This is a genomic window from Seongchinamella sediminis (assembly GCF_003457605.1).
GTDB lineage: Bacteria > Pseudomonadota > Gammaproteobacteria > Pseudomonadales > Halieaceae > Halioglobus > Halioglobus sediminis.
Genome location: NZ_QRAN01000014.1, coordinates 1 through 54,276, shown reverse-complemented (window position 1 = coordinate 54,276; position 54,276 = coordinate 1). Strand labels below are relative to the sequence as shown.

The following is a 54,276-nucleotide window of genomic DNA, read 5'->3' as shown; positions in this document are numbered from 1 at the left end:
TTGGTGCTCAAAATACCACTTCACCTGGTCGCCGATAACATTGCGCCAGGGCAACTGTTTCACGGCGAAAGTATTGCGGATCTTGCTGCATTCCAGCGCCCGGTTGAGACTGGGCGCCTCCGGGTCCATGGGCTCCAGTTCAACCGCCGAGGGGCTGAATTCAGAAAACTGGGAGGCCGCGGCGAGAATGGCCTCGGCGAACTGGTAATGGGTGGCGGTCTCCGAGCTGCAATAGTGGTAGGTACCCCACAGCTCGGCACCGGCACTGATCTGGTCCAGCAAAGCGGATATTACCCTGGCACCGTCGACAGAGGCCACAGGACAGCCGCGCAGGTTGTTGTCCAGCACCAGGTTCTGGCCGCTGATCATTTCCCCCAGCATCCGGGTGACCAGGTTGGCACCTTCATTGGCGAACACAGGCCCCAACCTGAGCACCAGGTGGCGCTCACAATACTGCCGCACTACCGCTTCGGCGGCGGCCAGCAGGACACCGCTCTCCTCCCTGCTGTCGGGGGCATCTTCCTCATGATAGGGGCGATCGAGTTCCCCGCTGAATACCCGGGAACTGGAAATAAACAGGTAGCAGGCATCATCGCGCAGGCAGGACTTGGCGACCCACTGGCAGCGCTTCAGGTCCAGGTCGACGATATCCTGGCCACTGTCGGCCACCGCCTCTACCCGGATATCCACCACCGCATCCGCCTTGGCACGGCGCACCGCCTTTTTGGCCTGGCGCTCACTTTTCCAGCGCGAGGCAGCCCGCGACAGGCACACCAGCTCATGGCGGCCAAGGGCTTCCATGTAGTCAGTAAGGGCCCGCCCCAGGGGGCTGTCTGATCCAAGAATGAGTACGCGCACGCGCCGGGTTCTGTCACTGCCAGAAGAAACAGGAAAGGTATCACAACTGTTCCACCCCGGGGGCGCTGGACAGGCAATTTTTGCCGAGATTGCACGGGAGAATCCTGCACCGGGTGCATCCGCGGCCCAGGCAGCGGCGGGTAGCCGACTCAGCCCCGCCAGGCCCACAACGGAAAAGGCCGCTGATTCAGCGGCCTTTGCTGCGGTTTATCCGGGACTATTCCTCAGAACGGGATATCGTCGTCGAAGTCATTGAAATCCTGGGCCGGCGCCGCCTGGGGGGCTCTCTGCGCCGGCGCCGCGCCACCCTGTGCCGGAGCCTGCTGGCTGTAGCCGCCACCACCGCCGTAGTCGCCGCCACCCTGGCCTGCACCGCGACTGTCGAGCATTTGCATTTCACTGGCAACGATTTCTGTGGTGTAGCGGTCCTGACCGGACTGATCCTGCCACTTGCGGGTTCGCAATGAGCCCTCAACGTAGACCTTTGAGCCCTTCTTCAGGTACTCACCCGCGATCTCGCCAAGGCGGTTGAAAAACACCACCCGGTGCCACTCGGTGCGCTCTTTCGGCTCCCCGGTCTGCTTGTCCTTCCAGGTTTCCGAGGTGGCGATGCTGGCGTTGGTCACGGCACCACCACTGGGCATGAAGCGGGTTTCCGGGTCATTGCCCAGGTTACCGACCAGGATCACCTTGTTGACGCCGCGTGAAGCCATACATTACCTCGATTGAAATCTCAAAAAGCTGTTTTCAGTGAATGCAGGACTATAGCAATCCCACTGTTGAATTGCGACAGCGCCAGCGACCGATTTGCATCCGATGCGGCCATCCGGCTGCTCAGGTCATTCGCCGGTCCAGCCAGCGGCTGGCACCCTGCACCGGGCGCCGCTGCCAGCCGGGCGCCTGGCGCTGGTACAGCCTTTCCTCCAGCCTGCGGATCGTATCGATGGCCCGGTAGCCCAGCCAGCGCAGCGGCTCCGGCTCCCAGCGCCTGAGCTTGCGTTCGATAACGCCGGAGAAGGCCCAGGGCGCCTGCGCCAGTTCGGTATCCCGGCCCAGCACCTGGTCCGCCAGGGTACGGGCCATGAGGTTGGCGGCGCCCACGCCCTCGCCAAAATAGCCCCCGGCGGTGCCCAGGCCCGTTACCGGGTCGTACACCGCGTGGGCGATACCGCTGCGGGGAACACCCAGGGTACCGCCCCAGCAATGACTGACAGGGACCGCCGCCAGCTGCGGGAAGCAGGCCTGCAGCAGTCGCCTCACCTCGCCGAACTCCTGTTCCCGGCCCCCGAATTCACTCTGCGGAGCCCCGCCAAAGCGGTAGCTGCCGCGGGCGCCGAACACCATGCGGTTATCGGCACTGCGCTGGCCATAGGTGATCAGGGGGCTGGCGTCACAGAACACCTCGCGCCCCGCCAGGCCGAGGTCATCCCAGAGGGCGTCATCCAGCGGCTCGGTGGCAACGATCCGGCTCTGTATCGCCAGCACCCGCCCCCGTACGGCGGGCAGGCTGGCGCTGTAGCCCTCCAGCGCCAGCAGTCTGGTCGGCGCCTTCACCGCCCCCCTTGCCGTCACCATACGGCCGGGTGCGAGGCCTATTACCGGCGACTGCTCGTATATCCGGACACCCAGCTGGCGCAGGCATTGAACCAGGCCGAGCACCAGCCTGGCCGGCTGGATACGGGCAATATGCGGGATGTAAATCCCGCCCAGCGGATCGGCAATGCGCAGCCGGGCGCCCAGTTCCGCAGCGCTCAGCCAGTGGACGTCAGAATCGCCAAATCCCGCCGCCCGGTAGTCATCGAGCAATGCACGCTGCAGGGCGAGTTGCTCGGGATAGCGGGCGGCCGCATAGATACCACCGCCGCGATGATAGTCACAATCAATGCCCTGCTGCGCGAGCACGCTTTCGACCTCGGGCAGGATGCTGTGGATCAGGGCCCTGACCCGGCCCCGTCGCTCCCCGTCCAGGGCAGCCAGCAGCCGGGTCTCCCCTTCCAGGGCGGCCATCATCCAGCCACCATTGCGCCCGGAGGCGCCAAAGCCACAGCGCTGTGCCTCCAGCACGCAGACCTCCAGCGCCGGCGCCAGGGTTTTGAGGTAATAGGCCGTCCACAGGCCGGTATAGCCGCCGCCGGCGATGACCACGTCGGCACGGGTGTCGCCGTCGAGTGGGGCGAGCAGCGGTCCCGGGTCAGCCTGCTCCATCCACAGGCTGAGCGCAGCGGCCGGATTCACCGGCTACTCCCCGGTGGTGGCAGCGGCCCCGGTCGCCACCGAACGGGATGGCAGGAACACCAGCAGCCAGACCAGGGCCAGACCGAGGCAGCATATGACCAGGGCGCTGTTGCCGCCAGTTTTAACCAGCCAGCCGCCCAGCGTGCCCCCGGCGAATGCGCCGAAAAACTGGCAGGTGGAAAAAATGCCCAATGCGGTGCCCTTCCCGCCCTGGAAAACAGACTTGCTGACCAGTGACGGCAGGGTCGCTTCGAGATAATTGAAACCGACGAAAAACAGCCACATTCCCAGGTAAACCAACACCGGCAGCGCCGCGACAGACATGATTGCCATGGCCAGCATCAGCAGGGCGATACCGAGCAGGAACATTTCCCGCAGGCGCCCCTTGCGCTCCGCCAGCACCATCATCGGCACCATGCCGGCGATCGACAGCGCCAGTGCCGGCAGGTAGACGATCCAGTGGCTGTCCCGATCCAGGCCGGCGACCTCCAGCAGCAGGCCGGGGACCACCAGGAACAGGGCCATCAGGATAAAGTGCAGGCTGAACACCGCAAAATTAAGCCGCAGCAGGCCCGCATCCCGCAGGCTGCGCAGGAACAGGCCGCTGCGCGCGCCCACGTCATCGTGACGCAGGCCACGCGGGGGGACAGGAACCAGGAACAACACGATCGCAATGCCGGCCACGGCGAGCAGCGCGGTAAACCAGAACACGGCCCCGAGGCCGCCGGCGGCAGCCACCGCCGGACCCAGCACCAGGGCGATGGCGAAGGACAGGCCGATACTCATTCCCACCAGGGCCATGGCCTTGGTGCGCTGTTCCTCGCGGGTGAGGTCCGCGACCAGGGCCATTACCGTGCTGGCGATGGCGCCTGCGCCCTGCAGTGCACGCCCGGCCACCACCCCATAGATCGAGTCAGCCAGGGCGGCAATCACGCTGCCCAGGGCAAACACCAGCAAGCCACCGATAATGACCGGCTTGCGCCCCACCTGGTCCGACAGCCAGCCCAGGGGAATCTGCAGCAGCGCCTGCGACAGCCCATAGACGCCCAGTGCGAGACCGATGGTCAAGGGGTCCGCCCCGGGCAAATCCACTGCGTACAGGGCCAGCAATGGCAGCACCATAAACAGGCCGAGCATGCGGAAGCAGTACAACAGAGCGAGAGAGCTGACGCTGCGCCGCTCCAGCGGGGTCATGGGGTGTTCGGTTATCACGTGGAAAAGGGTTCTCGAAGTTTGCGCCGCATGATACCAGTTTCCGGCCCGGCGAACACGCTGCCCCGTTGGCGGGAAAGCTGCGGGCCAAGGCGGCGTGCTGATCGGCAGGTCTGTTTCCCTTTGCAAGCCGTAACAATGACAGCATATACTTTCCTGTTCTGATTTTTCTGCGGTAATTGACTGGCAATGGACACCATCCAAGTGCGCGGTGCGCGCACCCACAACCTTAAAAACATCGACCTGGACATCCCCCGCGACAAGCTGGTGATCATTACCGGGCTCTCCGGCTCCGGCAAATCCTCGCTGGCGTTCGACACGCTCTATGCCGAGGGCCAGCGGCGCTACGTGGAATCCCTCTCGACCTACGCCCGGCAGTTCCTGTCAATGATGGAAAAACCCGATATGGACCATATCGAGGGCCTGTCTCCGGCGATTTCCATCGAGCAGAAATCCACCTCCCACAACCCCCGTTCCACCGTGGGCACGATTACCGAGATCTATGACTACCTGCGCCTGCTGTTCGCCCGGGTAGGAGACCCCCGCTGCCCGGATCACGGCCTCGACCTGCAGGCGCAGACCATCAGCCAGATGGTCGACACCGTGCTGGCCCTGCCCGAAGGCAGTAAGCTGATGCTGCTGGCGCCGGTCGTGCGGGACCGCAAGGGCGAGCACCTGCATGTGTTCGAGGAGTTGCGCGCCGCCGGTTTCGTCCGCGCCCGCGTCGACGGGCTCGTCACCGACCTGGATGATGTCCCGGAACTGGAGAAGAACCGCAAGCACCGTATTGAAGTGGTGGTCGATCGCTTCAAGGTTCGCGAGGACCTCGGCCTGCGGCTGGCAGAGTCCTTCGAAACCGCGCTGGCTCTCACCGACGGCCTGGCCTCGATTTCCTGGATGGACGGCGATGGTGAGGACATTGCCTTCTCCGCCCGATTCGCCTGCCCGGAGTGCGGCCACAGTATCGACGAGTTGGAACCACGCCTGTTCTCCTTCAACAACCCGGCCGGGGCCTGCGGCAGCTGCGACGGCCTGGGCGTTAAACAGTACTTCGACGCCGGGCGCATCGTCATGCACCCTGAGTCCAGCCTCGCCGCGGGCGCCATCCGCGGCTGGGACCGCCGCAACGTCTACTACTTTCACATGCTCAATTCCCTGGCCGAGCACTACGGTTTCGATATCGACACGCCCTTTGAAAAGCTGAGCAAGAAACACCAGAAGATCATCCTCCACGGCAGCGGCAAGCAGGAGATCGCCTTCTCCTACATCAACGACCGCGGCGATGTGTTCAAGCGCACCCATCCCTTCGAGGGAATCATTCCCAATATGGAACGGCGCTATCGCGACACTGACTCACAGTCGGTACGCGAGGACCTGGCCAGGTTCCTCGCCACCCAGCCCTGCCCGGACTGCGAGGGCACCCGCCTGCGCCGGGACGCCCGCCATGTCTTTGTCGACGGGCGCACCCTGCCCTCGATTACCGATATGTCCGTTGGCGATGCGGAGACTTACTTCAACGAGATAGCGCTCAGCGGCCGCAAGGGCGAGATCGCCGACAAGATCCTCAAGGAACTGCGCGCCCGCTACCGCTTCCTGGTCGACGTTGGCCTCAATTACCTCAGCCTCAACCGCAGCGCCGAGACCCTGTCCGGCGGTGAGGCCCAGCGCATCCGCCTCGCCTCGCAGATCGGCGCCGGCCTGGTGGGGGTGATGTACATTCTCGACGAGCCCTCTATCGGCCTGCACCAGCGCGACAACGAGCGCCTGCTGCGCACCCTGACCCACCTCCGGGACCTGGGCAACACGGTGCTGGTGGTGGAGCACGACGAGGACGCCATCCGCAGCGCCGACCACATCATCGACATCGGTCCGGGGGCCGGGGTGCACGGCGGCCAGGTGGTGGCGCAGGGTGCGATGCAGGACATCATCGCCAATGAACAGTCCCTGACCGGCGACTACCTTGCCGGACGCAGGAAGATCGAGGTGCCAGCAAAGCGCACGCCGGTGGACAAGAAGAAACAGCTGGTGCTGTCTGGCGCCTGCGGCAACAACCTCCAGAGCATCGGCCTGGCAATTCCCGTGGGCCTGCTTACCTGTGTTACCGGCGTCTCGGGCTCGGGCAAGTCGACCCTGATCAACGGCACCCTGTACCCCCTGGCGGCCACCGCGCTCAACGGCGCCACCACCCTGACGGCGGCACCCCACGACAGCATCAGGGGCATGGACCACATCGACAAATGCATCGATATTGACCAGAGCCCCATTGGCCGTACGCCGCGCTCCAACCCGGCCACCTACACCGGGATCTTCACCCCGGTACGGGAGCTGTTTGCCGGCACCCAGGAGGCCCGCTCACGGGGCTACAAACCGGGACGCTTCAGCTTCAACGTCAAGGGTGGTCGCTGCGAGGCCTGCCAGGGTGACGGCGTCACCAAGGTGGAAATGCACTTCCTGCCCGATATCTACGTGCCCTGCGATATCTGCAAGGGCATGCGCTACAACCGGGAAACCCTGGAAATCCGCTATAAGGGCAAAAATATTCACGAGGTGCTGGAAATGACGGTGGAGGATGCCCTGGCCTTCTTTGAGCCCGTGCCCGCCATCGCCCGTAAACTGCAAACCCTGATGGATGTGGGGCTTTCCTATATTCGCCTCGGCCAGGCCGCCACCACGCTGTCCGGCGGCGAGGCCCAGCGGGTCAAGCTGTCGCGGGAGCTGTCCAAGCGGGATACCGGTAATACCCTGTACATTCTCGACGAGCCGACCACCGGCCTGCACTTTGAGGACATCAAGCAGCTGCTGGAAGTGCTGCACCGGCTGCGCGACCACGGCAACACGGTAGTCATCATCGAGCACAACCTCGATGTCATCAAGACGGCCGACTGGATTGTGGACCTGGGGCCGGAGGGCGGCTCCGGCGGTGGCCAGATCATCGCCACCGGCACCCCGGAAGACGTCGCCAGGGCCAAGGGCTCATTCACTGGCAAGTTCCTCGCGCCGCTCCTCAAGCGCAGCCGGAAGAAGGCGGCCTGATCTTTGTCCGGGAATTGACCAGGGCGCTGGACGGCAATCCGCCTGCCGGCTGAATCTGGCCCCGCCTCTCAACGCGTAACGACAATAGCCTTTGCAGTGCCGCCCCACCCGGCGGCACTGGGCTCCCAAACTTACGCACCGAGGATAAGACGATGAAAAAAGTACTGGCACTGGCGGCCGCCATGAGCATGGGTTCCGCGGCCTACGCGGGTAACTGCAAAGCACCTGACGCGGTATCGATCAAGGACATTGCGGCAGGCAATCCGAATTTCAGCACACTCGTCGCGGCGGCCGCGAAAGCAGGCCTGGTCGGCTTTCTGGACGGCAACCGCAACCTGACCGTATTCGCACCCACCAATGGCGCCTTTGATACAGCGGCAAGAGCGGTGCTGGAGGACGACGAGGCTGACGGTCTGGACCTGGTTTCAGCCCTGGACGAGGACACGCTGGGCGTGATTCTCAAGTACCATATCGCCCCCGGTGAGCGCGACGAGGCAGATGTGCTGGACTCCCGCAGGATCCGCATGCTCAACCGCGATTTCACCTTCCCGTCCCTCGACGGCAGCACCGCCTTCATTAACGATGTATCCATCCTGCAGACCGATATATTCGCCTGTAACGGTGTGGTGCATGTGCTCGATGGCGGCGTGCTGCTGCCGGACGATTGATCACCGGCGCTGCAAGATTAAATCAGCCGCGACCGGGCCTTGCGCCCGGTCGCACATCCCTGCAGCGCGGACACAAAAAAGCCGGGACCAGCCCGGCTTTTCAGCGTCACTCACCCCGGGGACTCAATCCTCGTCGTCGAAGGATTCGATCTGGGGACGATCCACCAGCTCGACATAGGCCATGGGGGCCTTGTCGCCGGCGCGGTAGCCACACTTGAGAATGCGGATATAGCCACCGGGGCGATCCTGGTAGCGCGGGCCCAGCTCGTTGAACAGCTTGCCGACCGCTTCCTTGCTGCGGGTGCGGTCGAAAGCCAGGCGACGATTGGCGACGCTGTCTTTCTTGGCCAGGGTAATCAGCGGCTCAGCATAGCTGCGCAGCTCTTTTGCCTTGGGCAGGGTTGTCTTGATCAACTCGTGCTCAACCAGGGAGATGGTCATGTTACGGAACATGGCCTTGCGGTGAGAACTGTTGCGGTTCAGCTGACGTCCACTGTGACGATGACGCATTTTTCCAATCCTATGTTTAAGGGTGCTATCTCAGCACTGCTATCTGGTTGACCGGGCGGCTCAGGCGCTAAGCACCCGGTCGTCGTTTTTCAGGCTGGCAGGCGGCCAGTTGTCCAGGCGCATGCCCAGGGACAGACCGCGTGACGCCAGCACGTCCTTGATCTCGGTGAGAGACTTCTTACCCAGGTTCGGGGTTTTCAGCAGCTCCACCTCGGTACGCTGTACCAGGTCACCGATGTAGTAAATATTTTCGGCCTTGAGGCAGTTGGCGGAGCGAACGGTCAGCTCCAGGTCGTCAACCGGACGCAGCAGAATCGGATCCACCTCGTCCTCTTCCTCTACAGACTCGGACTCGGATTCACTTTCCAGGTCGACGAACACGGCCAGCTGCTGCTGCAGAATGGTCGCGGCCCGACGGATCGCCTCTTCCGGGTCGATGGTGCCGTTGGTCTCCAGGTCCAGAATCAGCTTGTCCAGGTCGGTACGCTGCTCCACACGGGCAGAGTCGACCACGTAGGACACGCGGTGTACCGGGGAGAATGTGGCGTCCAGCTGCAGACGGCCGATAGAGCGGGTTTCCTCTTCCGGGTTCACCCGGGAATCAGCGGGCGAGTAGCCGCGGCCGCGGGCAACGGTCAACTTCATGTTGATTTCGGACGCGCCATTCAGGTGACAGATGACGTGATCCGGGTTACGGATCTCGATATCGTGGTCAACCTGGATATCGGCGGCGGTAACCGCACCGGCACCCTTTTTGCTCAGGGTCAGCTCGGCCTCTTCCTTGCCGTTCATTACCAGGGCAACGCCCTTGAGGTTCAGCAGGATCTCGATCACATCTTCCTGCACGCCTTCGATTGCACTGTATTCATGCAATACGCCGTCAATTTCCACCTCGGTGATGGCACAACCGGGCATGGAAGACAGCAGGATGCGACGCAAGGCATTGCCCAGGGTGTGGCCAAAGCCACGCTCCAGGGGTTCCAGGGTTACCTGGGCGCGTGTGCTGTTCTTCTCATCAACATTGATCACGCGCGGGGTCAAAAATTCGTTCACTGCACTCTGCATTCGGGGCACCTTTTAGGTTGATCCTTCGGTGGATTACTTGGAGTAAAGTTCGACGATCAGGTTTTCGTTGATCTCGGAGGAGAGATCCTGGCGATCGGGGACGGACTTGAAGGTACCTTCGAGTTTGTCCGTGTTTACTTCAATCCACTCGGGCTCGCCGCGCTGGGCTGCCAGGGCCAGGGCAGACTGCACACGCAGCTGCTTCTTGGCCTTTTCACGCAGGGACACGACGTCACCTGCTTGCACCTGATAGGAGGCAATATTCACTACTTCACCGTTCACCAGGATTGCCTTGTGGGCAACCAGCTGCCGCGCTTCCGAGCGGGTTGAGCCGAAGCCCATGCGGTAAACCACGTTATCCAGGCGGGATTCCAGCAACTGCAGGAGGTTCTCGCCAGTGGGCCCCTTCTGGCGGGCCGCTTTTTTGTAGTAGTTGCGGAACTGCTTCTCCAGCACGCCATAAATACGGCGCACCTTTTGCTTCTCACGCAACTGTACCCCGAAGTCGGACAGGCGGCCGCGACGGGCGCCGTGCTGGCCGGGGATTGCTTCTGCTTTACACTTGCTTTCCAGTGCGCGCACACCGCTCTTCAGGAACAGGTCGGTTCCTTCACGACGGGAGAGCTTGCACTTGGGTCCAATATATCGAGCCATGTCTATTTCTTCCTCTAAGCGCTTGTCGTGGTGTTACACGCGACGTTTCTTGGGCGGACGGCAGCCGTTGTGGGGAATCGGCGTGACGTCAGTGATGTTGCTGATCTTGTAACCACAAGCGTTCAGCGCGCGAACAGCAGATTCGCGACCCGGTCCGGGGCCCTTGACCTGCACGTCGAGATTCTTCAGACCATATTCCTTGGCGGCTTCTCCGGCACGCTCTGCAGCAACCTGGGCTGCGAACGGGGTGCTCTTACGAGAACCGCGGAAACCGGAACCACCAGCGGTGGCCCAACTCAGGGTGTTGCCCTGGCGATCGGTAATGGTGATGATGGTGTTGTTGAAAGATGCATGTACGTGGGCGATTCCGTCCACGACAGTCTTTGTGATTTTCTTGCGAGTGCCTTTGGCACCTGGCTTGGCCATATCGTACTTCCTACTTTAATATCAACACTGCACTTAGGTGCAGCTACACTAAAAAGAATTCGCTGAGGGGGGACTTCGGTCTTGCCCTTACTTGCGAATCGGCTTACGCGGTCCCTTGCGGGTGCGCGCATTGGTCTTGGTGCGCTGACCGCGCAGCGGCAGGCCACGGCGGTGACGCAGGCCACGGTTGCAGCCCAGGTCCATCAGGCGCTTGATGTTCATGGAGACTTCACGACGGAGGTCACCTTCAACGCTCATCTCGGCGACTTTGCCACGCAGGGCGTCCATCTGCTCTTCGGAAAGGTCACCAATCCTGGCGCTTTCCTCAACACCGGTAGCGGCGCACAGCTGCTTCGCAGTAGTGCGACCCACACCGTAGATGTATGTCAGTGAGATAACAGCATGCTTGTTATCGGGTATGTTGACGCCGGCAATACGAGCCATCCAACTTTCTCCAAAAATGTCTTTCGCTTAATGGGCGATTTGGCGCAAGCCCCTGATTTCACTCGAAAATACGGAAAAATCAGCGGGTCGGGCGCGAAAGGCGCAGCATTCTAGCGATATCGTTACAAAAAATCAACCGTGCGCAGGACTTAACCCTGACGCTGCTTGTGACGCGGATCTGTGTTGCAGATTACCCGCACAACGCCGTTACGACGCACAACCTTGCAGTTGCGGCAGATCTTCTTTACTGATGCACGTACTTTCATCTTTACTTCTCCGTTTCGGTTAAGGGCGCTTAGCGTACGCGCCCGGCACCACCATAATTCTTCAGGTTGGCCTTCTTCATCACCGAATCATACTGGTGAGACATCAGGTGGCTTTGCACCTGGGCCATAAAATCCATTACCACAACAACCACAATCAGCAGTGAGGTACCGCCCAGGTAAAAGGGCACGTTCCACATCACCACCAGGAACTGGGGCATCAGGCAGACCAGCGCGATATACGCCGAACCGAATACCGTCAACCGGGTCAGCACGCCATCGATATAGTTGGCAGTCTGCTGGCCCGGGCGTATGCCGGGCACAAACGCGCCGGAACGCTTCAGGTTGTCAGCCACTTCCTGCGGGTTGAACATCAACGCCGTATAGAAGAAGCAGAAAAACACCACAAACACAGTAAACAGCAGGATGTTCAACGGCTGTCCGGGGCCAATAGCCACGGCCAGGTCCTGCAGCCAGTCAGCGCCCCCGGAGGAGCCGAACCACTGGGCTATGGACGCCGGGAACAGCAGGATGCTACTGGCGAAAATAGCCGGGATTACACCCGCCATGTTCACTTTCAGGGGCAGGTGCGAGCTCTGCGCCTGGTACATCTTGCGGCCCTGTTGCCGCTTGGCATAGTTCACCGTAATGCGGCGCTGGCCGCGTTCGATGAACACAATCATGTAGATCACCGCGATCGCCAGGGCCAGGATGAACAGCAGGATCAGGATATTGAGTTCACCCTGACGCGCCTGCTCCAGCGACTGGCCGATTGCCGACGGCAGACCGGCGACAATACCGGCGAAGATCAACAGTGAAATACCGTTGCCTACACCCTTTTCTGTAATCTGCTCTCCCAGCCACATCATGAAGACTGCGCCGGTAACCAGGGAAGTAATGGCAATCACGTAAAACAGCAGTGATGTGTCGTAACTCATACCCTGGTTGGCCATACCCACGGTCATACCAGTGGCCTGGATAATAGCCAGCACTACCGTCAGGTAGCGCGTGTACTGGCTGATTTTACGGCGGCCAGACTCGCCCTCTTTTTTCAGCTGTTCCAGCTGTGGCGTCACCGCCGCCATCAGCTGCATGATGATCGATGCAGAGATGTAAGGCATGATACCCAGCGCCAGGATACTCATCCGCTCCAGGGCGCCGCCGGAGAACATGTTGGCCAGACCCAGAATGGTGCCCTGGTTCTGGTTGAACAATGCTGCCAGCTGGTTGGGGTCAATTCCCGGGACCGGGATATGGGTCCCGATCCTGTACACAATAATTGCCAGTAAAACAAAACGAAGGCGAGCAAAAAGCTCGCCCATGCCTGCCTTGTTTACTGAGGGCAGCTGTCCTTGAGCCATTTATTCCTCGACTTTTCCGCCGGCCTTCTCAATAGCTTCGCGGGCACCCTTGGTTACCGCGATTCCCTTGATGGTCAGCGCTTTACCCAGTTCACCGGAGAGAAACACCCGGGCGCGAGTGACATTGCCCTTGACCAGATCGGCTGCTTTGAGCGCATCCAGGTCGACAACATCGACTTCCACTGCATTGAGCTCGGAAAGGCGAACCTGCGCGGTAGTACGGGCCATACGCGAAGTGAAGCCGTACTTGGGCAGACGCTTCTGCAGTGGCATCTGGCCACCCTCAAAGCCCGGACGTACAGTGCCGCCGGAACGAGACTTCTGGCCCTTGTGACCGCGACCAGCGGTCTTGCCCACGCCGGAGCCGATACCACGGCCAACGCGCTTGCTGTTTTTCCTGGCACCCGGAGCGGAGCTCAGGGTGTTCAGTCGCATTACATCAGACATTACTCAGTCCTCAACCCGTACCAGGTAGTTAACTTTGTTGATCATGCCGCGGACGGAAGGAGTGTCCTCCACTTCCACGGTGTGACCAATACGACGCAGACCGAGGCCGGCAACGCACGCCTTGTGGTTCTTGAGGCGACCGTTGGTGCTCTTGACCTGGGTAACCTTGATCATTGCTTTAGCCATGGCTAATCAACCCAATACTTAGTTCAAAATTTCTTCGACGGACTTGCCGCGCTTGGCAGCCACGTCTTCGGGAGCCGACATATCACGCAGGCCGTTGAAAGTTGCGCGTACCACGTTCACCGGGTTGGTGGAGCCGTAGCACTTGGCCAGCACGTTGTGAACACCGGCAATTTCCAGCACGGCGCGCATCGCACCACCGGCAATCACACCGGTACCTTCGGAGGCGGGCTGCATGTAAACCTTGGATGCGCCGTGGGAGGCCTTCACCGGGTACTGGATAGTGCCGTCATTCAGCTCAACCTGGATCATGTTGCGGCGCGCCGCTTCCATAGCCTTCTGGATAGCAACCGGAACCTCACGGGCCTTGCCGCGACCGAAACCTACCTTGCCGTTGCCGTCACCGACCACAGTCAGCGCGGTAAACCCGAAGATACGGCCACCTTTAACCACTTTGGCGACACGGTTGACCTGTACCAGCTTCTCCTGGAGATCGCCTTCGGTCTGCTGCTGCTTCTTCTGCTCGTTAAAAGCCATATCTTGTTACCTTAGAATTCCAGTCCACTTTCACGGGCGGCGTCGGCCAGGGCCTTGACCCGTCCGTGATACTTGTAACCCGCACGATCGAAGGCAACCGTCTCAATGCCAGCGGCCCTGGCGCGCTCGGCAACCAGCTTGCCCACGGCCGCGGCTGCATCGACATTACCTGTTGCGCCTTTACGCAGGTCCGCGTCCAGGGTAGAAGCACTCGCCAGCACCTTGTCACCTTCCGGTGCAATTACCTGGGCATAGATGTGCCGGGGAGTACGGTGCACGCTGAGGCGGTTTACGCCCTGGGTGCGCATACGGGCGCGAGCGCGACGGGCGCGACGCAGCCTTGAATCATTCTTTGCACTCATGTCTAGTACCTACTACTTCTTCTTGGCTTCTTTACGACGGACATATTCGTCAGCGTAACGAATACCCTTACCCTTGTACGGCTCCGGTGGTCGGTAGCTGCGAATCTCGGCAGCTGCCTGGCCAACGGCCTGCTTGTCGATTCCCCTGACCACTATTTCGGTCTGGCTGGGAGTTTCCGCGGAAACACCCTCAGGCAGCTGGTAATCTACCGGGTGGGAAAGACCTACGGTCAGGTTGACGGTGTTACCGGAAGCCTTGGCACGGTAACCAACACCGTTGAGAACCAGCTTTTTCTCCCAGCCTTCGCTGACGCCCTTGACCATGTTGTTTACCAGTGCGCGCGTGGTCCCGGCCATTGCCTTGGACTTGTCGGACTCGTAAGCGAAGGTCAAGACGTTGTCATCCTGGTTCACCTGTACGCCGTCTACCAATGACAGCTCCAGCGTACCTTTGCTGCCTTTGACGGTAAGATCACTGCCGTTAAGCTTGATCTCTACACCGCTGGGCAGTTGTACCGGATTATTTGCGACTCTAGACATTTCGAATGCTCTTCAAATCAATTAGTTTAGAAAACTGTGCAGAGCACTTCGCCGCCAACACCGGCAGCGCGTGCAGCGCGATCAGTCATCACACCCTTGGAGGTGGAGATGATCGCTACACCCAGGCCACCGCGCACGGAGGGCATCTCGTCCTTGCCGGCGTAGTTACGCAGGCCGGGGCGGCTGATGCGGTCAATCTCGGCGATAACCGGCTTGCCCTGGTAGTATTTCAGTTCGATCGCAAGCCGGGGCTTGCCACCATCGTTGGTTGCGTTGAAGTCAGCGATGTAGCCTTCTTCCTTCAGCACATTTGCAACAGCGGCCTTCAGCTTGGACCCGGGCATTTCTACACCGGTCTTGCCAGCCATCTGGGCGTTGCGAATACGGGTCAGCATATCTGACAGCGGATCTTGCATGCTCATTTCAATAGTTCTCCGTTACCAGCTGGCTTTAACCAGGCCGGGCACATCACCGCGCATCGCTGCTTCACGCAGCTTGTTACGGCACAGGCCAAACTTACGATATACCGCGTGGGGACGACCGGTGACCTGGCAGCGGCGCTGCTGGCGAACCGGGTTGGCGTCACGAGGCAGCTTTTGCAGCGCAACCTGCGCATCCCACTTCTCTTCGTCGGAGGCGTTCACGTCAGCGATAATCGCCTTCAGTGCAGCGCGCTTCTGAGCGTACTTAGCTACCATACGTGCACGCTTTTGTTCACGCGCAATCATAGATTTCTTAGCCATGTATAAAGCCTCTTAACCTTTCAGGGGGAAGTTGAAAGCGCGCAGCAGGGCACGACCTTCATCATCCGTACGAGCAGTGGTGGTAATGGTGATATCCATACCGCGCAGTGCGTCCACCTTGTCGTAGTCGATTTCCGGGAAAATGATCTGTTCATTAACGCCCATCGCGAAGTTGCCGCGGCCGTCAAATGACTTGGGGCTGATGCCGCGGAAGTCACGAATACGGGGAATCGCTATGCTGATCAGGCGCTCCAGGAATTCGTACATGCGCTCGGAGCGCAGCGTTACCTTGCAGCCGATCGGCCAGCCTTCACGCACCTTGAAGCCCGCAATGGACTTGCGCGCCTTGGTTACTACAACCTTCTGGCCGGAGATCTTTTCCATGTCGGCAACCGCGGCCTCAAGGACCTTCTTGTCGCCAAGCGCTTCACCCACACCCATGTTCAGGGTAATTTTGGTGATGCGGGGAACTTCCATCACATTGTCCAGACCCAGCTCTTCTTTCAGCCGGGGAGCGATTTCGCTCGTGTACTTTTCTTTCAACGTTGCCATGTCTATTACCTGTTAACCCGACCGGTTCAGCCGATTGCCTCGCCACTGGATTTAAAGATACGAACCTTAGAGTCGCCTTCCACCTTGAAGCCCACTCGATCGCCTTTGCCTGTTGCGGGATTGAAGATCGCCACGTTGGAAACCTGGATGGGCGCTTCTCTCTCCACGATACCGCCGGCCACACCCGCCTGCGGGTTGGGCTTGGTGTGCTTTTTCATCATGTTGATACCGGCAACGATCACCTTGCCGTTATCCAGTACCTTGCGAACCTTACCGCGTTTACCCTTGTCCTTACCGGCGAGGATAATCACTTCGTCGTCGCGCTTGATCTTCAACATTTTCTTTCCTCTCCTCGACCTTAGATAACTTCAGGGGCCAGAGAAATAATCTTCATGAATTTTTCGCCGCGCAGCTCACGGGTTACCGGGCCAAAGATACGGGTGCCGATCGGTGCTTCCTGGGCGTTCAGCAGTACTGCAGCGTTGTCGTCAAACTTGATCAGGGACCCGTCGCCTCGGCGAACACCCTTCTTTGTCCGAACCACAACAGCAGTCATTACCTGGCCTTTCTTCACCTTGCCGCGAGGGATGGCTTCTTTCACGGTAACCTTGATGAGATCGCCAACGCGCGCGTAGCGACGCTTGGAACCACCCAGTACCTTGATGCACATCACACGACGGGCGCCGCTGTTATCTGCGACTTCCAAATACGACTGTGTCTGAATCATCTCTTACTCCAAACTGCGACCACCGCGGCCGCAAAAACTCTAACCACTACCCGAAGGCCTGTTTAAACCTGCGCGGCGCTCTCTACAACTTCTACCAACTTCCAGGTCTTGCTCTTGGAAATGGGGCGAGTCTCTGCAACTGTTACTGTGTCGCCGATGCCACACTGGTTGCTCTCGTCATGCGCGTGGATTTTGGATGAACGAGTGATGTACTTGCCGTACACCGGGTGCTTGACCCGACGCTCAACCAGTACAGTAATGGTCTTGTCCATCTTGTTGCTGACAACCCTGCCGGTTGCCAGACGTGTACGCTTTTCTGCAGCTGACATACTTAGTTACCTGCCTTTTCAGTAAGTACAGTCTTCACGCGTGCGATGTCACGCTGGTTCTGCTTGAGCAGGTGAGACTGCCCCAGCTGACCAGTGGACTTCTGCATGCGCAGCTTGAACTGCTCTTCACGCAGGGTGAGCAGCTGCTTGTTCAGGTCCTCAGCGGACTTATCACGCAATTCGCTTGCTTTCATCACATCACCGACCGTTTAACAAATGTTGTAGCAACGGGAATTTTGGCGGCGGCCAGCTCAAACGCTTCCCGCGCCAGCTCCTCAGATACGCCCTGCACTTCATAAAGCACCTTGCCGGGCTGAACCTGGGCTACCCAGTACTCAACGTTACCTTTACCTTTACCCTGACGTACTTCCAGCGGCTTGCCTGTAATGGGCTTGTCCGGGAAGACACGGATCCAGATCTTTCCGCCACGCTTGATGTGGCGGGTCATGGCACGACGAGCCGCCTCAATCTGGCGCGCGGTAACGCGGCCACGGCCTGTCGCTTTCAGTCCGAATTCGCCAAAGCTCACCTTGCTGCCGCGATGGGCCAGGCCGCGGTTGCGGCCCTTCTGAGTCTTGCGAAATTTTGTACGCTTTGGTTGAAGCATCTGCGTAACCCTTAATTAGTTGCTGTCTTCTTGGGAGACTCGGCAGCCTCTTCACCGCCGATAACCTCACCTTTGAAAATCCAAACCTTCACGCCGATGATGCCGTAGGTAGTTGCGGCCTCATAGGTGGCGTAATCGATGTCCGCACGCAGGGTGTGCAGAGGCACACGACCTTCGCGGTACCATTCAGAACGGGCAATTTCAGCGCCGCCCAGACGACCACCAACCTGGATCTTGATCCCCTCTGCGCCCTGGCGCATGGCGTTCTGCACCACGCGCTTCATGGCGCGGCGGAACATCACCCGACGCTCGAGCTGCTGGGCAACGTTCTGCGCAACCAGCTTGGCGTCCAGATCCGGCTTGCGGATCTCCTCGATGTTGATGTGCACGGGCACACCCATACGCCTGGTGAGCTCCTTGCGCAGCGCATCGACGTCTTCGCCCTTCTTGCCAATCACAATACCGGGGCGGGCAGTGTGGATGGTAATACGGGCTGTCTGCGCCGGACGCTCGATTACAACGCGGCTCACGGAGGCATTTTCCAGCGCCTTCTCGATGTACTCGCGCACCTCCAGGTCAGTAATCAACTGCTTGGAGTAGTTTTTGCTGTCGGCGTACCAGATAGAGTTATGGTCTTTAACAATACCGAGGCGGATGCCGATGGGGTTTACTTTCTGACCCATGTGGTCGTCTCCTGATTCCTTAGCCTTCGCCGTCTGCAACTTTCACAGTGATGTGACAGCTACGCTTCAAAATGCGGTCTGCGCGGCCCTTTGCACGGGGACGCAGGCGCTTCATGGTCATACCTTCATCAACAAAGACAGTGGAAACTTTCAGTTCGTCCACATCCGCACCTTCGTTGTTCTCAGCATTCGCGATCGCAGAGTCAAGAACCTTCTTGACGATGTGCGCCGCTTTCTTGTTGCTGAATTCCAGCAGGCTAAGCGCTTCCTCTACAGGCTTGCCGCGGACCTGGTCAGCGACCAGCCGGGCTTTCTGCGCAGAGATACGCGCGCCTTTCAGTCTTGCTGCAACTTCCATTTCCTAAACCTCTCTACGCAGCGCCTAGCGCTTCGCCTTTTTATCTACGATGTGGCCCTTGAATGTGCGGGTAACCGCAAATTCGCCCAGCTTGTGGCCGACCATATCTTCGTTGATCAGCACAGGCACGTGCTGCCGGCCGTTATGCACGGCAATAGTCAGGCCAACCATGTCCGGTGAAACCATTGAACGGCGCGACCAGGTCTTGATCGGGCGACGATCGTTGCTTTCCAGCGCGGTTTCAACCTTCTTCATCAGGTGCAGGTCTATAAAAGGACCTTTCTTCAGTGAACGCGGCACAATCTCTTCCTCTAATCTCTAGTCAACGACCGTTATTTCTTACCACGACGGCGCACAATCAAGCTGTCGGTACGCTTGTTCTTGCGGGTCTTGTAACCCTTGGTGGGCGTACCCCAGGGGCTCACCGGGTGACGGCCACCGGAAGTACGGCCTTCACCACCACCATGGGGGTGGTCAACCGGGTTCATGGCGACACCACGAACTGTCGGGCGAACACCGCGCCAGCGTGCAGCACCGGCCTTACCCAGCTTGCGCAGGCTGTGCTCGGAGTTCGACACTTCGCCCAGGGTAGCGCGGCAGTCTGCCAGCACCTTGCGCGTTTCACCGGAGCGCAAGCGCAGGGTGGCGTAACGACCCTCACGAGCCACCAGCTGAACCGAGGCACCGGCGGAGCGGGCCATCTGCGCTCCCTTGCCAGGCTTGAGCTCAATGCCGTGCACCACGGTACCTACCGGGATGTTGCGCAGCGGCAGGCAGTTGCCGATCTTGATCGGGGCACTGGAGCCTGACTGCAGCACGTCTCCGGCCTTCACGCCCTTGGGCGCGATGATGTAGCGGCGCTCGCCGTCGGCGAACAGCAGCAGCGCGATGTGCGCGGTGCGGTTCGGATCGTATTCAATGCGCTCTACCTTGGCGGGAATGCCGTCCTTGGTGCGCTTGAAGTCGATAACACGGTAGTGCTGCTTGTGCCCACCACCCACATGACGGGTAGTGATTCGACCGTTGTTGTTGCGGCCACCGTTGCGGCTCTGCTTTTCCAGCAGGGGCTTGTGCGGTGCACCCTTGTGCAGATCCTCACTGACAACGCGGACGACGTGACGACGACCGGGTGAAGTGGGCTTACTCTTCAAAATTGCCATTGCGATCCGACTCCTTACTCGACTGACGCAAAGTCGATGTCCTGACCCTGCTCCAGTCGTACATATGCTTTTTTCCAGGTCGGCTTGGCGCTGTAACCAAAGCGGTTGCGCTTCACCTTGCCTTTAACCTTGAGGGTGCTGACCTTGTCGACCTTGACCTTGAACAGCTGCTCAACGGACTTCTTGATCTCCGACTTGGTGGCGTCTATTGCCACCTTGAACACGAACTGGTTGCTCTGGTCAGCAACTACAGCCGCTTTTTCGGAAACGTGCGGGCCTACCAGCACCTGAAATACGCGCTCCTGGTTCATCCCAGCATCTCCTCAAACTTCTTGACCGCGTCAACGGTAACGATCACCTTGTCGTGGGCGATCAGGCTGACGGGATCAACACCATCTACATCGCGAACGTCAACCTTGTGCAGGTTGCGGGACGCCAGGTAGAGGTTTTCATTTACCTCAGTGGCAACGATCAACGCGTTGTCCACTCCGTAACCACCCAGCTGCTCCACCAGCAGCCTGGTCTTGGGCTGCTCGACCTCCAGGCTCTCAACCACCACCAGGCGATCCTGGCGAGCCAGCTCGGACATGATGGTGCGCAGCGCCGCACGATACATCTTGCGGTTCACTTTCTGGGAGTGATCCTGCGGCTGGGCCGCGAAGGTCACGCCACCGGAACGCCAGATGGGGGACCGGATGGTTCCCGCACGGGCGCGACCGGTACCCTTCTGGCGCCAGGGCTTCTTGCCGCCACCGGATACCGCGGAGCGGTTCTTCTGGGCGCGCGTACCCTGGCGGGCACCTGCCATGTAGGCAGTCACAACCTGGTGCACCAGGTCTTCGTTGTATTCTTTAGCGAAAGCAACGTCAGATACGGAAACCTTTCCCGCGTCGGCATTGCCCGGCTTTACTACATTCAGTTCCACGTTAGAGACCCCCTAACCTTATGCCTTGATGGTAGGACGCACGATGACGTCACCACCGGGGGCACCAGGTACGGCACCCTTGATGAGCAGCAAGTTGCGCTCGGCATCTACACGAACAATTTCCAGACCCTGGGTCGTTACCTGTGCGGCACCCATGTGACCGGCCATCTTCTTGCCCTTGAACACCCGGCCCGGAGTTTGACACTGGCCAATGGATCCAGGAGCACGGTGAGAGATGGAGTTACCGTGCGTGGCGTCCTGCATGGAGAAGTTCCAGCGCTTAACACCGCCCTGGAAACCTTTACCCTTGGACTTGCCAGTAACATCGACAATCTGGCCGACCTCGAAACGCTCCACAGTCAGCTCGGAGCCAACTTCGGGTGCTTCATCCGCTGCGTCCAGACGGAACTCCAGCAGGGCGTTACCTGCCTCGACACCCGCTTTCGCGAAGTGTCCCGCTTCTGATTTACTCACTTTAGAGGCCTTACGGTTTCCCGCTGTGACCTGAACTGCTCTATAACCGTCGGTTTCGAGCTCTTTGATTTGAGTAACGCGGTTTGGAGAAATCTCCACTACGGTTACTGGAATGGATGCGCCGTCCTCGGTAAAAACACGAGTCATACCGGACTTACGGCCGACTAAGCCAATAGCCATTTTGCTAACCTCTCAGTGTACGGGGCTATACCCTCTATGGCCGCCCAATTACCGTGTGAGTAAGTGGGCATTACACACCCGGGACCCTCTGCCCCGGGCAGGTCTTGCTACGAATTGTAGTTAACCAAGACTAATCTGTACTTCTACACCTGCTGCCAGGTCCAGTTTCATCAGGGCGTCTACAGTCTTTTCTGTAGGCTCCACGATGTCCAACAGACGCTTGTGTGTACGAATTTCGTACTGGTCACGTGCGTCCTTGTTAACGTGCGGGGAAACCAGCACGGTATACTTTTCCTTCCGGGTGGGAAGGGGAATAGGGCCTTTCACCTGGGCACCGGTACGGCGCGCAGTTTCCACAATTTCCTGAGTCGACATGTCGATCAGCTTGTGGTCAAAAGCCTTGAGGCGAATACGAATACGTTGATTCTGCACCTGACCTAACTCCAATCAAATAAAAAACCAGAGGCCCGCAAGGGAACCCCCCGAAAAAAGGAACGCGAATTCTAATGACCGCCCCCTACCCTGTCAACCGGGAACGGGCATTATTTTGCGGGCAGTGCGTTAACGCCCCAGCGGCTCGCGACGGGGCGGGACTATACGCCTGTGCGCCGACGAAAGCCATTGTGAATGCTGCACATTGCGGCCCCCGCGGGGCGGGCGGTAGCGAGGAGGAGACGGAGCCACTATGCAAAAACGGGATTCAATGAACAAAAAACATGAGCCTTATTCATGATTGCCCACTCAAGGGCGGCAAATGCATGCCAATGGGAGTCGCTAAAGTGGTGCGCGAACCGCGCGGCAGGGTAACAAAGATGAGGGTTAGTCAGTCAGGCCCAACCCCTCGGCCGGGCCTGGCATTGGTGGTCAGTCGGCACACCTGACGCAAAGCACCGCTTCCGGGATAGCCTGTAACCGGCCATCGCCGATCTCGCCGCCGCACCTTTCACACTCGCCATAGGTGCCATCGGCGATTTTATCCAGGGCCACCTGGATTGCGCGCAGTGACTGGCGGGTTTCGTTGCCAATGGCATCGACCACCTCGTCGTTTTCCCGCTCCTGGGCCTGTTCCGCGGAATCGCCGGAGTGCTCCTGGGTTACATCGCGCTTGATGCTGTGCAACCGCGCCTGCATATCGGCGCGGCGCCGCTCCAGTTCAGCCTTCAGTTGTTCCTGAGACGTGGAAGCCATCATGCCGCCGTGAGCATGCGGTAGAGCTCATCCTTCAATTTGACCCGCCGAACCTTGGCCTCCTCCTCGATGCGGGTTGCCACCGGGGTGACCTCGTCCTCCATTTTCTCGATGCTGCGGGTCAGCTCATGGTACTCCTCAAACAGGCGCCGGAAATGGCTGTCGTTCAACTTCAGCTCGTGAATACGCGCATCCAGCTCGGGAAATTCATGATGCAGATCGTGATGTTCTACAGACATTATTGCTCCTTTAAATCGTGTTGTGCAGTTTCGCGGTCACAGATTATCCTGTTGCCATGTGCGGGCCATGATCCAGATCAGTATAGCGACTGGCCGCCCCACAAGCGCCCTTGCAAACTGCCTCGCAAGCGCAAACTATAGAGCAAAACACCGAGGGAGAGAAACATGAACCGGGAACAACCCACCCACTCCGTTTTCATGGGCTACCTGCTGTGGATCTTCGGCTTTATTGGCGCGCACCGATTTTACTATGGCAGGCAGATTTCCGGCGTGATCTGGTTTTTCACCCTGGGCCTGCTGTTTGTTGGCTGGATTATCGATCTGCTGCTGATTCCCGGCATGGCCCGGGACGCAGACCGGCGCTTTATCCCCGGCCCCATTGATTATGACCTGACCTGGATACTGCTCACCTTTCTCGGCTGGCTGGGCATACACCGCATGTATATGGGCAAGTGGATTACAGGCATCATCTACATGTTCAGCGCCGGGCTGTTCGGCCTTGGCATCCTCTGGGACTTCCTGACCCTCAACGAGCAGCTTTCCGACGTCAACAGCGACTACTGACGACCTGCTAGTGCTCGCGCGTGGCCCGGAACTCCAGATCCGGCCAGCGTTCTTCCATCAGCGCCAGGTTGACCCGCGTCGGCGCCAGGTAAGTCAGGTGGCCGCCGCCGTCCACTGACAGGTGTTCGGCAGCCTTCTTGCGAAACTCCTCCAGTTTGCGCCCGTCATCGCAGTGAACCCAGCGGGCGGTATAGACGTTCACCGGTTGGTAAATCGCCTCGACCTTGTATTCATCCTTGAGCCGGTAGGCGACCACGTCGAACTGCAGCTGGCCGACCGCACCGACAATCAGGTCGGAAGAAGTGATGGGCGCGAATACCTGGGTGGAGCCCTCCTCCGACAACTGCTGCAAGCCCTTCTGCAGCTGCTTGGACTTCATCGGGTCGGCCAGCCGTATCCGGCGAAACAGCTCCGGGGCAAAGTGCGGGATGCCGGTAAACTGCAGCTCCTCCCCCTCGGTGAAGGTGTCGCCAATCTGGATCGTGCCGTGGTTGTGCAGACCGATGATATCGCCGGAAACCGCGGCTTCCACCAGCACCCGCTCGCCGGCCTTGAAGGTCACCGCATCGGCTATTTTCACATCCTTGCCCAGGCGCACGTGGCGCATCTTCATGCCCTTGGTGTAGCGGCCGGAACACACGCGCATGAAGGCAATGCGGTCCCGGTGCCGGGGGTCCATATTGGCCTGGATCTTGAACACGAAACCGCTGAACGTGCCGTCCATCGCCGGCACCCGGCGGCTGGTGGTCTCCCGGTCCAGGGGCGCCGGCGCCCACTGGACAAAATCATCGAGCATTTCCCGCACCCCGAAATTGCCCAGCGCAGTGCCAAAGAACACCGGGCTGAGCCTGCCGGCCAGAAACTGCTCCAGGTCAAAGGGGTGGCTGGCGCCGCGCACCAGTTCCACTTCTTCCAGGAAGTCGTCATACTCGTCACCCAGCAGCGCTCGCGCCTCCGGGCTGTCCAGGCCCTGGATGCGCTTGTCGTCCGCCAGTACCGCGCCCTGCCCCGGGGTGTAACAGTGAATGGTGTCCGTATACAGGTTATATACGCCCTTGAAGAACTGCCCCATGCCGATGGGCCAGTTGATCGGCGCACCCTGGATGTCCAGGACCTCCTCGATTTCGTCCAGCAGCTCGATGGGGTCGCGGATATCACGGTCCATCTTGTTGACGAAACTGAAGATCGGGGTATCGCGCAGGCGGCAGACGTTCATCAGCTTGATGGTCCGGTCCTCCACCCCCTTGGCGCCGTCTATCACCATCAGCGCCGAATCCACCGCGGTCAGGGTGCGATAGGTGTCCTCGGAAAAATCCTCGTGCCCCGGCGTGTCCAGCAGGTTGACCGTGCGCTCCCGGTAGGGAAACTGCATCACCGACGACGTCACCGAGATCCCCCTTTCCTGCTCCATGCTCATCCAGTCCGAGGTGGCGTGGGGTCCCTTCTTGCCCTTGACCGTGCCCGCCACCTGGATCGCCTGCCCCAGCAGCAACAGTTTCTCGGTGATCGTGGTCTTGCCCGCATCGGGGTGCGAGATAATCGCAAAGGTACGGCGCGCGGCAATGGCGTTGGTAAGTGATGAGCCAGGCTCTGACATGGGGGGATTCCGGTGAAAAAGCGCGGATTATACGCCTATCGGTCCGTCGCCGAAATGCCGCCTGCGGCATTATGCCCCTGCAATCGCCAGGACCACCACCGTATAATCACCCGGGTGAACAGGACAATTCCCGAAAAACACTCTCCCGCCATGGAGAACCTGCGCAGCCTGCTGATCATTCGCTCAATCGCCCTGCTCGGGCAGATCGGCGTACTGTGCTATGTGTTGCTGGTCAACGGCACCACCGAGGACCTGCTGGGCATGACCGTGAGCCTGGCCGCCCTGGGCCTGTTGACCGTGGCCAGTTTCTGGCGCACCCACCAGCCGTGGCCGGTCTCCGACGGCGAGTTCCTCGCCCAGCTGCTGCTGGACGTGCTGATCTGGTCGGCGCTGATGTACTTTACCGGCGGCGCCAACAACCCTTTCATTTCCTATTACATCGTGCCCCTGGTCATCTCCGCCGCCGTCCTGCCCTGGCGCTATACCTGGCTGGTGGCGGGGGCCTCCCTCGGCGCCTACAGCCTGCTGCTGTACTATTACCGGCCCTTCCAGCTGTTCACTCCCCACGCCGGCATGCATCACGACAGCAGCGCCAATGTGCACATCCTGGGCATGTGGTTCAACTTCCTTTTCAGCGCCGGGCTAATCACCTATTTCGTGGTGCGCATGGGGGCTCAGCTGCGTCTGCAGGAAAGCCGGGCAGTGGCGCAACGGGAACAGCGGCTGCGCAGCGACCAGATAATGGCGGTGGCCAGCCTGGCCGCGGGCACCGCTCACGAACTGGGTACGCCGCTGTCGACCATGACCGTGCTGGTGGACGAAATGCTGGCAGATGAGGCCTTGCCAGCACAGACCCGGGAGGACTGCCGACTGTTACAGCAGCAAATCGGCGAATGCCGGAAAACCCTCGGCAGGCTCAGCCGCACCGCCGAACACGGCAGTGCAGGCCGCAGCAGTCCGGCCGCCCTCGACAGCTTCGTCACCACCACGGTCGAGCGCTGGGCGGTGCGCCGCCCCGGCGTCAGTTACCAGGTTATCGGCCCCGACAAGGGCCAGGCTCCGCCGGTCAACCAGGACCCGACCCTGGCCCAGGCGCTGGAAAACCTGCTCAACAACGCCGCCGATGCCGGCTCGTCCCGGATCGAAGCCCGTTATGACTGGAGTGACCGGGAAGCGAAGATCTGTATCAGGGACTGGGGCAGCGGCATTGCACCAGAGCTGCTGACGGATATCGGCAAGCCGACGATACGCGCCAGTCTCACCGGGCTCGGAATCGGCCTGCTGCTGAGCCATGCCACTGTCGAGCGCTTCGGTGGCCGCATCGAACTGCGCAACGCCCCGGACCAGGGTGCGATTGCGACGCTCTACCTGCCATTGTTCGAGGACCGTCATGAGTAAGCGAATTCTGCTGGTCGACGATGACCAGACCTTTACTGCGGTCATGCAGCGAGGCCTGGCGCGCCGCGACTTCCAGGTCTGCTGCTGTCACAGCGCCGCAGCAGCGGAAGCGGCCTGCGACGGGTTCCAGCCGGATTACATCGTGCTGGACCTGAACATGCCCGAGGTATCCGGGCTGGTGGTGTTACCCCGGTTGCTGGCCGCCGCCCCCGGGGCAAAACTGGTGGTCCTGACCGGCTACTCCAGCATCGCCACCGCGGTGGAGGCAACCAAATCCGGGGCCTGCAACTACCTGTGCAAACCGGCAAGCATCGACGAGGTGCTGGCGGCCTTCGAGGAGCGCAACGAGGGCGCAGAGGCCGAGATACCGGCGGAGCCGATTTCCGTGGAGCGGCTGGAGTGGGAGCACATCCAGCGCGTGCTCAATGACAACAGCGGCAATATCTCGGCCACGGCGCGGGCCCTGGGCATGCACCGGCGCACCCTGCAGCGCAAACTGCAGAAACGCCCGGTAAAGCGCTAGCCAAGGGCCTCCTCAAGAATTTCCAGCAGGCGCTCCCCCACCGGGTCCAGCGCGATATCCTGGCCGGCCAGCAGCCGGGCCATGGAGGTAACCTGCAGGCCCGCGTGACCACAGGGGTTGATCCGGCCGAAGGGTTCCAGATCCATATCCACATTGAGCGACAGGCCGTGATAGCTGCAGCCACGCCGCACCCGCAGTCCGAGGGACGCGATCTTGTCACCGTCGACATAGACCCCCGGCGCGTCTGCCCGGGGGGCCGCATCGATGTCGTACTCGGCGAGCAGACGCACAATGGCGGTCTCAATCAGGGTGACCAGCGCCCGCACCCCCAGCCCGCGGCGCTTGAGATCCACCAGCAGGTATATCACCCACTGGCCGGGGCCGTGGTAGGTTACCTGGCCGCCGCGGTCCACCTGGATGACCGGGATGTCGCCGGGGGCCAGCACATGCTCGGCCTTGCCTGCCTGGCCCTGGGTAAAAACCCGGGGATGCTGCAGCAGCCACAGCTCATCGGCCGTGTTCTCATCGCGCTGGTCGGTGAATTCGCGCATGGCATCCAGCACCGGCTGGTACTCGGCCAGCCCCAGCCTGCGGACAACTGCAGTCACCAGGGCACCGCTAGATCACCATTTGCACATGACCGGTGGCCAGCAGGTCCTGGTGCAGGGCCTCCAGCTGTTCCTTGCCGGTCGCGGTAATGGTAATGGTCAGGGAGGTAAAGGTGCCCTTGGCGCTGTCCTTCACGGTAATCGTCTGCTGGTCAAAGCCCGGCGCATGGCGCTCGAATACCTCGAGGATAATGCCGCGAAACTCGTCACTCCTGCGGCCCAGCACCTTGATCGGGTAATCGCAGGGAAATTCTATCCTGGGTGGTTCCTGTTCACTCATGGCGGGCTCCCTCAACTGACGGTGAACAGGCTGGCGATCCACATCAGCAGCATATCCCACAGGCGGGCGAAAAAGCCGCCGGGCTCTACCGCCGCCAGCGCCAACACCGGACCCCGGTATACCGTCTCCCCGTCAAGGCTCAATACCACCGTGCCGAGTTCATCGCCCACGGCCACCGGTGCCTCGATATTGGGCTTGAGTTCCACGCTGGTGGCGAGATGCGCTTTCTTGCCCCGGGGCAGGGTCAGTACGGTGTCCTCGAGGATGCCCACGGGCAGGTAGTCTTCCTGCCCCTTCCAGATGCGGGGTTTTTCCAGTTCCTGGCCCGCTTCGAAGACGGTGCTGGTTTCGAAGAAGCGGAAGCCGTAGTTCAGCAGGCTGCGGGTGTCATTCTTGCGCGCGCTGGTTGAGCGGGTGCCCATCACCACCGAAATCAGGCGCATGTCCCGGCGTTCTGCCGAGGCCACCAGGCAATACCCCGCCTCCTGGGTATGGCCGGTCTTGAGCCCGTCCACGGTGGGGTCTTCCGCCAGCAGGCTGTTGCGGTTGTACTGGGTGATACCGTTGTAGGTGAACTCGCGCTCCTTGTAGATCGCGTACTGCTCGGGGTGGTCCTTGATCATTGCCCGGGCCAGGGTCGCCAGGTCGCGGGCGGTGGTGACGTGATCGGGATGGGGCAGGCCATGGGAATTTACATAATAGGTGTCAACCATACCCAGCTTCTCGGCGTGACTGTTCATCATTTCAGCGAATACCGCCTCGCTGCCCGCCAGATGCTCGGCCACCGCCACCGTGGCGTCGTTACCGGAAGAAATGATAATGCCCCGCTGCAGATCCTCGATGCTGACGTCTTTGCCCGGCTCGATCCACATCAGTGATGAGCCGGCAAAGATCGGGTTCTGGGACCAGGCGTTCTCGCTGATGGCCACCATATCTGCGTCGGCCACCCTGCCCTCGTTAATTTCGGTAGCCAGGACGTAGCTGGTCATCATTTTGGTCAGGCTCGCCGGTGGCAGGGGCATATCGGCATTGTGCTCGGCGAGCACCGCGCCGCTCTCGGCGTCTACCAGGAGATAGGCCTTGGCGCCCAGTTGCGGGGGCGAAGGCACAATGGAGACAGCCTGGGCAGCGAGGGTGAATAGCGCCAGAAGCAGGACCAGGGGATATCGAATCATAGGAATGGGACCGTGGAAGTGTTGCTGAATACGCGGGGAATGGTAACGCATGCGCCTGCCAACAGGAAGCTGGCGGCCCGCCCGGCGGGCCCGGCGGAGGTCAGGGCAACGGCTGTCCCGCCGGGTAGCCGCCGTCGCGCAGCTGCTGCTGCACCAGGGCCAGTTGGTCGGCGCTGGCGACCGGCCCCACCCGGACACGGTACAGCAGTGTGCCGCTGGCATCGACCTGGGACACGGAAACCGGCACCTGCAGGAAGGCCTGCAATTCACCCTGCAGCCTGCGGGCCGAGGACTCGGCGCCAAACGCGCCCAGTTGCAGGAATCGGTAGTGGGTGCCCGGCGCGTCGCGCCGGTCGTCAACACCGGCAATGTTCAGCACCTCGACCTCCACCTCGGCGGTGCCATGCTCCATATACCCCAGTTTTACCGCCGCACCGTACGACAGATCGATAAGGCGATCGCCGTGGAACGGGCCGCGGTCATTCACCCGCACCACGACACTGCGACCATTGGCCAGGTTCGTCACCCGGGCATAGCTGGGTATGGGCAGGGTCTTGTGGGCGGCGGAAGCGGCGTACAGGTCGAAGATTTCACCGTTGGAGGTTTCGTGGCCGTGGAACTTGCTGCCGTACCAGGAGGCGGTGCCCCGCTCCCGGTAATTGCGGTAATCCTCGAGAATCTCATAGCTCACCCCGTTGACTGTGTAGGGGCTCTTGTTACCCACGGCGAGAATGGGATCCGCCCTGGGAACGGCGTCCTGCACTGCGTCCGGGCCTATGTGCCGCAGCGGGGCAGTGTCCTGCGCCTGGGAATAGCGGCTTGCCTGGTAGGCATCGCCGTTCTTGCCTTTGGGCGAGGAGCAGCCATGCAGGAGGACCACCCCCGCGAGCGACAACAGTGCCAGCAAACGCAGCATCACTCCGCGACCCCCGCGGCAATATGCTGGCTCAGCTGGTAGACGCTCATGGCGTACATGGCACTGTGGTTATAGCGGGTAATGACGTAAAAGTTGTGCAGGCCCAACCAGTATTCCATGCCATCGGCGAGCTCGAATTCAATACCAATGGCCTCGGCGGCGGGGTCGGCATCGCTAACGGGCACCAGCCCGGCGGCTGCAAACTCGGCCACCGTGAAGCGTGGCTTGAGCTGGCGACCGCGACTCATCATTTCCTCCGGGACTTCTCCCGCTGTCCGGGCGGCAACGACAACCTCGGCCCCCGGTGTCCAGCCATGGGCCTTGAAATAGTTGGCGACACTGCCGATCGCGTCCACCGGATTGTTCCAGATGTCCGCTTTGTCGTCGCTGTCAAAGTCGATCGCGTAACTCCGGTAACTACTGGGCATGAACTGGCCGTAGCCCATGGCGCCGGCATAGGAGCCTTTCAGCGCCAGCGGGTCCATGCCCTGGTCGCGGGTCAGGATGAGGTAGTGCTTCAATTCCCCGGTGAAGAATTCGGAGCGCCGCGGGTAATCGAAGGCCAGCGTGGTTAGCGCGTCGATCACCCGATAGCTACCGGCAATGCGCCCGTAGTAGGTCTCCACACCGATGATGGCCACAATGATTGCCGCCGGCACCCCCGTCTCCCGCTCGGCCCGCTCCAGCGTGTCCCGGTGCTCGCGGTAGAAGTCAACGCCCTGGTCAATGCGCTTGTCGTTAATAAATATCTCGCGGTACTCGTACCAGGCCTTGGTTTTCTCCGCCGGCCGCGACATGGCGTCGAGGATGGACTGCTGGCGATAGGCAGCGGCAAAAATAGCCTCCAGCGATTGCCGGTCGAAGCCTTCCTCGCTGACCAGTTCATCCATAACCACCACCGCCGCCGGATTGGCCAGGTAATTCTGGTCTTCGGCGCAGGAGATGGCAGACCACAGGCAGGTGCAGGCAAGCAGGGACCGACTCAGGAATTTATGCATATTAAACGCTCTTTCAGGTTTTGCAGGGTGGGCATTAGTGGACCACCATGCGTTTTTCAGTACTGACCGCCATGAGTATGCCAAAACCGGCCATGAGGGTGACCACGGAGGTTCCGCCGGCGCTGACCAGCGGCAGGGGCACGCCCACCACCGGCAGCAGCCCCGCTACCATGCCCATGTTAACAAAGATGTAAACGAAAAAAGTCAGGGTCAGGCTGCCCGCCATCATCCGCCCGAAGCTGCTCTGCGCCTGGACCCCGATCCAGAAACCGCGCATCAGTATCAACAGGTACAGGGCCAGCAGCACCAGCACCCCGCGCAGGCCGAACTCTTCCGCCAGCACCGCGATAATGAAGTCGGTATGGCTTTCCGGCAGGAAATCGAGCTGGGACTGGGTGCCGGACAACCAGCCCTTGCCCTCCCAGCCGCCGGAGCCGATGGCGGTCTTGGACTGGATAATATTCCAGCCCGCGCCCAGTTTATCGCTCTCGGGATTGAGCATGGTCAGAATGCGCTGTTTCTGGTAGTCCTTGAGGACGAACATCCACGCTGGCCAGGCCGAGGCAATACCCAACAGCACGGCCCCCCAGATATAGCGCCAGCCAATACCCGCCATGAACAGCACAAACAGGCCACTGGCCGCGATCAGCAGGGACGTACCAAGGTCCGGCTGCTGCAGGATCAGCCCCGCGGGTAGCGCCACCAGCACCAGGGCAACACAGACATACTTGAACCGCGGCGGCAGTATGCGGTCGGCCAGGTACCAGGCCACCGCCATGGGCACCACCAGCTTCATGATTTCCGAGGGCTGGAAGCGAAAGCCGCCCACCTGCAGCCAGCGCTGGGCGCCCTTGGCGCCAACGCCGAAAAACATCACCGCCACCAGGGTGCCAACGCCGACCAGGTAAAGCCACGGCGCCCAGCGGGTATAGCGCTGCAGGCTGACCTGCGCGCCGAGAATCATTACCAGGTAAGCGACGACAAAGTAGCGACCCTGGCGAATCACCGCGTCCATACTCTGGCCGGAGGCGCTGTACAGCACGAACAGACCGTAGGCAGTCAGCGCCAACAGCAACAGCAGCAGCGGGACATCGATATGCATCCGGCTGGCGGCACTGGGTGGACGGGCCAGGTCGGCGCTGCCCTGGTGGGGCATCTGGCGAACGTAGTCACCCATCAGGCGGGATCCTCGAAGTCGCTGCTGCCGTAAAGCCAGGTGTCGATCACCCGGCGGGCAATGGGCGAGGCGGCGGAGCTGCCACCGCCATTTTCGACGATAATAGCGACGGCTATGGTCGGCGCCTCGGCCGGCGCAAAGGCGATGAACAGGCCGTGGTGACGGTGTCTCTCGTCCACCTCGTCTTCCTTGTAAACCGCGTTCTGGGCGATGCCGATCACCTGGGCGGTGCCGGTCTTGCCCGCCATCTGGTAGCGAATGCCCTTGGCCAGGGCCTTGGCCGTACCCCGTTTGCCGTGGATCACCTCCAGCATGCCTTCAACCACCGCATCCCAGTTTTCGTCACTGGCCTGCATGGGCTCAAGCACCGGTGCCGCCACCGGCTCGCCGTTAACCGATTTGACCAGGCGCGGTATCCGCCGTTCGCCCCGACTCGCCAGCACGCTGGTGGCCGCCGCCAGTTGCATCGGGGTGGTCAGCATGTAGCCCTGGCCAATACTGGCGCTGATGGTCTCCCCCGGGTACCAGGGCTGGTTAAGCGCACCCCGTTTCCAGTCCGTGGAGGGCAGCACGCCCCGGCGCTCGTTGGTGGTATCGACACCGGTGCGGTCCCCCAGGCCAAAAGGCGCCAGGTACTCGGCCATTCGATCGATGGTCAGGCGCCTGCCCAGGTCGTAGAAGTAGGTATCACAGGATTCTGCGATGGCCATTTTAAGCGCCACCTCCGGCGCGTGCCCGGTCCCGCGGATGCGCAATATCCAGTCCCGGTAGCGGTGGGAATCGCCGGGCAGGCGGTACCAGCCGGGATCCGGCACCGTGGTTTCCGGCGTCACCAGTCCGGACTCCAGGCCCGCCATGCCCATCATCGGCTTGATGGTCGACCCCGGCGGATACTGCCCCTGGACCGCCCGGTTGAACAGTGGCACATCCGGAGAGTCACGCAGGGCACTGTAATCCTTGCTGCTGATGCCGTTGACAAACAGGTTGCTGTCAAAGCCCGGCGTCGAGACCAGGGCCAGCACTCCGCCGGTCAAAGGATCGATGGCGACCACCGCCCCACGCTGCTCGCCCAGTGCCTCGTAGGCGGCCTTCTGTACCTCTATGTCCAGGTGCAGGGTGAGGTCGTCGCCGGGGACTGGCAAGTGACGCTCCAGGACCCGCAACACCCGCCCGTGGGCGTTGGTTTCGACATTCTGGTAACCGACCGAGCCGTGAAGCTGGTCCTCGTAATACTTCTCCACCCCGACCTTGCCGATGTGGAAGGTGCCCCGATAGTCGGTCTCATCGAGCTCGAAGGCCTCCCTCTCGTTGATACGGCCAACGTAGCCCAGGGCGTGCGAGAACAGTTCGCCGTGGGGGTAGTGCCGCAACAGCTGGGCCTCCACCACCACCCCGGGCAGTCGATAGCGGTTTACCGCCAGTACTGCACGCTCCTCCTCGGTCAGGCGAAAGCGCAGGGGCACGGCTTCGTAGGGGCGCCGGCGCTGCAGCCGCTCCTGAAACTTCTCCAGCTGATTGGTGGAGATCGGGACCAGCGCCTGCAATTGCGCCACGGTAGCATCCAGGTCAGGCACCCGCTCCTTGATCACCGAGAGGCTGAAGCTGGGCCGGTTATCCGCCAGCAGCACGCCATTGCGGTCATAGATCAGGCCACGCTTGGGAGGCAGCGGCTGGAGCTTTACCCGGTTGCTCTCCGACTGGGTACGGTAGACCTCGTATTCGGTGATTTGCAGGCTGTGGTAGCGGGCCAGAATCACGCCCAGCAGGGCCAGCACCACAAGCACGGCAGCCACGGTTCTCGCACTGTATATCCGGGACTCCCGGTGAGGATCCTTCAGGGCGATGTGTTGGGGCATGTAACCGCTTGGCCTGGCTTTTCGGAGGTAGAAAATCTACTCGCGATGATACGGGTGATTGACGGTAATTGTCCAAGCCCGATAAAGCTGTTCGGCCAATAAAATCCGCACCAGCGGATGAGGCAGGGTCAGCGCCGAGAGGGACCAGCTGCGCTCGGCCCGGGCCAGACAGGCCGCGGACAAACCATCGGGGCCGCCAATCAACAGACTGTAATTGTCGCCGGACATCTGCCAGTCGGACAGCTGCCCCGCGAGGCCCTCGGTGGAAACCGGCTTGCCGCCAACGTCCAGGGCAATCACCCGGTCAGTGGCCGGAATGGCCTTGAGGATTTGCTCACCCTCGCGCTCCTTCAGCTGGCCGGCGTTACTGCCCTTGCCCCGGGCGGCAAGGGGCAACTCCTTCCACTCCACCCGCAGTTCCCGCGGCATGCGCTTGCTGTACTCCGCCACGCCCTGGCTGACCCAGGCGGGCATTCTGGTGCCGATGGTGACGATGCTGATGCGCATCAGTCGGCATCAGGCTTGGGGTGTGCCGTCCACAGGCGCTCGAGATCGTAGAAGTCGCGGGTCGCCGGCAGCATGACGTGAACCACCACGTCGCCAAAATCCACCAGCACCCACTCACCGGCATCCTCGCCCTCCACGCCGAGGGCCCGCTGCCCCCGCTTCTTGGCCTCCATGCAAACATTATCGGCCAGCGACTTTACATGCCGGTTGGAGGTGCCACTGGTTACCACCAGGTAATCCATCACGTCGGTAAGCCCGGTGACGTCCAGGGTAACCGTGTTAACGGCCTTGAGATCATCCAGGGCTTCTACGACCAGTGCTTTTAACTGCTCAGCTTGCATCGCGCTGATGGCTGTTCATGGGTGCGCCATTCCTCATCGGTAAAGTTGTCCTCTTTCAATATAGTCCAATACGAGGCCCGGCAGCAGGTACCGGGGTGACCGTCCTGCCCTGAGCAGGTCGCGGATCTCGGTGGAGGAGATCGCCAGCGGGCGCAGCTCCTCAACCAGTATGTGCCCGTGGCTGCGCTGGCGCAGCACCGTGCGGTCGTCACTGCGGTGCGCTGCCAGCCAGTCGGCAACGACCCCGGAATCCGGAAAGTGCCAGCCGGGACGGGCAATCACCACAATATGGGCAAGCTCCAGTAATTCCTGCCAGCGATACCAGCTATCAATGTTCAACAGCGCGTCACAACCCAGCACCAGTGCCAGGCTGCAACCCGGGCCGAGTTCGGCGCGCAATTCCTCCAGGCTGAGCACCGTATAGGAGACGCCCTCGCGAGCCAGTTCGCGCCGATCGCAGCACAGGCGGGGTTCATCCTGCACCGCCAGCTCGACCATGGCCGCGCGCTGCTCGGCGCTGCAGTCCGGAGCCTCCCGGTGGGGCGGCTGGGCGCAGGGCATCAGCCCGAGGCGATCCAGCTCCAGCAACTCGCAGAGCTCCAGCGCCGAGCGCAGGTGGCCGTAGTGCACCGGGTTGAATGTGCCGCCAAAGACCCCGACCGGGGTGAGGGACTGACTCAAGAGCGAACCTGCCCCTCGCCCAGCACCACGTATTTCACCGAGGTCAGCCCCTCCAGGCCAACCGGTCCGCGGGCATGCAACTTGTCGGTGGAGATGCCGATTTCAGCGCCCAGGCCATATTCGAAACCGTCGGCGAAGCGGGTGGAGGCATTGACCATGACCGAACTGGAATCCACCTCGCGCAGGAAACGCATCGCCCGGCCGTGGTCGCGGGTCACAATACTCTCGGTGTGCTGGGAGCTGTAGCGGCTGATGTGGTCCATGGCGGCGTCCAGATCATCGACCACCCGCACCGCGAGAATCGGCCCGAGGTACTCCTCGTACCAGTCCTGCTCGGTGGCCGGGATTGCCGCGGGCACAATGGCCAGGGTGCGCTCACAGCCGCGCAGTTCCACCCCGGCGGCCACAAAGGCCTGGGCCAGGCGCGGCAGCATGGCGCCGGCCATGGCCCGGTGCACCAGCAGCGTTTCCATGGTATTGCAGGTGCCGTAACGCTGGGTCTTGGCATTGACCGCAATGGCCTCGGCCATGCTCTCGTCGGCGCCCTCGTCGATAAAGACGTGACAGGTGCCGTCCAGGTGCTTGATCACCGGCACCCGGGCGTCGCTGCTGATGCGCTCGATCAGGCTCTTGCCGCCCCGGGGCACGATCACATCGACGTACTCCGGCATGGTGATGAGCCGGCCCACCGCAGCCCGGTCGCGGGTCTCCACCACCTGTATCGCTGCCGCCGGCAGCCCCGCCTGCGCCAGCCCCTGGTTGAGGTAGCGGGCAATGGCCATATTGGACTCCAGGGCCTCGCTGCCGCCCCGCAGGATGGTGGCATTTCCGGATTTGAGGCACAGGCTGGCCGCCTCCACGGTTACATTGGGCCGCGACTCGTAAATAATGCCGATCACCCCCAGGGGTACCCGCATACGCCCCACCTGGATACCGCTGGGCATGGTGTTCATATCGAAGATGCTGCCCACCGGGTCGGGCAGGGACGCCACCTGGGTCAATCCCTCGAGCATGGTATCGATGCGCGCCGCCGTCAGCTCCAGCCGGTCCATCAGCGAGGCATCCAGGCCATTGGCGGCACCGCGCTCAAGGTCCGCCGCGTTGGCCCTGGCCAGCTCTGCCCGCGCGCCGTCCAGGGCGTCCCGGGCAGCCAGCAGGGCACCGTTGCGGGCGCGGGTAGAGGATGCCGCAACCTCGCGCGAGGCGGCGCGGGCCCGGCGGCCCAAATCAGCCATGTACTGCTCTACGTCCATTCTCGACAATCTGTGCATTGAAAAAGGGCCGGGCAGTATACCCGAAGCGCGCGCGCATCCCCAGCCAGGAAAACCGGGGGATATTGCCGGTTGCAGACACAAAAAACGCGGGCCGGGGCCCGCGTTGTTCGCTACCGTTTGAGCGCCGCTTACAGGCCCTCGGCATTCTCCGACAGGTAGGCCGCAACGCCGTCGGGGGATGCGTCCATACCCTTGTCGCCCTTGTTCCAGCCCGCGGGGCACACTTCTCCGTGCTCCTCGTGGAACTGCAGGGCCTCTACCAGGCGGATCAGCTCGTCGATATTCCGGCCCAGCGGCAGGTCGTTGACCAGCTGGGAGCGCACCACGCCTTCCTTGTCGATCAGGAACGCACCGCGGAATGCCACACCGCCGTCCGCTTCCACGTCGTAGGCGCGGCAGATGTCGTGCGCCACGTCGGCAGCCATGGTGTAGGTCACCTGACCGATACCGCCGTCCTTGATATCGGTGTTACGCCAGGCGTTGTGGGTGAACTGGGAGTCGATGGACACGGCCACCACTTCCACGCCCAGCTCACGGAACTTGTCCATACGGTGATCCAGGGCAATCAGTTCCGACGGGCATACGAAGGTGAAGTCCAGCGGATAAAAGAAGATCAGGCCGTACTTGCCAGCCATGGCCTCGGAACGCTTGTAGGAATCGACAATCTCGCCGGTACCCAGTACCGCTGCCACGTCGAAATCAGGTGCAGGTTTTCCAACTAATACGCCCATAAGGTCTTACTCCATTGTTTGCGTCACATGATGGGGGGCATTGCGCCCCTACTCGGCACGGCATGATACACAGGCCGGGGCGGAGAGCCAATTTGATTGTCGCCATGAGCCAAATAGCCAGTGGCTATCAGCCGCGACCCGAGGCCGCTACCGCGACTGACTGCGGGTCGCGCAGGCACTCTTTTAATGATTAATCTTGTTGACAATCATTCTCGTTTGCATTAACTTTAACCCTAACGCAACAAAACCCGGGTACGCCGCCATGTACGTCTGCCTCTGCAAAGGAATCACCGACACCCAGATCCGCGCCGCGGTGCAGGAAGGCGCCAGTTCCCTGCGCGAGGTCCACGCCTCCCTCGGCGTCGCCAGCCAGTGCGGTAAGTGCGGCATTATGGCCCGGGATATTGTCCGCGAGTCCCTCAACGACCTCACCGAGGCCGACGAACAGCTCTTCTACGCGGTTTCCTAAACCCGCTTCCCTCTTCAACAACGACTGCACGTCATTTCGAGGACGTGAAAACAATCAATACTTCGACCGCCGCACTGGCGACCCGGGTTTACCGTCCCGGGCACGCTACAAGCACATCCATGTGCGCTCGGCTTCGGCCATCCATGGCCTCAGACGTCCCGGGACGGTAACCCCGGCCCGCCAGCGCTCACATGCGCATGCTGACGGTATTCGGCTTTCTAAATGAGAGTGGATCTGAACCTGTGGACGTCCACTCCATGGCTTCGGGAAGCCTGGCCTGGCGCTACCCCTGAATGGATTCAAGCTTCGTTGGAGCCACCGATGGCAGCGGCGCTGGGGCTGGGAGTTCCATCCCAGACCGTCTGCGGCCATGGATGGCCCGGCCGGCGGTCCGGGAAGCCGAGCCTACAGGGACGTACTCGTGGCGTGTCTGGGATGGAACTCCCAGGCTCGGAGCTGCGGGGGTACCAGGCGAGACCTTACTCCGCAGCCTGCGCCGCGGCAGTCTCCTTGATCAGGGTCTGCAGCTCGCCGGACTCCGCCATCTCGGTGACGATATCGCAGCCACCGATCAGCTCGCCGTCCACCCACAATTGGGGAAAGGTCGGCCAGTTGGCGTACTTGGGCAGGTTGGCGCGAATCTCGGGGTTGGCGAGAATATCCACGTAGGCGAAACGCTCGCCGCACTGCATCACTGCCTGCACCGTGCGGGCGGAAAAGCCGCACTGGGGTTGATTGGGGGACCCCTTCATGTAAAGAAGAATGGGGTTGCCCTCTATCTGCTCTTTGATTGTGTCAATAATATCCATGCCAACTCCTGTATTACTTAGTGGCGCGAACGCCGGTCTCAAGGCCGCGCATTCTACCTTATTCTGACCACAAAATACCCACGGGGTTTGCAGGTGATTTACATCAGCCCGGCGCCGGTCTATAGTTGCCGGTCCCGAGGCAGCTCCCGCTGCCTTTTTGCGTTTATACGGAGAATGAAAAATGTCGGCCCTGATGCCTACCTACGCCAGGTTACCAGTCACTTTCAGTCACGGTGAGGGTGTGTACCTCTTCGACACTGAGGGCCGACGCTACCTGGACGGGCTATCCGGCATCGCGGTCACCGGCCTGGGCCACGCCCACCCCGGTGTCACTGCGGCCATTCGCGACCAGGCCGACAAGCTGGTGCACGCTTCCAACCTCTACGGCATTGGCCCGCAGGAACAGCTTGCCGAGCGCCTGGCGGGCGTCACCGGCATGGAAAAGTGCTTTTTCGGCAACTCCGGCGCCGAGGCCAATGAGGCGGCGATCAAGCTCGCCCGCCTCTATGGCCACAGCCGCGGCGTGGAAAAACCGGCAATCATCGTCCTCGAGGGCGCTTTCCACGGCCGTACCCTGGCCACCCTCAGCGCCACCGGCAACCGCAAGATACAGGCCGGTTTCGAGCCCCTGGTCAGCGGCTTTGTGCGCGCCCCCGGCAATGATATTGAGGCCATTCATCACATCGCCGCCAACAACCCGGACGTGGTCGCCTTCCTCGCCGAGCCCATCCAGGGCGAGGGCGGGGTCAATGAACTCGACCCCGGCTATCTCCAGGCGGTGCGCGCCATCTGCGATGAGCAGGGCTGGCTGATGATGCTGGACGAAGTCCAGACCGGCAATGGCCGCACCGGCAACTGGTTCGCCTACCAGGACATGAACTTCAGCCCCGATGTGCTTACCACCGCCAAGGGCCTGGGCAACGGCGTCCCCATCGGCGCCTGCATGGCCAGGGGTGAGGCCGCGACGGTGTTCGGCCCCGGCCATCACGGCTCCACCTACGGCGGCAATCCGCTGGTCTGCGCGGCGGCGCTGGCGGTCATCGACGCCATCGAGGCGCAGCAACTGCTCGGGCATGCGGCGCAAATGGGCAAGCTGATCCGGACGACCATCGAGACCCAGGTCGGCGACTCCGGCCCCCTGGTGGCGAGCCGCGGACGCGGCCTGATGCTGGGTTTCCAGCTCGATCGCGACTGCCCGGAACTGGTGCAGCGCGCGTTGGACGCGGGACTGCTGATCAATGTCACCGCCGGCAACACCATCCGCCTGCTGCCGCCGCTGGTCATCAACGAATCGCAGGCGACCGAACTGGCCACGGGCGTCGCCAGGCTGATTGGCGACCTGTAGGCCCGCGACAACATTTTGCAAGAGAGATAGACATGGCCTCTACCCGGCACTTCCTGACCCTGCTGGACTTCAGTCCGGCGGAACTGAACGCAATCATCGCGCGGGCGATAGCAATGAAAGCGGAACACCGCGCGGGGACGGACCAGCGCAGCTTCCCGGGCAAGGTGCTGGGCATGATCTTCGCCAAGTCCTCCACCCGTACCCGGGTTTCCTTCGAGGCGGGAATGACCCAGCTGGGCGGGCACGCCATGTTCCTGTCGCCGAACGACACCCAGCTGGGACGCGGTGAGCCCATCGAGGACAGCGCCAGGGTCATCTCATCGATGGTGGACATCGTGATGATCCGCACCTTCGGTCACGACATCGTCGAAACCTTCGCCGCCCACTCCTCGGTGCCGGTGATCAATGCCCTCACCGACGATTACCACCCCTGCCAGCTGCTGGCCGACATGCAGACCTACGTCGAGCATCGCGGTAGTATCGCCGGCAAGGTCGTGACCTGGGTCGGGGACGGCAACAACATGGCCCAGAGCTACATCAACGCCGCCCGTCAGTTTGACTTTGAACTGCGGATTGCCTGCCCCGAGGGCTACGACCCATCGCCCGACCTGCTGACGGCCAACCGCGACCGGGTGAGTATTGTCCGCGACCCGCTGGCGGCGGCTGCGGGGGCCAATCTCGTGGTCACCGATGTCTGGGCCTCCATGGGCCAGGAAGCGGAGCAGCAGGCCCGCGAAACCGCCTTCAGCGGCTACCAGATCAACGCCGAACTGATGAGCCATGCGGACGCCGACGCCCTGTACATGCACTGCCTGCCCGCCCATCGCGGCGAGGAGATCAGCGCCGAACTCATGGATGCGGCCGACACCGTGATCTGGGACGAGGCCGAAAACCGCCTGCACGCCCAGAAAGCACTGATGGAGACCCTGCTGCTGGCCGCCGGCTAGCCGCGCCACTGCCGGAACGGCCGCCGCTGCTGCGGCTGTTTCCCGGCAATTGCCCCCCGGTGTGGGCGGGCAAAAGATTAAATAACCTTGGGGAATATAAACCACTGCCCCATATAAAAATTTAATCCTAGCGCCCTCGCCTACCGCCCCCGCGACGGCCTCGCTGGCCTCTGGCGATAGTGGACACCGACCTATCACCCTATCAACAACTTATCCACAGAATAAACCCAGGCTGGTGCCTTGCAAACCCGGCAAGCCCGCATTATCTTGTATCCATACCAGCGACAAACCCCAATATATAGGGTTCACGGCGAGCAAAAATTAACCAGGCAGCAGCCGGTTGTAACGCCGCTGTTACCCAAGTGCACAATTGTGGGAGCCACGGAAACAGGCCGCTGGCCAGGATCAGGAGACCACGTTCGCGCCGGACCCTCGACCAGGGGTCTGGCCACAAGTGGAGCGGACGTGAGAAGCGTAGGGGAGATCACCGCCCTCCGGGGCGGCGCGCTGCGCCGGGCAGGCTTCCCGCGCCCGCCACCAGCCCGGTGCTGGAACCAGGCGACAGCGTGTATGTGGTACCCACAACAATAAGGCCCCAGGCCGTACTTTTCGGAGACAGCATGCAAACAGAGACCAACCCCAGCGGCCCCAGCGCCGGCACTGCAACTGTGGGACAGGCAAGCGCGACCGCCAGTGGCGGAATCGCCGCCACCGCCCCCGGCCAACTGCGTGTGATCAAGCGCAACGGCACCGTGGTGCCCTTTGAGGGGAGCAAGATTTCCGTCGCCATTACCAAGGCCTTCCTGGCCGTGGAAGGCGGCACAGCCGCGGCGTCCAGCCGGATCCATGAAACCGTGGCCAAACTGACCGAGCAGGTCATCGCCACCTTCCAGCGGCGCATGCCCTCAGGCGGTACCATCCACATCGAAGACATCCAGGATCAGGTGGAACTGTCGCTGATGCGGGCCGGCGAGCACAAGATCGCCCGCGACTATGTGATCTACCGCGAAGAACAGTCCCGCAAGCGGGCCGCGAAAGCCTCCCTGTCGCAGGAGACCCAGGACGCGGCCAGTGCCATCACCGTGGTCCAGCCCGACGGCAGCCGGCTGCCCCTGGACCTCGAGCGACTGCACACCGTGGTCAGCGAAGCCTGCGCCGAACTGGCGGATGTCAGCGAGTCGGACATTCTCGATGAAGCGCTGAAGAACCTCTACGACGGCGTGACCGCCAGGGAACTGGCCACCTCGCTGGTGATCACCGCCCGCACCATGATCGAGCAGGAACCCAACTACTCCTACGTCGCCGCCCGGCTGCTGTGCGACAACCTGCGCGCCGAGGCCCTGTCCTTCCTCCAGGTGGCAGACGATGCCACCCAGGCCGACATGGCCCAGCTCTACACCCGCGCCCTGCCCGCCTACATCGCCCGCGGCATCGAACTGGAACTGCTGGCGCCGGAGCTGGCCACCTACGACCTGGACATGCTGGGCCGCGCCCTGCTGCCCGAGCGCGACCTGCAGTTCACCTACCTGGGCCTGCAAACCCTGTACGACCGCTACTTCATCCACTCCCGGGAAACCCGCTTCGAGCTGCCGCAAATCTTCTTCATGCGGGTGGCCATGGGCCTGGCGGTGGCGGAACCGCAGAAGAACGAGCGCGCGATCGAGTTTTACCAGCTGCTGTCGTCCTTCGACTACATGAGTTCCACCCCCACCCTGTTCAATGCCGGCACCCTGCGCCCGCAGCTGTCATCCTGCTACCTGACCACAGTGCCCGATGACCTGCACGGCATTTATGGCGCCATCCAGGACAACGCCATGCTGTCCAAGTTCGCCGGCGGCCTGGGTAACGACTGGACCCCGGTGCGCGCCCTGGGCGCCTATATCAAGGGTACCAACGGCAAGAGCCAGGGAATCGTGCCTTTCCTCAAGGTTGTCAACGACACCGCGGTGGCGGTCAACCAGGGCGGCAAGCGCAAGGGGGCGGTTTGCGCCTACCTGGAAACCTGGCACCTGGATATCGAGGAATTCGTCGAGCTGCGCAAGAACACCGGCGACGATCGCCGCCGCACCCACGACATGAACACCGCCAACTGGATTCCCGACCTGTTTATGAAGCGGGTGTTCAACGGCGAGGACTGGACCCTGTTCTCGCCCAGCGACGTGCCCGACCTGCACGACCTCTACGGCCGCGCTTTCGAGGAGCGCTACGCCCAGTACGAGGCCATGGCCGCCGCCGGCGAGATCCGCCTGTTCAAGACTGTCAAGGCCGAGAACCTGTGGCGCAAGATGCTGGGCATGCTGTTCGAGACCGGCCATCCCTGGATGACCTTCAAGGACCCCTGCAACCTGCGCTCGCCGCAGCAACACGTGGGCGTGGTGCACTCCTCCAACCTGTGCACCGAGATCACCCTCAACACCAGCAAGGACGAGATCGCGGTGTGCAACCTGGGCAGTGTCAACCTGCCCCGCCACATCGATGAGAACGGCCTCAACCTGGAGAAACTGCGCCAGACCGTGCGCACAGCGGTGCGCATGCTCGACAACGTCATCGACATCAACTACTACTCGGTGCCCCAGGCGAAGAACTCCAACCTGCTGCACCGCCCGGTCGGCCTGGGCCTGATGGGCTTCCAGGACGCCCTGTACAAGCAGCACCTGGCCTACGGCTCGGAACAGGCGGTCAGCTTTGCCGACCGGTCGATGGAAGCGATCAGCTATTTTGCCATTGAAGCCTCCAGCGAACTGGCCGCTGAACGCGGCGCCTACGCCAGCTACCAGGGCTCACTGTGGAGCAAGGGTGTGTTCCCCATCGACTCGCTGCAGCAGCTGATCGACGAGCGCGGCGCCGATTACATCCAGGTTGACCAGAGCCAGACCCTGGACTGGCCGGCCCTACGCCACAGGGTGCAGCAGAACGGCATGCGCAACTCCAACGTGATGGCGATTGCGCCCACGGCGACCATTGCCAACATCACCGGGGTGTCCCAGTCCATCGAGCCCACCTACCAGAACCTGTACGTGAAATCGAACCTGTCGGGGGAGTTCACCGTGGTCAACCCCTACCTGGTCAATGACCTGAAGCAGCGGGGACTCTGGGACCGCGTCATGGTCAATGACCTCAAGTACTACGACGGCTCGGTGCAGGCCATAGACAGGATTCCGGCGGACATCAAGGCGATTTACGCCACCGCCTTCGAGGTGGAGCCGCGCTGGCTGGTGGACGCCGCCAGTCGCCGGCAGAAGTGGATCGACCAGGCCCAGTCGCTGAACCTGTACATCAACAACGCCAGTGGCAAGAAACTGGATATCACCTACCGCATGGCCTGGTACAACGGCCTGAAAACCACTTACTACCTGCGCTCGCTGGCGGCCACCGGCACCGAGAAGTCCACCATCGATACCGGCGCCCTGAACGCCGTGTCATCCGCCGCCGCAGCGCCCGCGCCGGTGCCGGCGGCCTGCTCGCTGGACGACCCGGACTGCGAGGCCTGCCAGTAAGCGACGAACCATGAATCACTGGATCACAACAGAAACCAAAGCCAGGGGACAGCAATAGATGTTGAGTTGGGATGACTACCACAAGGAAGACAGCGCAGCCGCCGCGGCCGCGCCCCAGCCGGCTGCAGCGCAGCCGCTGGTAGCCGAAATGAACACGCCACCAGGGTCGGTGGCGACAGCGCCAGAAAAAGAGCCGGCAGCGGCACCGGCAGCAGAACCGGCGGTTGCGCACACTGATGCGGTAGCCAGGGCAGCCGCGGCGGTACAGAACCTCGATGTGGCGCCGGGTCTGGAAGAACTGGAAATGGGCGCTGCCCGGGTGTCGGTGGACGAGAAGGCAATGATCAACTGCCGCGCCGACCTCAACCAGCTGGTGCCCTTCAAGTACGACTGGGCCTGGCAGAAGTACCTGGACGGCTGCGCCAACCACTGGATGCCGCAGGAAATCAACATGACCGCCGACGTGGCGACCTGGAAGAGCGCCGACGGCCTGACCGGGGACGAGCGCCGCATCGTGATGCGTTCGCTGGGCTATTTCTCCACCGCCGACTCGCTGGTAGCCAACAACCTGGTGCTGGCCATCTACCGCTTGATCACCAACCCGGAGTGCCGCCAGTACCTGCTGCGCCAGGCTTTCGAGGAAGCCATCCACACCCACGCCTACCAGTACTGCATCGAGTCGCTGGGCATGGATGAGGGCGAGATCTTCAATATGTACCGGGAAGTGCCGTCGGTTGCCGCCAAAGCCGCCTGGAGCCTGAGCCACACCCACAGCCTGTCGGACCCCAGCTTTACCACCGGCACCCCGGAAGCGGACCAGGAACTGCTGCGCAACCTGATCGGTTTTTACGCGGTGACCGAGGGCATCTTCTTCTACTGCGGCTTCACCCAGATACTCTCCATGGGCCGTCGCAACAAGATGACCGGCGTGGCGGAGCAGTTCCAGTACATTCTCCGTGACGAGTCCATGCACCTGAACTTCGGTATTGATGTGATCAACCAGATCAAGCTGGAGAACCCCGGCCTGTGGACCGATGCCTTCAAGCAGGAGGTGATCCAGATGATCCTGGAGGGCACGGAACTGGAAATCCAGTACGCCCGCGACACCATGCCCCGGGGGGTGCTGGGTATGAATGCGGCCACCATGGAAGAGTACCTGCACTTCATCGCCAACCGGCGCCTGTCGCAGCTGGGTCTGCCGGAGCAGTTTGCCGGCGCGCAGAACCCGTTTCCGTGGATGAGTGAAATCATGGACCTGCGCAAGGAGAAGAACTTTTTTGAAACGCGGGTTATCGAGTACCAGACAGGCGGCGCCCTGAGCTGGGACTAGGGCCGGCTGGCCGGCCTGCGCGAAACCAAGACCAGCCGGCCGCCCCTGCGGTACGAGGGGCGGCTGGATGGCACCACAACCGGCAGGGTGAACGTCAACGCAACGACAGTCGAGGAAGCACGAATGTCAAATAACAAACCCACGGAAACCGAGACCATCCTCATGGCCCTGGACCAGATCAGCCAGACCATTGACGTGATGACCAGCGTGGTCAACCGCCTGCGCAATTACGTCCAGCAACAGGACGTGGCCACTGCGGACACTGGCGTGGACTGCGCTGGCGACCTGCAGGCCGACCGCATAATCCACTGATCATCCGCGGGGTACCGGCATCGGGTTGCGACCCGAGCTGCCGCTGTCACCCCGGGGTTTTCACCCGCTTCTTCCATGTATCCCGCATTCGATCATATTCTCACCCAGGTGCCAGACCTGGAAGCCGCGATGGCCGACTACTCGACGCTGTTGCCCGCAGCCGGCACTGACGGCTTTGCCCTGGCGAACGTCAACGTCCAGTTGCAGCAGGTTGACGATATCGCTGCCCCGCGCATTGCCGCACTGGCCCTGCTGGACCCCGCCATGGCCCCGGGAACATCAGCGCCGCTGGCCGGTGGACCACGGAAAATACCGCTGCTCAGGGCCAATAACCGCGATCCCCGCTACTGCGAACCCGAATCCGCCACCGGCATCTACGCGGTGGATCACCTGGTCCTGCAGTCGGCGGACGCCGAGGCCTGTATCGAACTGTTCCGCGAGCAACTGGGGCTGCGACTGGCGCTGGACCAGGAGGTGCCCGAGTGGGGCGGCCGCATGCTGTTCTTCCGCCACGGGAAAATGACGCTCGAAGTCATCCACAATCTGGAGAAACCGCCGGCCCGGGACTCTTTCTGGGGCATTACCTACCTCTGCCACGATATTGACCAGACCCTGGCCGCCCTTGCCAAGGCGGGTGTACAACACTCTCCCCTGCGGCAGGGGCGCAAACCGGGCACCCGGGTCAGCACCCTGAACAGCCATTGCCTGGGGCTGCCAACCCTGTTGATCAGCCCCTGACCGTGTCCGCGGGAGCCGGCGCTGCGGCGGCTGTCCCCCGCACCTGCAGCCGGAACACAATCATCGCTACCAACACCAGTATCTCGGCGCTGGACTCAAGTATCTCCTCGAACACCTGGCCAGTCAGGTTGTGGAACACCGGCACCTGGTCCACCAGTTGCGACAGGAAAAATACCCCGCCCCAGGCCAGAACGAACAGGGCCCAGGGCAGCCGCGCCCTGAGGGCGGCAATAAACACCGGCCGCTGCTTGCGCAGGTAGCGGTACATCACCACCAGGAACAACAGCACGATCGCCGCCAGGAACAGCTTGGTATACAGCGGAATCAGCTCATGGCTGAAAAAGCGCTTGAACTGGGTGGCCTTGGCGTGCGCCGACACTTGGTAGTGGCAATCGGCTTCCCGCAGGGCATAAAACATCAGCAGGTAGCTCAGGTAGAGGTAGTCGGTGCTGCGCCGGCTGTCAATCAGCGCAAACAGGCAGGCCATGGCGAAGGCGGCGAATATGGCGGTCTGGCCCGCCAGTTGCACCGGGCCGCTGTCTTCAATCAGTTGCTTGAGCCGCAGGGGATCCTCCACCGCCAGCAGCAAGCCCGCCGTCACCGCCATGGCGATGAGCAGCAGGCCGAACAGCAGCGCCGTGCCCGCGAGCCCGGGCCTTGGAGACTCAAACACCGGTTCCAATTGCACCATGGCAGCCCCCACACAGTTTTCTTACAATATATTCTGCTTCGCGCAAAAATAAAGCCCCTGATCTCCCCCGACGGCAATAGCATAGAGGCGGTGTGTCATCAGCCGGAATGATGGTTATTGCCGGGGGCTGGATTCCCAAATGTAATCGCTGTAAACTTCGGCCCCTGAACGGGCTGATAGGCGGCACTGATAGCGGCCATCTACTACAGTGATGGCCTCCAGCCGAAGCTTTGACTACACTCAATGCCCGCACAACACCCCCACCCACCTGAGACAGGACATCGATATGATCTACCAGAGTGACCAGCTCACGATCAAACGCCTGGACGGCGACATCGCCGAGCTGAACTTCGACCTGCAGGGCGAATCAGTCAACAAGTTCGACAACGCCACTGTAACCAGCCTGACCGCTGGCCTCGACGCCCTGGAGGCAGAGAGCGGCATCAAGGGCCTGCTGGTCACCAGCGGCAAGCCAGTGTTCATTGTCGGTGCCGACATTACCGAATTCGTCAGCCTGTTCGGCGCCAGCAAGGACGAGATCAAGCCATTCACCGGCGCCAACAACAAGAACTTCAACCGCATCGCCAGCCTGCCCTACCCCAGTGCCGTCGCTATCAACGGCTTCGCCATGGGTGGCGGCCTCGAAGTCTGCCTGGCCTGTGACTTCCGGGTCATGAGCGAAACCGCCAAGGTCGGCCTGCCCGAGACCAAGCTGGGCATCCTGCCCGGCTGGGGCGGCACCGTGCGCCTGCCGCGCATTATCGGCGTCGATGAGGCGGTGATGTGGATGGCGACAGGGGCCGAAAAACGCCCCGCCGACGCCCTGAAAGCCGGCGCCATCGACGCGGTCGCCAGCGCCGAGGAGCTGCGCGCGGTGACCCTGGCCACCCTGCAGGGGGCCATCGACGGCAAGCTGGATTACGCCGAACGCCGCGCACGCAAGCACGGCCCGCTGCCGCTGAATGACACCGAGGCGCTGATGACCTTCTTCACCGTCAAGTCGATGGTGGCCCAGCAGGCCGGCAAGAACTACCCGGCGCCGGTGAAAGTGGTCGAGGTAATCGAGCAGGCGCACAAGATGGGCCTGGAAGAGGCGCTGGAGGTGGAAGCCGAGGCCTTCGCCGAGCTGGCCACCGGTCCCGTGGCCGCGGCACTGGTGGGAGTATTCCTCAACGACCAGTTGCTGGGCAAGAAAGCCAAGGGCTGGGAGAAAAAGGCCGACAAGCGCATCGAACGGGCGGCGGTGCTGGGCGCTGGCATCATGGGTGGCGGCATCGCCTATCAGAGCGCCTACAAGGGCACCCCCATCAAGATGAAGGACATCAACCAGGCAGGCCTGGACCTGGGCCTGTCGGAAGCCAACAAGCTGCTGGCCAAGCGCGTGGATCGCGGCCGTATGACTGCCGTCCAGATGGGCGAGATCCTCAACAGCATCGACCCCACCCTGAGCTATGGCGGTTTCGACGAGGTCGACATCGTGGTGGAAGCCGTGGTCGAGAATCCCAAGGTCAAGCACGCGGTACTGGCAGAGACCGAGAAGCAGATCGACAAGGATGCCGTGCTGGCCTCCAACACCTCCACTATTTCTATCAGCTACCTGGCGGAGGCGCTGGAGCGCCCGGAAAACTTCTGCGGCATGCATTTCTTCAACCCGGTGCACGCCATGCCGCTGGTGGAAGTGATTCGCGGCGAGAAGACCTCCGATACCGCCGTTGCCCGCACCGTGGCCTACGCCAACAAGATGGGCAAGAAAGCGGTAGTGGTTAACGACTGCCCCGGCTTCCTGGTCAACCGGGTGCTGTTCCCCTACTTTGGCGGCTTCAACATGCTGTTGCGCGACGGCGCCGACTTCCAGGCCGTGGACAAGGTGATGGAGCGCTGGGGCTGGCCCATGGGCCCTGCCTACCTGATGGACGTGGTCGGCATCGACACCGGCGTGCACGCCGCCAACGTCATGGCCGAGGGTTTCCCCGACCGGATGAAGCCTAACTTCAAGAGCGCCACCGAGGTGATGTTCGAGCTGGAGCGCTACGGCCAGAAAAACGGCAAGGGCTTCTACGAGTACGTGGCCGACAAGCGCGGCAAGCCGCAAAAGACCGTCAACGAGGACGTGTACGGGATGATCGCCGACGTGGTCGGCGAGCGCGCCGAGTTCGACAAGGACGACATCGTCATGCGTATGATGCTGCCCATGGCTATCGAGCTGGCCCGCTGCGTGGAAGAAGGCATTGTCGAAACCCCGGCGGAAGCGGACCTCGCCCTGCTCTACGGCGTCGGCTTCCCGCCCTTCCGCGGCGGCGTCTTCCGCTGGATGGACACCATCGGTTTGGCGGCTATCAAGGAAGCCTCGGAAAAGTTCGCCCACCTGGGCAAGGCCTACGAGCTGACCGACCGCATGAACGAAATGCTCGCCAACGGCGAACGCTACTATTAAGCAACGGGCTGACAAAGGAGAAATACTGTGAGTTTGAATCCAAGAGACGCAGTGATCGTAGATTACGCCCGCTCAGCCATGGGGCGTTCCAAGAACGGTTGCTTCCGCAATGTACGCGCTGACGACCTGTCTGCACAAATCATCAAGGCCATGCTGGGCCGCAATGAGGCGCTGGACCCCACCGAGATCGACGATTTGATCTGGGGCTGCGTAATCCAGCGCGGTGAGCAGGGCATGAACCTGGCGCGCATGATCGTGCTCAACGCCGAGCTGCCCCACGACATCCCGGCGCAGACCGTCAACCGCCTGTGCGGCTCGTCCATGAGCGCCCTGCAGACCGCCGCCGCCAATATCATGGCCGGCGTCGGTGACGTTTACCTGGTCGGTGGCGTCGAGCACCTGGGTCACCTGCCGATGATGGACCCGGCCAACGTCGACCCCAACCCGCGCATGGGCCGCTCGGTGGCCAAGGCGGCGGGCATGATGGGCATGACCGCGGAAATGCTGGCGATCCTGCACGGCGTCAGCCGCGAGGACCAGGACAAGATGGGCCTGCGCTCCCACCAGCTGGCCCACAAGGCCGCCGTGGACGGCAAGTTCGACCGGGAAATCGTGCCCATCGATGGCCACGACGAGAATGGCGCCCTGATCAGCGTTCGCGTCGACGAGACCATTCGCCCCGACACCACCCTGGAAGGGCTGGCCCAGCTCAAGCCCTCCTTCAACCCCCAGGGCGGCACCGTCACCCCGGGCCAGTCCTCGCAGATATCCGACGGCGCCTCCGCCATGTTGATGATGTCCGCCGAGAAGGCGCAGGCCCTGGGCTTGACTCCCATCGCCCGGGTGAAAGGCATGGCGCTGGCCGGCGTGGATCCCTCGATCATGGGTTACGGCCCGGTGCCCTCCACCCAGAAGGCGCTGAAAAAGCTGGGCCTGACCATGGACGATATCGACATGGTAGAGCTCAACGAGGCCTTCGCCGCCCAGGCACTGCCGGTGCTCAAGGACCTGGACCTGCTGGACAAGATGGACGAGAAGGTCAACGTTCACGGCGGCGCAATCGCCCTCGGCCACCCCTTCGGCTGCTCCGGCACCCGCATCACCGGCTCCCTGCTGAACATCATGGAAGACCGCGACCTGACCCTGGGCGTGTCCACCATGTGTATCGGCCTTGGACAGGGGATCACCACGGTGGTGGAGCGGGTTTGATACGCGCCAGCGCATGGACTGAACAGGCCCGCTAAATCAGCGGGCCTTTTTTTGGCCCTAACTTCTATCGGTACTTACCGAACAGCCCTGGACCACGACGACATCAGCCACCGCAATTAACGAGGCCGTTCTGCGCTTTAGCCACCTACAACGGTTTCAATCCTGGTAGACCAAGGGCCGCTATCGCTAATGGCGGATTTACCTGCCAGGCTGAAGCATGTTACTGGACGCCCATGTTTTTCTCCGGCACTGGCACCCACCTGCAAATAGGAACTAATGTAAACTCTTGCTGTAACATGCTGAAAGCAACGAACGCCAAGCCCATTGCACTTGTTAGTGCCATGCGTGTTCGGCACACACTAACCGCTTGTCGGGTGACTGATGGAAGAACTTACCCTCGCAGAAATTCTGGAACTGATTCGGATCAACGAAGAAGCCATGGTAATCCAGTTCCAAACCTGGCTTACCATCACCTTTGCTACGATTGTGGCTGTCTTCGCCGGCAGGAATCTCCTCACAGGATTGATGCGGTGGCTGGTGACCCTGTTATATCTGCTGGCCTCGTTGGCCGTGACAGCCTTAAGTATCTACCTGGCAGAAAACAACGCCCTGTTAGTCACTATTCTAGCCGCCCGCGACGTTGCCGTGGCTGCGCCGGTATTTGCCGGCATTACATCGTTCGTGTTGTTTCTGGCCGGTGTCGGCACGACCGTGTACTTTATTCATATGAAAACGACTGACGAGACCAGCTGACAGGCCGTTAAAGTCGATCGCGCTATATCCCGACATAAGAACGCCTGGCCTCTCAGTCGGCCAGTTGGCGTCGCATCAACGGGCTGGCCAACATATCCCACAACAGCCGCAGATTGGCCCTCACGCTTGAGGCCTGCGCGCGCGCGAACTGCCGCAGCGCCTGCAGTGACCGCGCATCGTGGTGGTGGCCGGCGATAAATACCCCGGCGATCCGCCTTGTATTGGCGATGTCGGCCAGGGGATTGGCCTCCAAAAGCACCAGATCCGCAACCTTGCCCGGGGCAATGGTACCGTGCGTGGTTTGCGCGCCGGCAAACTCCGCCGCTGCGATGGTGGCGGCGCGGAGCGCCTGCGCCGGAGTTAGCCCGGCATCAACGAACATTTGCAGTTCGCCGTGCAGGCTGGAGCCGGGGAACACCAGGGTGTCGCTTGTGTCGGTGCCCGTTAGGATACGCACGCCGGCCGCATGAGCCTCGCCCACGTCCCGCGAGGCGAGGTCGAACAAGTGCGCGTGAATGCTGCGCCCGTCATTCGCCAGCGGTTCGGCGGCGGCGCGGCGTGCGTCCGGTCCCCACAGCAGCTTACGCCGCAGCCAGGGTATGTCTGCGAGGCGCGGGTCCTGGTGTGCGGCCGGCTGGGCGGCGGTCACGGCCATGCGCAAGGTCGTGAGTGTCGGCACCCACCAGGCGCCGGCTTCGGCCATATTGCGCATGTGTTGCGCACAGGCGGCTTCGTCACGCTCAGTCAGCAGTCGCAGCCTTAAAGTGGCATTGTAGGCTGCGAGTGGGTCGGGAGCGCTGCGGAAGGCCTGCGCGCCGCCGAAGCACTCGAACAGAAACAGCCGGCCATGCTCAAAGGAGCGTTGCCCCATTGCGAGCGCTGTTTCCAGGGAGACCTTAACCGGACGATGGCCGGCGATGCCCAGCCCTTGCTCACGCGCACTCCGGGCGATCCAGGCGAACTGCTGTGGTGCGAGTTCGCTGTAAGTTTTGATGAAGTCCACTCCCTGGCCTCGATAGAATGCTGCCAACTCTTCGGCGTGTTCCAGGCTCTCCAGGCGGAAGAATGCCGGCAGGCCCTCAGGCACTTCGTTGCCGCCGTTGGTCTGGTAGCTGCTCTGCAGCGGGTAGCGCGGCGAGACACGTTGCCCCTGCACCGCTTCATTGGTCCAGCGGCGGCGATCGTGCGGGCAGGCCCAGTAGGAGTCGTCTTCGGAGAGGCAACCGGACATGTCGCGCACACTGGTCACGCCGTTGGCGATATACAGTGCATGGTGGAACTGTGGCGAACGCTTGATCGAGTGGGTGTGCATGTCCCACAGGCCAGGGATCAGGAACTGTCCCCGCGCATCCAGAATACGAACCCCTGCAGGCAACGCCTCAGCCGAGGCCGGTCCGACACGCTCGATGTGACCATCGCGCAACACCACGGTTTGTCCCGCCAATGACTCGCCGTGCTCCACATCGATGATCGTTACATCCACCAGCGCTACCGGCCCCGAGTGTGCCAGCCATGGCGGATCGGCTATTGGCCACAACAGCGCCACTACCAGTGCCGCTGCACCGACGAGCAGCCCGGCGCCCAGGGCCTGCAGGAAAACTGTGATGCCGTGAACCTTTATCAATTGTAATCGTTAGCTGCCAACGCGGACTCTAAAACTTATAGTTATAACAGATAGGGGCGAGCAGTATCAGCTAGATCAACAGATTCCGTTACGGAGATCCGTCCGCTTTCGCCCCTAGCTGATATTGAGCTAGAGCTCCTCTGTCGATCACGCGTACGCCGGTGCTTATAGATAATTGGACATTTATACAATGGATTGGGAAGCCGCAGGCGCACTCGGAGAAATTATCGGAGCCACGGCAGTCGTAGTTTCACTGCTATATCTCGGCATCCAAATTCGAGCCCAAACAAGGCAATCGCGGATCGCAGCCATGCACGAAATATCGGCAGGCTTTCGAGAGGTGATAGGCGTTTTTCAATCCGAAAATATGGCGAAGCTTTTCATTCGGTCTAAAGACTCGTTGGAAGAGCTAGCCTGAAAAATTCACGAAGGGGATAGTAAAACGACGGAAAGATCTTGAAAATAAGGGTGTCGAAGCCATACCAACAAGAAATTCCGCCGTGACAAAATGCTACCAGAATTCGTTCGA

Annotated in this window: 65 protein-coding genes (1 of these 65 only partly in view); 15 read left to right on the top strand and 50 right to left on the bottom strand. The window is 61.5% G+C overall.

Going from position 1 to position 54,276, the window contains the following annotated elements; all coding sequences use genetic code 11:
* The 4 genes from DWB85_RS13340 to DWB85_RS13325 form a co-directional block, all read right to left on the bottom strand.
* Window positions 1-858 carry the 5' portion of an SDR family oxidoreductase gene (locus DWB85_RS13340; protein ID WP_162846118.1) on the bottom strand. 6 nt of this gene lie to the left of the window's left edge, so only the first 858 of its 864 coding nucleotides appear in the window; it begins with the start codon at window positions 856-858; its stop codon lies off the left edge, out of view.
* 224 nt (window positions 859-1,082) lie between these two features.
* A complete protein-coding gene (gene ssb / locus DWB85_RS13335) occupies window positions 1,083-1,571 on the bottom strand; it encodes a single-stranded DNA-binding protein (RefSeq protein ID WP_117955501.1) in 489 nt (162 codons plus the stop codon).
* A gap of 121 nt (window positions 1,572-1,692) precedes the next feature.
* Window positions 1,693-3,093, bottom strand: a complete 1,401-nt coding sequence (locus DWB85_RS13330; protein ID WP_239017328.1) for an NAD(P)/FAD-dependent oxidoreductase — start codon at window positions 3,091-3,093, stop codon at window positions 1,693-1,695.
* Window positions 3,094-3,096: 3 nt separating this feature from the next.
* Complete coding sequence (locus tag DWB85_RS13325; RefSeq protein WP_239017327.1) at window positions 3,097-4,305, bottom strand: MFS transporter; 1,209 nt, start codon at window positions 4,303-4,305, stop codon at window positions 3,097-3,099.
* A gap of 189 nt (window positions 4,306-4,494) precedes the next feature.
* Here DWB85_RS13325 and uvrA point away from each other — a divergent pair, with 189 nt between their 5' ends.
* Together uvrA and DWB85_RS13315 are read left to right on the top strand one after the other, a co-directional pair.
* Window positions 4,495-7,338, top strand: a complete 2,844-nt coding sequence (uvrA, locus tag DWB85_RS13320) for an excinuclease ABC subunit UvrA (RefSeq protein ID WP_117955498.1) — start codon at window positions 4,495-4,497, stop codon at window positions 7,336-7,338.
* A 152-nt stretch (window positions 7,339-7,490) separates the two neighbouring features.
* Window positions 7,491-8,006 carry a fasciclin domain-containing protein gene (locus DWB85_RS13315; RefSeq protein ID WP_117955496.1) on the top strand — a complete coding sequence of 172 codons (516 nt, stop codon included), beginning with the start codon at window positions 7,491-7,493 and terminating at the stop codon, window positions 8,004-8,006.
* Window positions 8,007-8,129: 123 nt separating this feature from the next.
* On the opposite strand, the gene rplQ is transcribed toward DWB85_RS13315, so the two are convergent.
* The 30 genes from rplQ to DWB85_RS13165 form a co-directional block, all read right to left on the bottom strand.
* On the bottom strand, window positions 8,130-8,516 hold the full coding sequence (rplQ, locus tag DWB85_RS13310; RefSeq protein WP_117955494.1) for a 50S ribosomal protein L17: 387 nt from the start codon (window positions 8,514-8,516) through the stop codon (window positions 8,130-8,132).
* Between the two features lie 60 nt (window positions 8,517-8,576).
* Window positions 8,577-9,581 (bottom strand): DNA-directed RNA polymerase subunit alpha, encoded by a 1,005-nt coding sequence (locus tag DWB85_RS13305; protein ID WP_117955492.1) that lies wholly within the window; start codon window positions 9,579-9,581, stop codon window positions 8,577-8,579.
* A gap of 33 nt (window positions 9,582-9,614) precedes the next feature.
* On the bottom strand, window positions 9,615-10,235 hold the full coding sequence (gene rpsD / locus DWB85_RS13300; RefSeq protein ID WP_117955490.1) for a 30S ribosomal protein S4: 621 nt from the start codon (window positions 10,233-10,235) through the stop codon (window positions 9,615-9,617).
* Between the two features lie 33 nt (window positions 10,236-10,268).
* Window positions 10,269-10,661, bottom strand: a complete 393-nt coding sequence (gene rpsK, locus DWB85_RS13295; protein ID WP_066055329.1) for a 30S ribosomal protein S11 — start codon at window positions 10,659-10,661, stop codon at window positions 10,269-10,271.
* An 87-nt stretch (window positions 10,662-10,748) separates the two neighbouring features.
* A complete protein-coding gene (rpsM, locus tag DWB85_RS13290) occupies window positions 10,749-11,105 on the bottom strand; it encodes a 30S ribosomal protein S13 (RefSeq protein ID WP_117955487.1) in 357 nt (118 codons plus the stop codon).
* Between the two features lie 149 nt (window positions 11,106-11,254).
* Window positions 11,255-11,371 (bottom strand): 50S ribosomal protein L36, encoded by a 117-nt coding sequence (rpmJ, locus tag DWB85_RS13285; RefSeq protein WP_066055334.1) that lies wholly within the window; start codon window positions 11,369-11,371, stop codon window positions 11,255-11,257.
* 29 nt (window positions 11,372-11,400) lie between these two features.
* On the bottom strand, window positions 11,401-12,729 hold the full coding sequence (gene secY / locus DWB85_RS13280; protein WP_117955485.1) for a preprotein translocase subunit SecY: 1,329 nt from the start codon (window positions 12,727-12,729) through the stop codon (window positions 11,401-11,403).
* Window positions 12,730-13,164 (bottom strand): 50S ribosomal protein L15, encoded by a 435-nt coding sequence (rplO, locus tag DWB85_RS13275; protein WP_117955483.1) that lies wholly within the window; start codon window positions 13,162-13,164, stop codon window positions 12,730-12,732. It abuts the gene before it with no gap.
* Between the two features lie 15 nt (window positions 13,165-13,179).
* Window positions 13,180-13,362 carry a 50S ribosomal protein L30 gene (rpmD, locus tag DWB85_RS13270; protein WP_066055339.1) on the bottom strand — a complete coding sequence of 61 codons (183 nt, stop codon included), beginning with the start codon at window positions 13,360-13,362 and terminating at the stop codon, window positions 13,180-13,182.
* Window positions 13,363-13,380: 18 nt separating this feature from the next.
* Window positions 13,381-13,896, bottom strand: a complete 516-nt coding sequence (rpsE, locus tag DWB85_RS13265; protein WP_117955481.1) for a 30S ribosomal protein S5 — start codon at window positions 13,894-13,896, stop codon at window positions 13,381-13,383.
* Between the two features lie 11 nt (window positions 13,897-13,907).
* Window positions 13,908-14,258, bottom strand: coding sequence for a 50S ribosomal protein L18 (rplR, locus tag DWB85_RS13260; protein WP_117955479.1), 351 nt, complete (start codon window positions 14,256-14,258; stop codon window positions 13,908-13,910).
* A gap of 12 nt (window positions 14,259-14,270) precedes the next feature.
* A complete protein-coding gene (rplF, locus tag DWB85_RS13255; RefSeq protein WP_117955477.1) occupies window positions 14,271-14,798 on the bottom strand; it encodes a 50S ribosomal protein L6 in 528 nt (175 codons plus the stop codon).
* A gap of 26 nt (window positions 14,799-14,824) precedes the next feature.
* Window positions 14,825-15,220, bottom strand: a complete 396-nt coding sequence (gene rpsH, locus DWB85_RS13250; protein WP_117955475.1) for a 30S ribosomal protein S8 — start codon at window positions 15,218-15,220, stop codon at window positions 14,825-14,827.
* A gap of 15 nt (window positions 15,221-15,235) precedes the next feature.
* A complete protein-coding gene (gene rpsN / locus DWB85_RS13245) occupies window positions 15,236-15,541 on the bottom strand; it encodes a 30S ribosomal protein S14 (RefSeq protein WP_117955473.1) in 306 nt (101 codons plus the stop codon).
* A 12-nt stretch (window positions 15,542-15,553) separates the two neighbouring features.
* Complete coding sequence (gene rplE / locus DWB85_RS13240) at window positions 15,554-16,093, bottom strand: 50S ribosomal protein L5 (RefSeq protein WP_117955470.1); 540 nt, start codon at window positions 16,091-16,093, stop codon at window positions 15,554-15,556.
* 26 nt (window positions 16,094-16,119) lie between these two features.
* On the bottom strand, window positions 16,120-16,431 hold the full coding sequence (gene rplX, locus DWB85_RS13235) for a 50S ribosomal protein L24 (protein WP_117955468.1): 312 nt from the start codon (window positions 16,429-16,431) through the stop codon (window positions 16,120-16,122).
* 20 nt (window positions 16,432-16,451) lie between these two features.
* Window positions 16,452-16,820 carry a 50S ribosomal protein L14 gene (gene rplN / locus DWB85_RS13230; protein ID WP_117955466.1) on the bottom strand — a complete coding sequence of 123 codons (369 nt, stop codon included), beginning with the start codon at window positions 16,818-16,820 and terminating at the stop codon, window positions 16,452-16,454.
* 62 nt (window positions 16,821-16,882) lie between these two features.
* Window positions 16,883-17,149 (bottom strand): 30S ribosomal protein S17, encoded by a 267-nt coding sequence (gene rpsQ / locus DWB85_RS13225; RefSeq protein WP_117955464.1) that lies wholly within the window; start codon window positions 17,147-17,149, stop codon window positions 16,883-16,885.
* Between the two features lie 2 nt (window positions 17,150-17,151).
* On the bottom strand, window positions 17,152-17,343 hold the full coding sequence (gene rpmC / locus DWB85_RS13220) for a 50S ribosomal protein L29 (protein ID WP_117955461.1): 192 nt from the start codon (window positions 17,341-17,343) through the stop codon (window positions 17,152-17,154).
* Window positions 17,343-17,756 carry a 50S ribosomal protein L16 gene (gene rplP / locus DWB85_RS13215; RefSeq protein ID WP_117955459.1) on the bottom strand — a complete coding sequence of 138 codons (414 nt, stop codon included), beginning with the start codon at window positions 17,754-17,756 and terminating at the stop codon, window positions 17,343-17,345. Before rplP ends, rpmC begins: the two co-directional genes overlap by 1 nt.
* 11 nt (window positions 17,757-17,767) lie before the next feature.
* Entirely contained in the window at window positions 17,768-18,439 is a 672-nt protein-coding gene (rpsC, locus tag DWB85_RS13210; RefSeq protein WP_117955457.1) for a 30S ribosomal protein S3, read from the bottom strand.
* Between the two features lie 19 nt (window positions 18,440-18,458).
* Entirely contained in the window at window positions 18,459-18,797 is a 339-nt protein-coding gene (gene rplV / locus DWB85_RS13205; protein WP_117955455.1) for a 50S ribosomal protein L22, read from the bottom strand.
* 24 nt (window positions 18,798-18,821) lie between these two features.
* The gene (gene rpsS, locus DWB85_RS13200; protein WP_066055377.1) at window positions 18,822-19,097 is read right to left on the bottom strand and encodes a 30S ribosomal protein S19; all 276 of its coding nucleotides are present in this window, start codon (window positions 19,095-19,097) and stop codon (window positions 18,822-18,824) included.
* Between the two features lie 32 nt (window positions 19,098-19,129).
* A complete protein-coding gene (gene rplB, locus DWB85_RS13195; RefSeq protein ID WP_117955453.1) occupies window positions 19,130-19,957 on the bottom strand; it encodes a 50S ribosomal protein L2 in 828 nt (275 codons plus the stop codon).
* A gap of 14 nt (window positions 19,958-19,971) precedes the next feature.
* On the bottom strand, window positions 19,972-20,268 hold the full coding sequence (gene rplW / locus DWB85_RS13190; protein WP_117955451.1) for a 50S ribosomal protein L23: 297 nt from the start codon (window positions 20,266-20,268) through the stop codon (window positions 19,972-19,974).
* A complete protein-coding gene (gene rplD, locus DWB85_RS13185; protein WP_205422737.1) occupies window positions 20,265-20,882 on the bottom strand; it encodes a 50S ribosomal protein L4 in 618 nt (205 codons plus the stop codon). The genes rplW and rplD overlap by 4 nt, the downstream gene beginning before the upstream one ends.
* An 18-nt stretch (window positions 20,883-20,900) precedes the next feature.
* Complete coding sequence (rplC, locus tag DWB85_RS13180; protein WP_117955449.1) at window positions 20,901-21,536, bottom strand: 50S ribosomal protein L3; 636 nt, start codon at window positions 21,534-21,536, stop codon at window positions 20,901-20,903.
* Between the two features lie 120 nt (window positions 21,537-21,656).
* Window positions 21,657-21,968: a 30S ribosomal protein S10 gene (gene rpsJ, locus DWB85_RS13175; protein ID WP_117955610.1), complete on the bottom strand. Its 312-nt coding sequence runs from the start codon at window positions 21,966-21,968 to the stop codon at window positions 21,657-21,659.
* A 432-nt stretch (window positions 21,969-22,400) separates the two neighbouring features.
* Window positions 22,401-22,724, bottom strand: a complete 324-nt coding sequence (locus DWB85_RS13170; protein WP_117955608.1) for a TraR/DksA family transcriptional regulator — start codon at window positions 22,722-22,724, stop codon at window positions 22,401-22,403.
* A complete protein-coding gene (locus DWB85_RS13165) occupies window positions 22,724-22,963 on the bottom strand; it encodes an HP1242/YdcH family protein (RefSeq protein ID WP_117955447.1) in 240 nt (79 codons plus the stop codon). Before DWB85_RS13165 ends, DWB85_RS13170 begins: the two co-directional genes overlap by 1 nt.
* A gap of 198 nt (window positions 22,964-23,161) precedes the next feature.
* Between DWB85_RS13165 and DWB85_RS13160 the strand changes: the two genes are divergently transcribed.
* Window positions 23,162-23,527 (top strand): NINE protein, encoded by a 366-nt coding sequence (locus DWB85_RS13160; RefSeq protein ID WP_117955606.1) that lies wholly within the window; start codon window positions 23,162-23,164, stop codon window positions 23,525-23,527.
* 7 nt (window positions 23,528-23,534) lie between these two features.
* Here DWB85_RS13160 and DWB85_RS13155 read toward each other — a convergent pair whose 3' ends face one another.
* Window positions 23,535-25,124, bottom strand: a complete 1,590-nt coding sequence (locus DWB85_RS13155) for a peptide chain release factor 3 (RefSeq protein WP_117955444.1) — start codon at window positions 25,122-25,124, stop codon at window positions 23,535-23,537.
* A gap of 114 nt (window positions 25,125-25,238) precedes the next feature.
* Here DWB85_RS13155 and DWB85_RS13150 point away from each other — a divergent pair, with 114 nt between their 5' ends.
* Window positions 25,239-26,522 carry an ATP-binding protein gene (locus DWB85_RS13150; RefSeq protein WP_133300620.1) on the top strand — a complete coding sequence of 428 codons (1,284 nt, stop codon included), beginning with the start codon at window positions 25,239-25,241 and terminating at the stop codon, window positions 26,520-26,522.
* The gene (locus DWB85_RS13145) at window positions 26,515-27,045 is read left to right on the top strand and encodes a response regulator transcription factor (protein WP_117955440.1); all 531 of its coding nucleotides are present in this window, start codon (window positions 26,515-26,517) and stop codon (window positions 27,043-27,045) included. The genes DWB85_RS13150 and DWB85_RS13145 overlap by 8 nt, the downstream gene beginning before the upstream one ends.
* On the opposite strand, the gene lipB is transcribed toward DWB85_RS13145, so the two are convergent.
* From lipB to DWB85_RS13085, 12 genes are all read right to left on the bottom strand, one after another.
* Window positions 27,042-27,653 carry a lipoyl(octanoyl) transferase LipB gene (gene lipB, locus DWB85_RS13140; protein WP_205422736.1) on the bottom strand — a complete coding sequence of 204 codons (612 nt, stop codon included), beginning with the start codon at window positions 27,651-27,653 and terminating at the stop codon, window positions 27,042-27,044. The genes DWB85_RS13145 and lipB overlap by 4 nt on opposite strands.
* A 10-nt stretch (window positions 27,654-27,663) precedes the next feature.
* Window positions 27,664-27,933, bottom strand: a complete 270-nt coding sequence (locus tag DWB85_RS13135) for a YbeD family protein (protein WP_117955434.1) — start codon at window positions 27,931-27,933, stop codon at window positions 27,664-27,666.
* A gap of 11 nt (window positions 27,934-27,944) precedes the next feature.
* Window positions 27,945-29,108 carry a D-alanyl-D-alanine carboxypeptidase family protein gene (locus tag DWB85_RS13130; RefSeq protein ID WP_117955431.1) on the bottom strand — a complete coding sequence of 388 codons (1,164 nt, stop codon included), beginning with the start codon at window positions 29,106-29,108 and terminating at the stop codon, window positions 27,945-27,947.
* Between the two features lie 100 nt (window positions 29,109-29,208).
* Complete coding sequence (locus DWB85_RS13125) at window positions 29,209-30,024, bottom strand: septal ring lytic transglycosylase RlpA family protein (RefSeq protein ID WP_117955428.1); 816 nt, start codon at window positions 30,022-30,024, stop codon at window positions 29,209-29,211.
* Entirely contained in the window at window positions 30,024-31,022 is a 999-nt protein-coding gene (gene mltB, locus DWB85_RS13120) for a lytic murein transglycosylase B (protein ID WP_117955425.1), read from the bottom strand. The genes DWB85_RS13125 and mltB overlap by 1 nt, the downstream gene beginning before the upstream one ends.
* A 34-nt stretch (window positions 31,023-31,056) precedes the next feature.
* Window positions 31,057-32,199 (bottom strand): rod shape-determining protein RodA, encoded by a 1,143-nt coding sequence (gene rodA, locus DWB85_RS13115; RefSeq protein WP_117955423.1) that lies wholly within the window; start codon window positions 32,197-32,199, stop codon window positions 31,057-31,059.
* Window positions 32,199-34,055, bottom strand: coding sequence for a penicillin-binding protein 2 (gene mrdA, locus DWB85_RS13110; protein ID WP_117955420.1), 1,857 nt, complete (start codon window positions 34,053-34,055; stop codon window positions 32,199-32,201). The genes rodA and mrdA overlap by 1 nt, the downstream gene beginning before the upstream one ends.
* Window positions 34,056-34,091: 36 nt before the next feature.
* The gene (rlmH, locus tag DWB85_RS13105; RefSeq protein WP_117955418.1) at window positions 34,092-34,562 is read right to left on the bottom strand and encodes a 23S rRNA (pseudouridine(1915)-N(3))-methyltransferase RlmH; all 471 of its coding nucleotides are present in this window, start codon (window positions 34,560-34,562) and stop codon (window positions 34,092-34,094) included.
* Complete coding sequence (gene rsfS, locus DWB85_RS13100) at window positions 34,562-34,903, bottom strand: ribosome silencing factor (protein WP_117955415.1); 342 nt, start codon at window positions 34,901-34,903, stop codon at window positions 34,562-34,564. Before rsfS ends, rlmH begins: the two co-directional genes overlap by 1 nt.
* Window positions 34,904-34,936: 33 nt before the next feature.
* Entirely contained in the window at window positions 34,937-35,584 is a 648-nt protein-coding gene (gene nadD / locus DWB85_RS13095; RefSeq protein WP_117955413.1) for a nicotinate-nucleotide adenylyltransferase, read from the bottom strand.
* The gene (locus tag DWB85_RS13090; protein ID WP_117955411.1) at window positions 35,581-36,837 is read right to left on the bottom strand and encodes a glutamate-5-semialdehyde dehydrogenase; all 1,257 of its coding nucleotides are present in this window, start codon (window positions 36,835-36,837) and stop codon (window positions 35,581-35,583) included. Before DWB85_RS13090 ends, nadD begins: the two co-directional genes overlap by 4 nt.
* Window positions 36,838-36,986: 149 nt before the next feature.
* On the bottom strand, window positions 36,987-37,589 hold the full coding sequence (locus DWB85_RS13085; protein WP_117955409.1) for a peroxiredoxin: 603 nt from the start codon (window positions 37,587-37,589) through the stop codon (window positions 36,987-36,989).
* Window positions 37,590-37,851: 262 nt separating this feature from the next.
* Here DWB85_RS13085 and DWB85_RS13080 point away from each other — a divergent pair, with 262 nt between their 5' ends.
* Window positions 37,852-38,058, top strand: a complete 207-nt coding sequence (locus tag DWB85_RS13080) for a bacterioferritin-associated ferredoxin (RefSeq protein ID WP_117955406.1) — start codon at window positions 37,852-37,854, stop codon at window positions 38,056-38,058.
* 479 nt (window positions 38,059-38,537) lie between these two features.
* On the opposite strand, the gene grxD is transcribed toward DWB85_RS13080, so the two are convergent.
* Entirely contained in the window at window positions 38,538-38,867 is a 330-nt protein-coding gene (gene grxD, locus DWB85_RS13075) for a Grx4 family monothiol glutaredoxin (RefSeq protein ID WP_117955404.1), read from the bottom strand.
* A 181-nt stretch (window positions 38,868-39,048) separates the two neighbouring features.
* Here grxD and DWB85_RS13070 point away from each other — a divergent pair, with 181 nt between their 5' ends.
* The 6 genes from DWB85_RS13070 (at window position 39,049) to DWB85_RS13045 (ending at window position 47,036) form a co-directional block, all read left to right on the top strand.
* Window positions 39,049-40,212, top strand: a complete 1,164-nt coding sequence (locus DWB85_RS13070) for an aspartate aminotransferase family protein (protein WP_117955402.1) — start codon at window positions 39,049-39,051, stop codon at window positions 40,210-40,212.
* A 32-nt stretch (window positions 40,213-40,244) separates the two neighbouring features.
* The gene (gene argF / locus DWB85_RS13065; protein WP_117955400.1) at window positions 40,245-41,159 is read left to right on the top strand and encodes an ornithine carbamoyltransferase; all 915 of its coding nucleotides are present in this window, start codon (window positions 40,245-40,247) and stop codon (window positions 41,157-41,159) included.
* A gap of 620 nt (window positions 41,160-41,779) precedes the next feature.
* Window positions 41,780-44,656: a ribonucleoside-diphosphate reductase subunit alpha gene (locus DWB85_RS13060; protein ID WP_117955398.1), complete on the top strand. Its 2,877-nt coding sequence runs from the start codon at window positions 41,780-41,782 to the stop codon at window positions 44,654-44,656.
* 58 nt (window positions 44,657-44,714) lie between these two features.
* Complete coding sequence (locus DWB85_RS13055) at window positions 44,715-45,986, top strand: ribonucleotide-diphosphate reductase subunit beta (protein WP_117955396.1); 1,272 nt, start codon at window positions 44,715-44,717, stop codon at window positions 45,984-45,986.
* Between the two features lie 123 nt (window positions 45,987-46,109).
* Complete coding sequence (locus tag DWB85_RS13050) at window positions 46,110-46,298, top strand: hypothetical protein (RefSeq protein WP_117955393.1); 189 nt, start codon at window positions 46,110-46,112, stop codon at window positions 46,296-46,298.
* 75 nt (window positions 46,299-46,373) lie between these two features.
* A complete protein-coding gene (locus DWB85_RS13045; RefSeq protein ID WP_117955391.1) occupies window positions 46,374-47,036 on the top strand; it encodes a VOC family protein in 663 nt (220 codons plus the stop codon).
* Here DWB85_RS13045 and DWB85_RS13040 read toward each other — a convergent pair.
* Window positions 47,026-47,727 carry a hypothetical protein gene (locus tag DWB85_RS13040; protein ID WP_117955388.1) on the bottom strand — a complete coding sequence of 234 codons (702 nt, stop codon included), beginning with the start codon at window positions 47,725-47,727 and terminating at the stop codon, window positions 47,026-47,028. The genes DWB85_RS13045 and DWB85_RS13040 overlap by 11 nt on opposite strands.
* A gap of 286 nt (window positions 47,728-48,013) precedes the next feature.
* Between DWB85_RS13040 and fadB the strand changes: the two genes are divergently transcribed.
* From fadB to DWB85_RS13025, 3 genes are all read left to right on the top strand, one after another.
* Window positions 48,014-50,161 carry a fatty acid oxidation complex subunit alpha FadB gene (gene fadB, locus DWB85_RS13035; protein WP_117955385.1) on the top strand — a complete coding sequence of 716 codons (2,148 nt, stop codon included), beginning with the start codon at window positions 48,014-48,016 and terminating at the stop codon, window positions 50,159-50,161.
* 27 nt (window positions 50,162-50,188) lie between these two features.
* Window positions 50,189-51,370 carry an acetyl-CoA C-acyltransferase FadA gene (gene fadA, locus DWB85_RS13030; RefSeq protein WP_117955383.1) on the top strand — a complete coding sequence of 394 codons (1,182 nt, stop codon included), beginning with the start codon at window positions 50,189-50,191 and terminating at the stop codon, window positions 51,368-51,370.
* Between the two features lie 381 nt (window positions 51,371-51,751).
* Complete coding sequence (locus DWB85_RS13025; protein ID WP_117955380.1) at window positions 51,752-52,123, top strand: hypothetical protein; 372 nt, start codon at window positions 51,752-51,754, stop codon at window positions 52,121-52,123.
* 52 nt (window positions 52,124-52,175) lie between these two features.
* Here DWB85_RS13025 and DWB85_RS13020 read toward each other — a convergent pair whose 3' ends face one another.
* Window positions 52,176-53,747: an amidohydrolase family protein gene (locus DWB85_RS13020; protein WP_117955378.1), complete on the bottom strand. Its 1,572-nt coding sequence runs from the start codon at window positions 53,745-53,747 to the stop codon at window positions 52,176-52,178.
* Between the last annotated feature and the right edge of the window lie 529 nt (window positions 53,748-54,276).

What these genes read in the sequence shown, in the direction of transcription:
- ssb (WP_117955501.1), bottom strand. Translation starts at nt 1,571, where the DNA reads ATGGCTTCACGCGGCGTCAACAAGGTGATCCTGGTCGGTAACCTGGGC.
- uvrA (WP_117955498.1), top strand. Translation starts at nt 4,495, where the DNA reads ATGGACACCATCCAAGTGCGCGGTGCGCGCACCCACAACCTTAAAAAC.
- DWB85_RS13315 (WP_117955496.1), top strand. Translation starts at nt 7,491, where the DNA reads ATGAAAAAAGTACTGGCACTGGCGGCCGCCATGAGCATGGGTTCCGCG.
- rplQ (WP_117955494.1), bottom strand. Translation starts at nt 8,516, where the DNA reads ATGCGTCATCGTCACAGTGGACGTCAGCTGAACCGCAACAGTTCTCAC.
- DWB85_RS13305 (WP_117955492.1), bottom strand. Translation starts at nt 9,581, where the DNA reads ATGCAGAGTGCAGTGAACGAATTTTTGACCCCGCGCGTGATCAATGTT.
- rpsD (WP_117955490.1), bottom strand. Translation starts at nt 10,235, where the DNA reads ATGGCTCGATATATTGGACCCAAGTGCAAGCTCTCCCGTCGTGAAGGA.
- rpsK (WP_066055329.1), bottom strand. Translation starts at nt 10,661, where the DNA reads ATGGCCAAGCCAGGTGCCAAAGGCACTCGCAAGAAAATCACAAAGACT.
- rpsM (WP_117955487.1), bottom strand. Translation starts at nt 11,105, where the DNA reads ATGGCTCGTATTGCCGGCGTCAACATACCCGATAACAAGCATGCTGTT.
- rpmJ (WP_066055334.1), bottom strand. Translation starts at nt 11,371, where the DNA reads ATGAAAGTACGTGCATCAGTAAAGAAGATCTGCCGCAACTGCAAGGTT.
- secY (WP_117955485.1), bottom strand. Translation starts at nt 12,729, where the DNA reads ATGGCTCAAGGACAGCTGCCCTCAGTAAACAAGGCAGGCATGGGCGAG.
- rplO (WP_117955483.1), bottom strand. Translation starts at nt 13,164, where the DNA reads ATGCGACTGAACACCCTGAGCTCCGCTCCGGGTGCCAGGAAAAACAGC.
- rpmD (WP_066055339.1), bottom strand. Translation starts at nt 13,362, where the DNA reads ATGGCTAAAGCAATGATCAAGGTTACCCAGGTCAAGAGCACCAACGGT.
- rpsE (WP_117955481.1), bottom strand. Translation starts at nt 13,896, where the DNA reads ATGGCTTTTAACGAGCAGAAGAAGCAGCAGCAGACCGAAGGCGATCTC.
- rplR (WP_117955479.1), bottom strand. Translation starts at nt 14,258, where the DNA reads ATGAGTGCAAAGAATGATTCAAGGCTGCGTCGCGCCCGTCGCGCTCGC.
- rplF (WP_117955477.1), bottom strand. Translation starts at nt 14,798, where the DNA reads ATGTCTAGAGTCGCAAATAATCCGGTACAACTGCCCAGCGGTGTAGAG.
- rpsH (WP_117955475.1), bottom strand. Translation starts at nt 15,220, where the DNA reads ATGAGCATGCAAGATCCGCTGTCAGATATGCTGACCCGTATTCGCAAC.
- rpsN (WP_117955473.1), bottom strand. Translation starts at nt 15,541, where the DNA reads ATGGCTAAGAAATCTATGATTGCGCGTGAACAAAAGCGTGCACGTATG.
- rplE (WP_117955470.1), bottom strand. Translation starts at nt 16,093, where the DNA reads ATGGCAACGTTGAAAGAAAAGTACACGAGCGAAATCGCTCCCCGGCTG.
- rplX (WP_117955468.1), bottom strand. Translation starts at nt 16,431, where the DNA reads ATGTTGAAGATCAAGCGCGACGACGAAGTGATTATCCTCGCCGGTAAG.
- rplN (WP_117955466.1), bottom strand. Translation starts at nt 16,820, where the DNA reads ATGATTCAGACACAGTCGTATTTGGAAGTCGCAGATAACAGCGGCGCC.
- rpsQ (WP_117955464.1), bottom strand. Translation starts at nt 17,149, where the DNA reads ATGTCAGCTGCAGAAAAGCGTACACGTCTGGCAACCGGCAGGGTTGTC.
- rpmC (WP_117955461.1), bottom strand. Translation starts at nt 17,343, where the DNA reads ATGAAAGCAAGCGAATTGCGTGATAAGTCCGCTGAGGACCTGAACAAG.
- rplP (WP_117955459.1), bottom strand. Translation starts at nt 17,756, where the DNA reads ATGCTTCAACCAAAGCGTACAAAATTTCGCAAGACTCAGAAGGGCCGC.
- rpsC (WP_117955457.1), bottom strand. Translation starts at nt 18,439, where the DNA reads ATGGGTCAGAAAGTAAACCCCATCGGCATCCGCCTCGGTATTGTTAAA.
- rplV (WP_117955455.1), bottom strand. Translation starts at nt 18,797, where the DNA reads ATGGAAGTTGCAGCAAGACTGAAAGGCGCGCGTATCTCTGCGCAGAAA.
- rplB (WP_117955453.1), bottom strand. Translation starts at nt 19,957, where the DNA reads ATGGCAATTTTGAAGAGTAAGCCCACTTCACCCGGTCGTCGTCACGTC.
- rplW (WP_117955451.1), bottom strand. Translation starts at nt 20,268, where the DNA reads ATGAACCAGGAGCGCGTATTTCAGGTGCTGGTAGGCCCGCACGTTTCC.
- rplC (WP_117955449.1), bottom strand. Translation starts at nt 21,536, where the DNA reads ATGGCTATTGGCTTAGTCGGCCGTAAGTCCGGTATGACTCGTGTTTTT.
- DWB85_RS13170 (WP_117955608.1), bottom strand. Translation starts at nt 22,724, where the DNA reads ATGGCTTCCACGTCTCAGGAACAACTGAAGGCTGAACTGGAGCGGCGC.
- DWB85_RS13165 (WP_117955447.1), bottom strand. Translation starts at nt 22,963, where the DNA reads ATGTCTGTAGAACATCACGATCTGCATCATGAATTTCCCGAGCTGGAT.
- DWB85_RS13160 (WP_117955606.1), top strand. Translation starts at nt 23,162, where the DNA reads ATGGGCTACCTGCTGTGGATCTTCGGCTTTATTGGCGCGCACCGATTT.
- DWB85_RS13155 (WP_117955444.1), bottom strand. Translation starts at nt 25,124, where the DNA reads ATGTCAGAGCCTGGCTCATCACTTACCAACGCCATTGCCGCGCGCCGT.
- DWB85_RS13145 (WP_117955440.1), top strand. Translation starts at nt 26,515, where the DNA reads ATGAGTAAGCGAATTCTGCTGGTCGACGATGACCAGACCTTTACTGCG.
- DWB85_RS13135 (WP_117955434.1), bottom strand. Translation starts at nt 27,933, where the DNA reads ATGAGTGAACAGGAACCACCCAGGATAGAATTTCCCTGCGATTACCCG.
- DWB85_RS13130 (WP_117955431.1), bottom strand. Translation starts at nt 29,108, where the DNA reads ATGATTCGATATCCCCTGGTCCTGCTTCTGGCGCTATTCACCCTCGCT.
- DWB85_RS13125 (WP_117955428.1), bottom strand. Translation starts at nt 30,024, where the DNA reads ATGCTGCGTTTGCTGGCACTGTTGTCGCTCGCGGGGGTGGTCCTCCTG.
- mltB (WP_117955425.1), bottom strand. Translation starts at nt 31,022, where the DNA reads ATGCATAAATTCCTGAGTCGGTCCCTGCTTGCCTGCACCTGCCTGTGG.
- rodA (WP_117955423.1), bottom strand. Translation starts at nt 32,199, where the DNA reads ATGGGTGACTACGTTCGCCAGATGCCCCACCAGGGCAGCGCCGACCTG.
- mrdA (WP_117955420.1), bottom strand. Translation starts at nt 34,055, where the DNA reads ATGCCCCAACACATCGCCCTGAAGGATCCTCACCGGGAGTCCCGGATA.
- rlmH (WP_117955418.1), bottom strand. Translation starts at nt 34,562, where the DNA reads ATGCGCATCAGCATCGTCACCATCGGCACCAGAATGCCCGCCTGGGTC.
- rsfS (WP_117955415.1), bottom strand. Translation starts at nt 34,903, where the DNA reads ATGCAAGCTGAGCAGTTAAAAGCACTGGTCGTAGAAGCCCTGGATGAT.
- DWB85_RS13090 (WP_117955411.1), bottom strand. Translation starts at nt 36,837, where the DNA reads ATGGACGTAGAGCAGTACATGGCTGATTTGGGCCGCCGGGCCCGCGCC.
- DWB85_RS13085 (WP_117955409.1), bottom strand. Translation starts at nt 37,589, where the DNA reads ATGGGCGTATTAGTTGGAAAACCTGCACCTGATTTCGACGTGGCAGCG.
- DWB85_RS13080 (WP_117955406.1), top strand. Translation starts at nt 37,852, where the DNA reads ATGTACGTCTGCCTCTGCAAAGGAATCACCGACACCCAGATCCGCGCC.
- grxD (WP_117955404.1), bottom strand. Translation starts at nt 38,867, where the DNA reads ATGGATATTATTGACACAATCAAAGAGCAGATAGAGGGCAACCCCATT.
- DWB85_RS13070 (WP_117955402.1), top strand. Translation starts at nt 39,049, where the DNA reads ATGTCGGCCCTGATGCCTACCTACGCCAGGTTACCAGTCACTTTCAGT.
- argF (WP_117955400.1), top strand. Translation starts at nt 40,245, where the DNA reads ATGGCCTCTACCCGGCACTTCCTGACCCTGCTGGACTTCAGTCCGGCG.
- DWB85_RS13060 (WP_117955398.1), top strand. Translation starts at nt 41,780, where the DNA reads ATGCAAACAGAGACCAACCCCAGCGGCCCCAGCGCCGGCACTGCAACT.
- DWB85_RS13055 (WP_117955396.1), top strand. Translation starts at nt 44,715, where the DNA reads ATGTTGAGTTGGGATGACTACCACAAGGAAGACAGCGCAGCCGCCGCG.
- DWB85_RS13050 (WP_117955393.1), top strand. Translation starts at nt 46,110, where the DNA reads ATGTCAAATAACAAACCCACGGAAACCGAGACCATCCTCATGGCCCTG.
- DWB85_RS13045 (WP_117955391.1), top strand. Translation starts at nt 46,374, where the DNA reads ATGTATCCCGCATTCGATCATATTCTCACCCAGGTGCCAGACCTGGAA.
- DWB85_RS13040 (WP_117955388.1), bottom strand. Translation starts at nt 47,727, where the DNA reads ATGGTGCAATTGGAACCGGTGTTTGAGTCTCCAAGGCCCGGGCTCGCG.
- fadB (WP_117955385.1), top strand. Translation starts at nt 48,014, where the DNA reads ATGATCTACCAGAGTGACCAGCTCACGATCAAACGCCTGGACGGCGAC.
- DWB85_RS13025 (WP_117955380.1), top strand. Translation starts at nt 51,752, where the DNA reads ATGGAAGAACTTACCCTCGCAGAAATTCTGGAACTGATTCGGATCAAC.